Annotated in this window: 41 protein-coding genes, 1 tRNA gene and 1 pseudogene (1 of these 43 only partly in view); 20 read left to right on the forward strand and 23 right to left on the reverse strand. The window is 64.7% G+C overall.

Features of this window, described 5'->3' with window-relative positions; genetic code table 11:
* Positions 1–1,554, forward strand: partial view of a TRAP transporter large permease subunit gene (locus tag FLO80_RS17585; RefSeq protein WP_111364767.1) — the 3' portion only. It extends 1,107 nt beyond the left edge of the window; only the last 1,554 of its 2,661 coding nucleotides appear in the window; its start codon lies beyond the left edge, outside the window; the stop codon is at positions 1,552–1,554.
* Between the two features lie 22 nt (positions 1,555–1,576).
* A complete protein-coding gene (locus tag FLO80_RS17590; RefSeq protein WP_111364770.1) occupies positions 1,577–2,665 on the forward strand; it encodes a CaiB/BaiF CoA transferase family protein in 1,089 nt (362 codons plus the stop codon).
* An 89-nt stretch (positions 2,666–2,754) separates the two neighbouring features.
* On the opposite strand, the gene FLO80_RS17595 is transcribed toward FLO80_RS17590, so the two are convergent.
* From FLO80_RS17595 to rpsT, 11 genes are all read right to left on the reverse strand, one after another.
* Positions 2,755–3,951, reverse strand: coding sequence for an MFS transporter (locus tag FLO80_RS17595; protein ID WP_188078330.1), 1,197 nt, complete (start codon positions 3,949–3,951; stop codon positions 2,755–2,757).
* A 255-nt stretch (positions 3,952–4,206) separates the two neighbouring features.
* Positions 4,207–4,812, reverse strand: a complete 606-nt coding sequence (locus FLO80_RS17600; RefSeq protein ID WP_111364776.1) for a DNA-3-methyladenine glycosylase I — start codon at positions 4,810–4,812, stop codon at positions 4,207–4,209.
* Entirely contained in the window at positions 4,809–5,102 is a 294-nt protein-coding gene (locus FLO80_RS17605; RefSeq protein WP_111364778.1) for a YciI family protein, read from the reverse strand. The genes FLO80_RS17600 and FLO80_RS17605 overlap by 4 nt, the downstream gene beginning before the upstream one ends.
* Positions 5,093–5,692: a TetR/AcrR family transcriptional regulator gene (locus FLO80_RS17610; protein ID WP_111365002.1), complete on the reverse strand. Its 600-nt coding sequence runs from the start codon at positions 5,690–5,692 to the stop codon at positions 5,093–5,095. Before FLO80_RS17610 ends, FLO80_RS17605 begins: the two co-directional genes overlap by 10 nt.
* A 179-nt stretch (positions 5,693–5,871) precedes the next feature.
* Positions 5,872–7,032, reverse strand: a complete 1,161-nt coding sequence (locus FLO80_RS17615) for a DUF418 domain-containing protein (RefSeq protein ID WP_188078331.1) — start codon at positions 7,030–7,032, stop codon at positions 5,872–5,874.
* Positions 7,033–7,324: 292 nt separating this feature from the next.
* Entirely contained in the window at positions 7,325–9,742 is a 2,418-nt protein-coding gene (gene gyrB, locus FLO80_RS17620) for a DNA topoisomerase (ATP-hydrolyzing) subunit B (protein WP_111364783.1), read from the reverse strand.
* A 129-nt stretch (positions 9,743–9,871) separates the two neighbouring features.
* On the reverse strand, positions 9,872–10,492 hold the full coding sequence (locus FLO80_RS17625) for a LysE family translocator (protein WP_111365004.1): 621 nt from the start codon (positions 10,490–10,492) through the stop codon (positions 9,872–9,874).
* A 5-nt stretch (positions 10,493–10,497) separates the two neighbouring features.
* The gene (gene recF / locus FLO80_RS17630; protein WP_111365006.1) at positions 10,498–11,607 is read right to left on the reverse strand and encodes a DNA replication/repair protein RecF; all 1,110 of its coding nucleotides are present in this window, start codon (positions 11,605–11,607) and stop codon (positions 10,498–10,500) included.
* A gap of 62 nt (positions 11,608–11,669) precedes the next feature.
* Complete coding sequence (gene dnaN / locus FLO80_RS17635) at positions 11,670–12,788, reverse strand: DNA polymerase III subunit beta (protein WP_111364785.1); 1,119 nt, start codon at positions 12,786–12,788, stop codon at positions 11,670–11,672.
* 157 nt (positions 12,789–12,945) lie between these two features.
* Positions 12,946–14,340: a chromosomal replication initiator protein DnaA gene (dnaA, locus tag FLO80_RS17640; RefSeq protein ID WP_111364788.1), complete on the reverse strand. Its 1,395-nt coding sequence runs from the start codon at positions 14,338–14,340 to the stop codon at positions 12,946–12,948.
* A gap of 515 nt (positions 14,341–14,855) precedes the next feature.
* Positions 14,856–15,119, reverse strand: coding sequence for a 30S ribosomal protein S20 (gene rpsT, locus FLO80_RS17645; protein ID WP_111364792.1), 264 nt, complete (start codon positions 15,117–15,119; stop codon positions 14,856–14,858).
* Between the two features lie 288 nt (positions 15,120–15,407).
* Between rpsT and map the strand changes: the two genes are divergently transcribed.
* Together map and FLO80_RS17655 are read left to right on the forward strand one after the other, a co-directional pair.
* Positions 15,408–16,196, forward strand: a complete 789-nt coding sequence (map, locus tag FLO80_RS17650; RefSeq protein WP_246156718.1) for a type I methionyl aminopeptidase — start codon at positions 15,408–15,410, stop codon at positions 16,194–16,196.
* A 136-nt stretch (positions 16,197–16,332) separates the two neighbouring features.
* Positions 16,333–17,514, forward strand: coding sequence for an MFS transporter (locus FLO80_RS17655; RefSeq protein ID WP_111364797.1), 1,182 nt, complete (start codon positions 16,333–16,335; stop codon positions 17,512–17,514).
* A gap of 3 nt (positions 17,515–17,517) precedes the next feature.
* Here FLO80_RS17655 and FLO80_RS17660 read toward each other — a convergent pair whose 3' ends face one another.
* The 3 genes from FLO80_RS17660 to FLO80_RS17670 all read right to left on the reverse strand — a co-directional run bounded on the left by FLO80_RS17660 (position 17,518) and on the right by FLO80_RS17670 (position 20,391).
* Positions 17,518–18,384: a DUF2189 domain-containing protein gene (locus FLO80_RS17660; RefSeq protein ID WP_111364800.1), complete on the reverse strand. Its 867-nt coding sequence runs from the start codon at positions 18,382–18,384 to the stop codon at positions 17,518–17,520.
* Between the two features lie 179 nt (positions 18,385–18,563).
* Positions 18,564–19,124 (reverse strand): 16S rRNA (guanine(966)-N(2))-methyltransferase RsmD, encoded by a 561-nt coding sequence (gene rsmD / locus FLO80_RS17665; protein WP_111364803.1) that lies wholly within the window; start codon positions 19,122–19,124, stop codon positions 18,564–18,566.
* A 61-nt stretch (positions 19,125–19,185) separates the two neighbouring features.
* A complete protein-coding gene (locus tag FLO80_RS17670) occupies positions 19,186–20,391 on the reverse strand; it encodes an NAD(P)/FAD-dependent oxidoreductase (RefSeq protein WP_111364806.1) in 1,206 nt (401 codons plus the stop codon).
* Positions 20,392–20,472: 81 nt separating this feature from the next.
* On the opposite strand from FLO80_RS17670, the gene FLO80_RS17675 reads away from it, so the two are divergent.
* The 4 genes from FLO80_RS17675 (at position 20,473) to FLO80_RS17690 (ending at position 24,897) form a co-directional block, all read left to right on the forward strand.
* Positions 20,473–20,961 (forward strand): peroxiredoxin, encoded by a 489-nt coding sequence (locus tag FLO80_RS17675; protein ID WP_111365009.1) that lies wholly within the window; start codon positions 20,473–20,475, stop codon positions 20,959–20,961.
* A gap of 73 nt (positions 20,962–21,034) precedes the next feature.
* Complete coding sequence (gene glpD / locus FLO80_RS17680) at positions 21,035–22,627, forward strand: glycerol-3-phosphate dehydrogenase (protein WP_111364808.1); 1,593 nt, start codon at positions 21,035–21,037, stop codon at positions 22,625–22,627.
* A complete protein-coding gene (glpK, locus tag FLO80_RS17685) occupies positions 22,624–24,132 on the forward strand; it encodes a glycerol kinase GlpK (protein WP_111364811.1) in 1,509 nt (502 codons plus the stop codon). The genes glpD and glpK overlap by 4 nt, the downstream gene beginning before the upstream one ends.
* Before the next feature lie 126 nt (positions 24,133–24,258).
* Positions 24,259–24,897: a LysE family transporter gene (locus FLO80_RS17690; RefSeq protein WP_188078332.1), complete on the forward strand. Its 639-nt coding sequence runs from the start codon at positions 24,259–24,261 to the stop codon at positions 24,895–24,897.
* 60 nt (positions 24,898–24,957) lie between these two features.
* Here FLO80_RS17690 and FLO80_RS17695 read toward each other — a convergent pair whose 3' ends face one another.
* Complete coding sequence (locus tag FLO80_RS17695; protein ID WP_223145503.1) at positions 24,958–25,332, reverse strand: hypothetical protein; 375 nt, start codon at positions 25,330–25,332, stop codon at positions 24,958–24,960.
* A gap of 78 nt (positions 25,333–25,410) precedes the next feature.
* Positions 25,411–26,112 carry a glutathione S-transferase family protein gene (locus FLO80_RS17700; RefSeq protein ID WP_111364816.1) on the reverse strand — a complete coding sequence of 234 codons (702 nt, stop codon included), beginning with the start codon at positions 26,110–26,112 and terminating at the stop codon, positions 25,411–25,413.
* 199 nt (positions 26,113–26,311) lie between these two features.
* Between FLO80_RS17700 and FLO80_RS17705 the strand changes: the two genes are divergently transcribed.
* Together FLO80_RS17705 and FLO80_RS17710 are read left to right on the forward strand one after the other, a co-directional pair.
* Positions 26,312–27,118: a mechanosensitive ion channel family protein gene (locus FLO80_RS17705; protein WP_111364818.1), complete on the forward strand. Its 807-nt coding sequence runs from the start codon at positions 26,312–26,314 to the stop codon at positions 27,116–27,118.
* 172 nt (positions 27,119–27,290) lie between these two features.
* Positions 27,291–27,367 (forward strand) — tRNA-Met (locus FLO80_RS17710).
* A gap of 141 nt (positions 27,368–27,508) precedes the next feature.
* Here the strand turns inward: FLO80_RS17710 and FLO80_RS17715 are convergent.
* Together FLO80_RS17715 and mutM are read right to left on the reverse strand one after the other, a co-directional pair.
* The gene (locus tag FLO80_RS17715) at positions 27,509–28,285 is read right to left on the reverse strand and encodes an enoyl-CoA hydratase (RefSeq protein ID WP_111365014.1); all 777 of its coding nucleotides are present in this window, start codon (positions 28,283–28,285) and stop codon (positions 27,509–27,511) included.
* A 67-nt stretch (positions 28,286–28,352) separates the two neighbouring features.
* The gene (mutM, locus tag FLO80_RS17720; RefSeq protein ID WP_111364821.1) at positions 28,353–29,216 is read right to left on the reverse strand and encodes a bifunctional DNA-formamidopyrimidine glycosylase/DNA-(apurinic or apyrimidinic site) lyase; all 864 of its coding nucleotides are present in this window, start codon (positions 29,214–29,216) and stop codon (positions 28,353–28,355) included.
* A gap of 78 nt (positions 29,217–29,294) precedes the next feature.
* Between mutM and ubiE the strand changes: the two are divergent.
* The 4 genes and pseudogenes from ubiE to FLO80_RS17740 all read left to right on the forward strand — a co-directional run.
* Positions 29,295–30,041: pseudogene (gene ubiE / locus FLO80_RS17725) on the forward strand (bifunctional demethylmenaquinone methyltransferase/2-methoxy-6-polyprenyl-1,4-benzoquinol methylase UbiE); the annotation flags it as partial.
* Positions 30,042–30,051: 10 nt separating this feature from the next.
* Positions 30,052–31,584: a 2-polyprenylphenol 6-hydroxylase gene (ubiB, locus tag FLO80_RS17730; protein ID WP_111364827.1), complete on the forward strand. Its 1,533-nt coding sequence runs from the start codon at positions 30,052–30,054 to the stop codon at positions 31,582–31,584.
* A 134-nt stretch (positions 31,585–31,718) separates the two neighbouring features.
* Complete coding sequence (locus FLO80_RS17735; RefSeq protein WP_246156719.1) at positions 31,719–33,860, forward strand: YjbH domain-containing protein; 2,142 nt, start codon at positions 31,719–31,721, stop codon at positions 33,858–33,860.
* The gene (locus FLO80_RS17740; protein WP_188078333.1) at positions 33,857–34,540 is read left to right on the forward strand and encodes a YjbF family lipoprotein; all 684 of its coding nucleotides are present in this window, start codon (positions 33,857–33,859) and stop codon (positions 34,538–34,540) included. The genes FLO80_RS17735 and FLO80_RS17740 overlap by 4 nt, the downstream gene beginning before the upstream one ends.
* A gap of 111 nt (positions 34,541–34,651) precedes the next feature.
* Here the strand turns inward: FLO80_RS17740 and FLO80_RS17745 are convergent, their stop codons facing one another.
* The 4 genes from FLO80_RS17745 to FLO80_RS17760 all read right to left on the reverse strand — a co-directional run bounded on the left by FLO80_RS17745 (position 34,652) and on the right by FLO80_RS17760 (position 37,711).
* The gene (locus tag FLO80_RS17745; RefSeq protein WP_146611026.1) at positions 34,652–34,858 is read right to left on the reverse strand and encodes a hypothetical protein; all 207 of its coding nucleotides are present in this window, start codon (positions 34,856–34,858) and stop codon (positions 34,652–34,654) included.
* Between the two features lie 228 nt (positions 34,859–35,086).
* Complete coding sequence (locus FLO80_RS17750) at positions 35,087–35,293, reverse strand: hypothetical protein (RefSeq protein WP_111364835.1); 207 nt, start codon at positions 35,291–35,293, stop codon at positions 35,087–35,089.
* A 318-nt stretch (positions 35,294–35,611) separates the two neighbouring features.
* A complete protein-coding gene (locus tag FLO80_RS17755; RefSeq protein WP_111364838.1) occupies positions 35,612–36,310 on the reverse strand; it encodes a flagellar hook capping FlgD N-terminal domain-containing protein in 699 nt (232 codons plus the stop codon).
* A 15-nt stretch (positions 36,311–36,325) separates the two neighbouring features.
* Entirely contained in the window at positions 36,326–37,711 is a 1,386-nt protein-coding gene (locus FLO80_RS17760; protein WP_188078334.1) for a flagellar hook-length control protein FliK, read from the reverse strand.
* A gap of 111 nt (positions 37,712–37,822) precedes the next feature.
* Here FLO80_RS17760 and FLO80_RS17765 point away from each other — a divergent pair, with 111 nt between their 5' ends.
* The 6 genes from FLO80_RS17765 (at position 37,823) to FLO80_RS17790 (ending at position 41,608) form a co-directional block, all read left to right on the forward strand.
* A complete protein-coding gene (locus FLO80_RS17765) occupies positions 37,823–38,140 on the forward strand; it encodes a rod-binding protein (RefSeq protein WP_111365018.1) in 318 nt (105 codons plus the stop codon).
* Entirely contained in the window at positions 38,130–38,495 is a 366-nt protein-coding gene (locus FLO80_RS17770; RefSeq protein ID WP_111364843.1) for a hypothetical protein, read from the forward strand. Before FLO80_RS17765 ends, FLO80_RS17770 begins: the two co-directional genes overlap by 11 nt.
* 224 nt (positions 38,496–38,719) lie before the next feature.
* Entirely contained in the window at positions 38,720–39,940 is a 1,221-nt protein-coding gene (locus FLO80_RS17775) for a flagellin N-terminal helical domain-containing protein (protein WP_111364845.1), read from the forward strand.
* 83 nt (positions 39,941–40,023) lie between these two features.
* Positions 40,024–40,401: a flagellar biosynthesis regulator FlaF gene (gene flaF, locus FLO80_RS17780; protein ID WP_111364848.1), complete on the forward strand. Its 378-nt coding sequence runs from the start codon at positions 40,024–40,026 to the stop codon at positions 40,399–40,401.
* Positions 40,398–40,802, forward strand: a complete 405-nt coding sequence (gene flbT / locus FLO80_RS17785) for a flagellar biosynthesis repressor FlbT (RefSeq protein WP_111364850.1) — start codon at positions 40,398–40,400, stop codon at positions 40,800–40,802. The genes flaF and flbT overlap by 4 nt, the downstream gene beginning before the upstream one ends.
* A complete protein-coding gene (locus tag FLO80_RS17790) occupies positions 40,802–41,608 on the forward strand; it encodes a DUF1217 domain-containing protein (RefSeq protein ID WP_111364853.1) in 807 nt (268 codons plus the stop codon). The genes flbT and FLO80_RS17790 overlap by 1 nt, the downstream gene beginning before the upstream one ends.
* 5 nt (positions 41,609–41,613) lie before the next feature.
* Here the strand turns inward: FLO80_RS17790 and FLO80_RS17795 are convergent.
* The coding region (locus FLO80_RS17795) for a FliI/YscN family ATPase (RefSeq protein WP_149187085.1) at positions 41,614–42,682 on the reverse strand (1,069 nt) is incomplete at its 5' end.

Consider the following 42,682-nt stretch of genomic DNA (forward strand, 5'->3'; position numbering starts at 1 on the left):
GCCGTTCTGCTTATGTCGCTGATCTGGTCGGGTTGGCGGGTGTTCAGGATCGAGGCCACCATGCATGGCGTGATGCTTGAGACGGCCAAGACGACAAGCCTCGTCTTCATCATTCTGCTGGGTGCGGCGATGCTGACCGCGGCCTTTCGTGCCTTCGGCGGTGAAGATCTTGTCCGCGAGTTTCTCAACGGGTTGCCGGGCGGGTTCTGGATGCAGTTCATCATCGTGATGCTGGTGATCTTCATCCTTGGCTTCTTCCTTGATTTCATCGAGATCGCGGTTGTCGTGGTGCCGATCGTGGCGCCGATCCTGCTGGCCGATCCGGGCGCAAATATCACTGCTGTGTGGCTGGGGGTCATGGTCGGTCTGAACATCCAGACCTCCTTTCTCACGCCGCCCTTCGGGTTTGCACTGTTCTATCTCAGGGGCGTGGCGCCGCAATCGGTGAAGACCGTGCAGATGTACAAGGGCGTCATCGCCTTCATCATTTTGCAGTTGATCGCGCTGGGTATCGTCGGGTCCTATCCGCCGCTGGTGAATTACCTGCCCAACCGGGTGTCGTTCCTGTCGGATACGGCGCCACCACCGAAGAACCCCAAGCTGCAATATTGCATCGATGAATACACCTTTGAAAAGATGGCAAAGGGCAACGACCTCGCACAGGTGATCGCCAATGCGGAAGCGTTGAACCTGTCGGTTTTGCCCCGGCGGATGCAGAGTGACCTGAGTGACAGTTTCGAAAGCGCCACCGTGGCGCTTGAGGAGATCGAGAAAGCATTCGAGGCCGAAGCGGCGGTGAATGCGGCAGCGGTCGATTATCGACCGCTACAGACCCAGGTGCGCGGAATCGAAAAGGATATCCGCAAGCGCAACGAAAGGGCCGAGGACCTCAGAGTCAGAGCCGGGCGGATGCGCGACGAGGCGCAGGCCGAACGCCGTGCGCGTCTTGAAGCGGAACGTGAACAGTTGTTGGCTGAGGTCGAGGTGCTGCGAACGCAAATCCCTGACCGTTGGGAAGAGGTGCATGACGTCTTTGCCGAACTGACCGATGCGGAACAAGATGCTCGCAACTTGTATCGCCGCAACGCCGATAGCGCGTGGGAAACCCCGGCCGAGGTGCTGCGCATTCTTCAGGCCAATCCAGAGTTCGATGCGCTTGAGGGCGAATTGCGCGACCTGCGCGATGTCATTGAAAACGCCGGGGAAGGCGACCCGTCCGCGATGGAAACGGTCGAGGCGCTGGAGAACAAGTTCGGCGACATGGAAGGGGCGAGCGACGTGCGATCCGCCCTCGGCAGGGCCCGGCGGGCGTTGCGGCCCAACCGCTTTGACGGCGAGAAGGCGCTTGAAGAATATGACGAGGCATTGGCCGAGTTCGATGAGCAAAAGGCATGGCGGGCCGATGCGGCCACGCTCGAACCCGGGCTTCAGGCCTATCTCGACGGGATACGCGGCACGCTGGGTATCCGGTCACAGGACCGGCTGAACCGTGAACAGGCGCTATACATGGCGTCGTGTAACGCGGTTCATCGTGATGTTTCGTTGAACTTCTGACCGCTTTCCGGGGTCTGTGCCCATGCTTGACGGGATCAGGATCATCGAGGTCGAGGGGCTTGGCCCCGGGCCGTTCGCGGCGATGACGCTGGCCGATCTGGGGGCCGATGTCGTGGTGGTGCACCGCAAGGGCGGCAACCCGACACCGGGCGTGCCGGAGCGGTCGGTGCTGGACCGGGGCAAACGCTCGATCGCGCTCGACCTCAAGGATGCGGATGATCTCGACGTGTTTCGGCGGCTGGTGGCCGGGGCCGATGGGCTGATCGAGGGGTTTCGCCCGGGGGTGATGGAAAAGCTCGGGATGGGACCCGCGGCTTGTCATGCGATCAACCCCGCACTGGTCTTTGGGCGGATGACCGGTTGGGGGCAGGATGGCCCGCTGAGCCATGCGGCGGGGCATGATCTGAACTATATCTCGATGTCGGGCGCGCTTTGGTATGCCGGGGTGCCGGGGGATGCGCCGGTGACGCCCGCAACGCTGGTGGGCGATATCGGCGGTGGGGCGCTTTACCTCGTGGTGGGGATGCTGGCCGGGATCATGCAGGCGCGGGCGACCGGGCGGGGCACGGTGGTGGATGCGGCGATCTATGACGGCTCGGCCCATATGATGAACCTGTTGATGTCCTTGCGGCAGGGGGGCGGTATGCCCGATGCGCGCGGGCAGGGGATACTGGACGGGCCGCATTGGTGCCGCAGCTACCAAACGCGCGATGGCGGCTGGATGTCGGTGCAATGCCTCGAGCCGAAATTCTATGCGATTTGCCTTGAATTACTTGGGCTTGGCGATGATCCGGATTTCGCGGACCAGTTCGATCGCGCGCTTTGGCCGCGTGCCACCGAGCGGTTGAAAACGATCTTCGCCAGCAAGACCCGGGACGAATGGGCCGACCTCTTCCTGGGAACCGACGCCTGTGTCGCGCCGGTGCTGAGCCCGGACGAGGCGGCCGCGCATGACATGAATGCCGCGCGCGGGGCATGGGCCGCGCCGGGGGGTGTGTTGCAGGCCGCGCCTGCGCCGCGATTTGCCGGGCAGCCGGACTGGCAGCCCCAAGCCGCACCCGCGCGCGGAGAGCACACGGATGAAATTCTGGCCGAACTCTCGACGAAATGAATATTTCGGCGCTTCGAGGCCGTGACGTGGATTATGGCGCAAGAGGGTAAAGCAGGGCTTAACCCGTGGTGCGCGCCGAATCGGCCGGTTCAATCGCCCGGTGGGTTGAGGGCTAACCATATCACCGCCAGCGCGGCCACACCAAGCATGGCAAGCGTGGTGGCCGCGAGGCCGAAGACCTCGGACAGGGCGGACACCAGGAAGGCCAGCGCCGAGGTCGAGAGCGTGATCGCCACCATCCAGAGCGACATGATCCGGCCGCGCAGATGGTCTTCGAGCCGGGCCTGGATGCCGATCTGGAGCGAGACTCCGACATAGGTTCCGGCAAAGCCCGTGAGTGGCGCCAGGGCCAGTGCGACCCAGAAATCGGGTGCAAGGGTCAGGCCCGCCGTGGCGGCGAAGCCCATCGCGATGACGCCAAAGCGCAAGGCGGGCAGGCGCAGGAGACGCGCGCCCGCGATCACCTGAAACACCGCCGCCAGAAGCGCCCCGGCCCCCACCGCCGAGGTGAGCAGGCCCAGCCCCTGCGCGCCTTGCGCAAACCGTCCATCGGCGATGAGCGCGAGGATTTCGCCCACCGCGCGTACCGGCCCGAGGGCCACCACGGTGAGGATCAGCGCGCGGCGCACCGGCCAACGCGCCCAGCCCGCGCGCAAGCCTTCGCCCAGATCGGCAAGATAGCTTTTGCGAGGCCCGTTTTCCTCGACATTGCGGGGGGATAGCGTGGGCGCGATAATGAGGTTGGGCAGGAAAAGCGCGGTTGAAATCACTGCCGTCGGCAGGGTGCCGAGCCCTGCGATCATGGCGCCGCCGATGGCCGGGCTGATGATCCGGCCGACATTGAAATTGAGTGCGGCCAACGCCACGACCGACCCGATCAGAGGCGGATCAACGAGTCGCGGCCCAAGCGATTGGCGCACCGGATGATAGGCCGAGATGACCATGCCAAACAGCAACGCGATGCCCAGGATGGGCAGCGGTGCAAGCCCGCCTGCGAACATCAGCACGAAAAGTGCTGCGGGGCAGACCAACAGGCCCGCGGACACAATGCGATAAATGGTGAGGATCGGAACACGATCGGTCAGCGCGCCGAAGAACGGCGAGGTGACCGCGACGGGGGCGAGGGAGGCGGCGGCGACGAGGCCGACGAAACTGGCGGAGCCGGTTTCGTCCCATGCCAGCCATGACAGCAGCACGCGGAAGATCCAGTTGCCGTTCACGCCCGCCACCGCGCCGATGAAATAGCGCCGGAACCCGGGGTGGGCGAAGGCCAGACGGGCACTCATCGCTTTGATTTCTTTGGAAAATGTCGCATCCATGCGTCCTCTTGCGCCCAGAGTAGCGCCGGGGGCGGGGGCTGCAAGGGCACAAAAGGGTTTCTTTTGTCATGACGCGACGTCCGGGCCGGTTAACGGGGCCGCGAGGGCGCCAATTCGAGGGGGTGACATCCGGCTGACATTCGGCTGCCGCCCGGCTGCCGGGTAAATCCTGCCAAAGGGTTAACGCAGGAGGTTAACCGACCGCCCGCCGCTTCCGCGTGATCAGGACGGGCGATGCAAGTCGGCCCTCGCCTGTGCGGCCTTGTCACGCATGATGCATCCTTCGGCATGGTCGTTGACAAGCCCCATGGCCTGCATGAACGCATAGACGGTGGTGGGGCCGACGAATTTCCAGCCGCGCTTGCGCAACTCCTTCGAGAGCGCCACCGAGGCGGGCGACGTGGAGCGGCTTTGCGGGGGGACATCCTCGTCTTGTGGTTCGAACCGCCAGATGAACGCGGCCAGCGAGCCTTCGGTCTCGACCAGATCACAGGCGCAGCGGGCATTGTTGATCACGGCTTCGATCTTGCCGCGATGGCGCACGATTCCGGCATCCGCCAGCAGCCGTGTCACATCCGTGTCGGTAAACCGTGCCACCTTGCGAAAATCGAACCCTGCGAAAGCGGCGCGGAAATTCTCGCGCTTGTTCAGGATCGTGCGCCAGCTCAGCCCCGATTGAAAGCTTTCGAGGCACAGTTTCTCGAACAGGCGGATGTCATCGACAACCGGGAACCCCCATTCGCGATCATGGTAATCGAAGAATTCGGGCGCGGCGGCGCACCAACGGCAACGCGGGCGCCCGTCAGGGCCGGGGATTGTCGTGCTCATGCCGGGGCCTTGAGGAAATCCAACGCGGGGATGGCGCGCTTGGCGTCGATTTCATGGGTTTCGGCGGTGACGATTCCGTGCACCACGAACGGGTCCGCGGCGAGACGGGCATCAAGGGCGGCGCGGCTTTCACCATGAGAGAGGATGGCACCGCCCGCTGCGGGTTCGAGCGAGCCGACACAGAGGAATTTCTCGTCTGCAAAGCCTTGCGCGATCCAGTCGTTATGCGCCGCCATGAAGTCCGGAGCTGCGGCCCGGTTGTCGGAAAATTTCAGGAAAGTTATGAACATATACGCCCCTCGTGCCGTGTCTGATCGTCAATGATGTCGTCCAGCCATTGCGTGATTGCGGCGACTTCACGTTCAATGAAGGTCTCATCGCGGAAGGCGCTGGACATGACCGCCACCCCTTGTGACCAGGTCAGAAGGTGCATGGCCCGTGCCTCGGCCTGTTGATCCATGCCAAGCGCGCGAAACTGCCCGGTGAGCCAGTCGCGGAACAGGCCCATGATTTGCGCGGCGCGATGTTGCGCGCCGTGCTCCAGCTTGGCCAGCTCCGAACACAATGTTCCGACCGGGCAGCCAAAGGCCATGATCCTGGTGCGGTTGGTGATCAGCAGATGGATGAACGACAGGATGCGGTCGCGGGGCTGCGCGCCCTCGGCTTGCCAAGTGTCGAGCATCATGCGCGTCCGGTCCATCCGGCGCGCGATCACGGCATCCAGTATTTCATCCTTGGCCTTGAAATGGTGATAGAAATTCCCGCGCGAGATGCCCACCGCCGCGGCGATGTCGGCAAAGGATGTGGCCTCGAACCCGCCTTCATAGAAAAGCGTGTCGGCTTTCTCGATGATCTTTTCGCGGGTTGAAACCGTGGGCAAGGCGGACATCCTGTCGTGATTTGCGATCAGGTTAGGTCAATTGTCCTAGAGCGTCAATGGGGTGAGTATCGGGTTAACAATGGATAGATTTTCATGGCGGCAGCATTGGAGAGTTTTCGCCCGCCCCGCCCGTCGTGGCAAAGGCATGCCTTTGGCGTGTCGGCGGTGGTGGGGATGTATCACTGTGCGATGCCGCGACCGATTTGCGGTTGGGGCAGGAGGTTGGTCAGGCGGCGCCAGAGCCATTCCCAAGGCCCGAACGGGAAGAAACGCAGCCAGAGCTGGGCAAAAACGATCAGCGCCACATAGAACACGCTGGCGATGGCCAGAACCCCCAGTGTGCCCAACTGCCCGATCAACCCCAGGCCCCAGCCGTAGAACAGGGCCTGTCCCGAGATCGCGGTCATCAGGTATCCGGTCAGCGTCATGCGACCCAGAGGTGCCAGCAATCGACGCAGCCAGCCCACCGAAGGCCCGGCCAGAGCCGCACCGATCAGCATGAGATAGCCCAGCGCCATGATCGGGCCCTCCAGTTTGAGCATGACCCAGAACCCTTCGGGTTCCACGACATAGCGCAAGACGATATTCATCGTGGCCCCCACCAGCGCCAACATGAGCCCCAGCCGCAGCAGGTGATCGCGACGACCGGCCAGGGCCATGATCACACCGCTTTTCCCGGCCGCAAGCCCCAGAAGGAACAGCCCCATGAGCGTCATGAACCGCAAGACAAGCGTGCTGTCCGCGGCTTCGGACGCGGCAAAGATCATGCGCCAGTTCTGTTTTACCGTGTCGGTGAGTTCTGGCGATGCGAAGGCATCGAGGCTTTCGGTATGACCGCGGGGGACGGGGTTGGGCATCTCGTAGCCGCCCAATGCCAACGTCACCGGGGCGGCAATCACAAGTGCCAGTGCCAGCCCGGCAATCACCCGTGTCGGCAGGCGCGCGGCGAATGGCAGGATCAGGCCGAGCACTGCATAGCTCATCAGGATATCGGCCCAGAAAAGGAACAGCGCGTTGAACAGCCCGATCATGAACAGCACCATCAGCCGCTGGACGAAACGCACCGTCGCATCGCGCGACGACATCGCCTTGCCCAGGATCACGCTGAAGCTGAAACCGAACATGAAAGAGAATGCAGCCAGTGCCTTGTCATCGACGAAGATGCGGATGAGCACCCAGACAAAGCGATCCGCGGTTCCCAGCCACTCGGTGCGCATTTCCGGCGTAAGATAGGCCAGTCCCGAGAACGTAATCATGTTCATGATGATGACACCGGCAAGTGCCACGGCCCGCAGCGCGTCGAGCAGGTCATTGCGACTGTGCGCTTCCTTTGTGCTCATGCGACAATTCCCTCTTGCCGTCCCGTCCCTCCCACGGGTGCATCGGCAGGCTCCGGCGCGGACGCATGGCCAGAATACCGTTTTCTGTCGATATGTTTGGCTTGCATTCAGGGCGCCACGTAGATTTTGATAAAATCCTTCGGCGGTCACCGCATGTCCAGAGAACCACCATCGCGCTGGCAGAATCTTGCCAAACGCGATGCAGGTTGCCCGGGCCGTTTGCGGTCCGGGCATGCGCCCACCCGGGTGGGCGCATGCCCCCCCGGTGGGTGAATTTTATTGAGCGTGCGCCCTAGAAATCGAGGTTCTCGACCGAGAGCGCGTTCTTCTGGATGAATTCGCGCCTTGGTTCGACCACGTCGCCCATGAGCTTGGTAAAGAGGTCGTCGGCCTCGGCCATGTCGTCGACCTTGACCTGCAGGAGCGTGCGTTCCTCGGGGTCGAGCGTGGTTTCCCAGAGCTGATCGGGGTTCATTTCACCCAAGCCCTTGTAGCGTTGCAGGGAGAAGCCCTTTTCGCCCTCGTCGAGGATCGAGGAAAGCAGGGTCAGTGGGCCGTGGATCAGTTGCTCGCGGTCCTTGCGGACGAGTGTCGCGGGCTGGTCATAGATCTCTTGCAGGCTTTCGGTGAAGCTCCCGGTGCGGCGGGCTTCGCCTCCGCGCAGGATCGGGCCGTCGATGGTGCGCACCTCTTCGACGCCGCGCAGGATGCGGGCGAGGCGGATGCCGTGATCCTGGGTGATGCGCCCCTGCCAGCCGCGTTCGTATTCCAGCGCGATGAGGTCGAGCCGTGCCGCCACGTGGTTGGCCACGCCTTGCAGGTCGGATTCCACCGCACCGGGCACGAAGGCCCCGGCGATGGCGGCCTGTTCGAGGATGTGGCGCGGGTAGTGGGTGGGAAACGCCTCGAGCACGCGCTTCAACTGCCGCGCCTCGTCAACGATACGCACGAGGTCGGCCCCGGCGACCTCGGCCCCCGATCCGAGCCGCAGGAGTGCGGTTTCGACGCCCTGCTGGATCAGGTAATCGTCAAGCGCGTTTTCGTCCTTGATATAGACCTCGGACTTGCCGCGCCCGACCTTGTAGAGCGGCGGCTGGGCGATATAGAGATAGCCGCCCTCGATCAGTTCGGGCATTTGCCGGTAGAAGAAGGTGAGCAGAAGCGTGCGGATATGCGCGCCGTCGACATCGGCGTCGGTCATGATGATGATCTTGTGATAGCGCAGCTTCTTGATGTCGAACTCGTCGCGCCCGATGCCGGTGCCGAGCGCCATCACCAGGTTGCCGATTTCCTGGCTCGACAGCATCCGGTCGAAGCGCGCGCGCTCGACGTTGAGGATCTTGCCCTTGAGCGGCAGGATCGCCTGCGTGCCACGGTCGCGCCCGGTCTGGGCCGAGCCGCCCGCCGAGTCACCCTCGACGATGAAAAGCTCGGTCTTGGCGGGGTCTTTCTCGGAACAATCCTTGAGCTTGCCGGCGAGGAAATTCACATCCATCGCCGTCTTGCGGCGGGTCAGGTCGCGCGCCTTGCGCGCCGCCTCGCGGGCGAGCGCCGCCTCGATGATCTTGCCAACGATCATCTTGGCCTCGTTGGGGTTTTCCTCGAACCATTCCGAGAGTTTCTCGGTCATCAGGTTCTCGACCGCGGGGCGAACTTCGGAGCTGACCAGCTTGTCCTTGGTCTGGGAACTGAATTTCGGGTCGGGCACCTTGACCGAAAGGACGCAGGACAGCCCTTCGCGGGCGTCGTCGCCGGTGAAGCTGACCTTTTCCTTCTTCGCGATTCCGCTTTCCTGTGCGTATTTGCCGATCGTCCGGGTCAGCGCGGCGCGGAAGCCCGCCATGTGGCTGCCGCCGTCGCGCTGGGGGATGTTGTTGGTAAAGGGCAGGACGGTCTCGTGATAGCTGTCGTTCCACCACATCGCGACCTCGATGCCGATCTCGTCACGCTCGCCGTTGACATAGATCGGTTCGGGGATCATCGGGGTCTTGTGGCGGTCGATATACTTGACGAATTCCTTGACCCCGCCTTCGTAGAAAAGATCGGTTTCAAGCGGTTCGGCCGGGCGTTCGTCGCGCAGGATGATGCGCACGCCGGAATTGAGGAAGGCCAGTTCGCGCAGGCGTTTTTCCAGCGTCTCGAAGGAATATTCGAGGTTGGAAAAGGTGGTGGTCGAGGCGAGGAAGCGCACCTCGGTGCCCTTGCGGCCATTGGCATCGCCCATGACGCGCAGATGCTCGACCGTTTCGCCGCGTTCGAAGCGGGCGTAATGTTCCTTGCCGTTGCGCCAGATGCGCAGGTCGAGCCAGTCGGAAAGCGCGTTGACCACCGACACGCCGACCCCGTGCAGACCGCCCGAGACCTTGTAGGAATTGCTGTCGAATTTACCGCCGGCGTGAAGCTGGGTCATGATGACCTCGGCCGCGCTCACCCCTTCTTCGGTGTGGATATCGACGGGCACGCCGCGCCCGTTGTCGGACACGGAAACCGATGAATCGGCGTGAATCGTGACGGCGACGTGATCGGCGTGACCGGCCAGCGCCTCGTCGATGCCGTTATCGACCACCTCGTACACCATGTGGTGCAGCCCCGAGCCGTCATCGGTGTCACCGATATACATGCCGGGGCGCTTGCGAACCGCATCCAGGCCCTTGAGAACCTTGATGGAATCCGCGCCGTATTCTGGGATCTGCTGCTCGTTTTCGGACATGTCCGCGCCTTGGCTGTTTTTGCTGTCATCTTATACGATTTCCGGCGGGGAATGTTAAGGGCAGAGGCATGTTTTCCGCCAGTCGAATGCCGGTTCGAATGCCTGTGCAAATGCCGGTCGAATCGCGGGTCAGGTGAAGGGAATGACCAGCCCGACAAGGATCAGGAGACTGCCCGACGCGATGTTGAGCCGCCGCAGGGCGCGCGGGCTTTGCAAGAGCCGTCGCGCGCGGTCGAGAAACAGCGCGAGACCGAGATTGCCCAGCATCGGCACGATGGCCGACACCGCGAGGATGGCGGCGATATCCGGGCCGGTGACACGGCTCAGATCGAAAAAGCCGGGCAGCACGCCCATGTAGAACAGGATCGCCTTGGGGTTGCCGATCACTGCCGCGACGCCGACCGCGAACCCGGCCCAGAGGCCCGGGCGCGTCAGGCGGCTGTCGCGTTCGGGGCGTTCGGCCGGGCGCCGGATCAGGATGAGGCCCATGACAAGGAACACCCCCGCCGCCACCCAGCGCAGCAGCGACAACAGATCGCCGTAAAGCGAGAGCACCCAGGCCAGGCCGAAGATCGCGCAGAGCGGCCAGATCAGATCGCCCAGCGCGACACCGATGGCCAGCGGCCAGGCGCCGCGCATGCCCCCCGAAAGCGCGCGGGCGATGAGCGCGACCCAGACCGGGCCGGGGATGACCCAGAGCGCGGCCATGCCGCCCGCATAAAGTAAAAGTGCCTCGGGTGTGACAGTCATGTGCATTATCCGGTCTGATGGTGGGTATGGCTGAGGCCGTTGTCCTCGGTCACTTCGATCCGCTGGGCGCGGCTGCCCAGTTCGGCGAAAAGCTCGGGGCCGGTGCCGGTCATCCAGGCCTGTGCGCCCAGCGCGCAAAGCTCGTCGTAGAGCGCGGCACGGCGGGTGGCGTCGAGATGGGCCGCGACCTCGTCGAGCAGAAGGATCGGCGGGGCGCCGAAATCGCGGGCCAGCGCGCGGGCATTGGCGAGGATGAGCGAGATGAGCAGCGCCTTCTGCTCGCCGGTCGAACAGTCGCGGGCCGCGATGCCCTTGGCCGCGAAGGTGCCGATCATGTCGGTGCGGTGCGGGCCGACAAGGCTGCGCCCGGCAGAGAGGTCACGCATGCGGCTGTCGGCCAGCGCGTGGGCGAGGTCGGCCTCTTCGCCGGGCATTTCGCCCTCGGATTGCGAAAGCGCCAGGTCCGCGGTGGGAAAGGCGGTTTCCGCGGCCGATTGCGCCACGGCCAGGTGATCGAGCGCGGCCAGCCGGTTGGCATGGATCGCCGCGCCCGCCTGTGCCATCTGGCGTTCGAGCGCGAGATACCAGTGCGGATCGCGCACCATGTCCTTCAGGAGCTGGTTGCGCTGGCGCATGGCCTTTTCATAGGCGAGGCTCAATTCGCCATGGTCGGGAAAGAACGACAGCGTGATGCGGTCGAGAAATCGCCGCCGCCCCTCGGCCCCCTCGATCCAGAGCCGGTCCATCGCGGGGATCAGCCAGAGCACCCGGGCGATCCGGCCCAGTGCGGTCTGGGGGGCCGTCTTGCCGTCGATCCGGACCTGCCGGGGCTGTGCGTCCTCGGACCAGATTTCGACTTCGTGGATGTGGCCAAGGCTGTTCAGGTGGCCGGTGAGTTTCCAGCCCAGCGTTTCGGGGCGGCGGGCCATGTCCTGTGCCGCCGCACGCCGCAACCCGCGCCCGGGAGAGAAGAGAGAAATCGCCTCGATCAGGTTGGTCTTGCCCGCGCCGTTGGGGCCAAAGATCGCCACGGGGCGGGCATCGACGTCGATCACCGCGCGCTTGTGCGAGCGGAAATGCGACAGGGCCAGATGGGTGAGCGCGAGGGTTGTCATATGGTGCATCCGTTTTCTTTCAAAGAAAACGGCCCGGAATTCCTGAGAAATTCCGGGGCCACTCAGACCCGCATGGGCATGACGACGTAGACGGCGGAAGTGTCGTTGCCTTCGCGCATCAGGGTCGGGTCGCCGGAGGAATTGAACATGAAAACGGCGTTTTCGCGGTCCACCTGGCTGGCGATTTCCAGCAGGTACTTGGCGTTGAAACCGATCTCCAACCGCTCGTCGCCATAGGCCACGGCCAGTTCTTCCTCGGCGGCGCCGCTGTCGGGGGCGTTGACCGAGAGGGTGAGCTTGTCCTCTTCGAGGGTGAGTTTCACCGCGCGCGAGCGTTCGGACGAGACGGTGGCGACCCGGTCCACGGCATGGGCGAATTCGCTGGCGTCGACTTCGAGCCGCCGGGTGTTGCCCTGCGGGATGACGCGGGTGTAATCGGGGAAGGTGCCGTCAATCACCTTGGACGTGAGGGTAATGTCGGGCGTGGCGAAGCGCACCTTGGTCTCGCTGACCGACACGGCGATCTGCGTGTCGTCATCGTCGAGCAGTTTGCGCATCTCGCCCACGGTCTTGCGCGGGACGATCACGCCGGGCATGTCGCTTGCACCGTCGGGCAGGTCGGCGTCGATCCGGGCGAGGCGGTGGCCGTCGGTGGCCACGCAGCGCAGCACGCGCCCGCCCTCGGATTCGGCGACATGCATGTAGACACCGTTGAGGTAATAGCGCGTTTCCTCGGTCGAAATGGCGAATTTCGACTTGTCGAAGAGCCGCCGCAGCACCGGGGCGGGGGCCGAGAAATTCGAGCTGTATTCCGACGACGCCATCACCGGAAAATCCTCTTTCGGGAGCGTGGCGAGGTTGAAATGCGACCGGCCCGCGGCGACCGAGAGACGGCCCGCGGCGCTGTCATCGGTGAGTGTGACCAACGCGCCATCGGGCAGTTTCCGCACGATCTCGTGCAGCGTCACCGCCGAGACCGTGGTGGCGCCGGCGCGTTCGACCTGCGCGGGGGCGCGGTCGACCACCTCGATATCGAGATCGGTGGCGCGGAAATGCACATCCGAGCCCTCGGCCTCGATCAGGACATTGGCCAGGATCGGGATCGTGTTGCGGCGTTCGACGACCGATTGCGCCTGGGCCACCGCTTTCAAGAGCGCGCCGCGTTCGATGCTGAATTTCATACCCTCACTCCGTATCCGTCTGGCCGGGAGCGAAACCCTAGCCGTTTCCCCTGTCTGTGCAAGGGGCTTGTGGGTGTTTTCGGGTTTAATGCGCGGCAGGTCAAGGGCTTGGCCGCGCGGTGGATGTGGGGCGGGGGTCGTGCCGCAAGGATGAGGGTCAGGCTTCGAGCGTGCGGCGCAGCAATTCGAGGTCTTCGGCGATCTGGCCGTCCTGGGCGCGCAATTCCTCGATCCGGCGCACGCCATGCATGATCGTGGTGTGATCGCGCCCGCCGAAATGGCGCCCGATCTCGGGCAGCGAGCGGCTGGTCAGTTGCTTGCACAGATACATTGCCACCTGTCGCGGGCGGGCGAAATTGCGCAGCCGCTTGGGCCCGATCATGTCCGAAAGGCGGATGTTGTAATGTTCGCTCACCTTGCGCTGGATCTCTTCGACGGTGATCTTGCGTTCCGAGGCGCGCAGCACGTCGGCGAGGCAATCCTGGGTCAGTTCATGGGTGATCTCGCGCCCGACCAGCGAGGCGAAGGCGAAGAGCCGGGTCAGCGCCCCTTCGAGCACGCGCACGTTGGTGGAAATCCGGTGGGCGAGGAATTCAAGCACACCGTCGGCCAGCACGAGATCGGGATATTGCGCGCGCTGGATCTCGACCTTGGATTGCAGGATGCCGAGGCGCAATTCGTAATCCGTGGGATGCAGGTCGACGACAAGGCCGCATTGCAGGCGGCTCTTGATCCGGTCTTCGAGATCCTTGATCTCGCCCGGGGCGCGGTCGGCGGAGATGATGATCTGCCGGTTCTGGTCGACCAGCGCGTTGAAAGTGTGGAAGAATTCTTCCTGCGTCGATTCTTTGCCGGCGATGAATTGCACGTCATCCACCATCAGCACATCGACCGAGCGGAACAATTCCTTGAAATCCATCATCTTGCGGTCGCGCAGCGCCTGCACGAAGCGATACATGAACTGCTCGGCCGAGAGATAGACGACGTTGAGATCGGGACGGCGCGATGACAATTCATGCGCGATGGCATGCATCAGGTGGGTCTTGCCCAGTCCGACCCCGCCATAAAGGAACAGCGGGTTGAAGGTGACGGCGCCGCCTTCGGCGACGCGCCGCGCGGCAGCATGGGCCAGCTCGTTCGGCTTGCCGACGACGAAGCTGTCGAAGGTAAAGCGCGGGTCGAGCGGTGCGGCGGGCAGCAGATCATCACGCGGTGCGGTGCGGGCCGGGCTGTGAACGACCGGTCCGGCCTGTCCGTTCGTGGCCGGGGCGGCGCGCTCCGCGGCGGGTTTCGGCGACGGCTTGGCGGGGCCATCGGCCACTTCGAACCGCACACGTCGCACATCGGCGCCGGTGGCCGACATCTGGTAGCGGATCACGTCGCCGAAATTCTGGCTTACGTAATTGCCCAGAAAGCTGGTGGGAACGTGAAACGTGGCGACACCATCGGACAGGTTGTCGAATTGCAGCGGTTCGATCCAGTTCTTGAAATTGTTGCGTCCGACCGTCTGCAGGAGTGTTTGCTGAACCTGTCCCCATTGTTCCTGTGTCATCTGTCCCCGATCCACGTTTATTTCCCTTCAAGCAGCGCCAACCACATGATCCGCGGCCAGACGGATCACAGAACGAAACACGGGTTGCACAGCCAACAGCCTCTCCGTGGCCTTGCCGATGCGGCAGGCCGAAAACACGGTCGTTGACCAACACCATTGCGCACCACAACACCCGAGGGGCTGGCCGGTTGCCCGCACCGGCACGATCACGCCTTGGGCGTGACGCAGAACTGGACAAGATTCAGCAGCAGCAGCGTGCTAAAATACAGACGCAAACCGCCCCGTTTGCCGGGGCTGGAAAGGCCCTCTGTGGCTTGTCCCCCAAGTGCGATGTGACTCGCAAGGAAGAAATTAGCAACATGCGCTGCGAGGGGGCAACGAAACTTCACGCTTGACTCTGTCTTTTCGTGAAAAGAATCTCTCAAGTCCTTTGAAGTCAATGAAATAAGGGGTGCAAGAAAAAAGGGCGCGCCGTGAGGCACGCCCTTGAATGGATTGAAATCCGCTGCGGCCGCTTAGCCGAGGGTTTTGATCCGGGCCGAGAGGCGCGACATTTTACGCGCGGCCGTGTTCTTGTGATAGACGCCTTTGGTCACGCCACGCATCAGTTCGGGCTGGGCCGCGCGAAGCGCGTTTTGCGCCGCGTCCTTGTCGCCCGAGGTGATCGCTTCCTCGACGCGGCGCAGGAAGGTGCGGATGCGCGAGCGGCGGGCCTTGTTGACGGCAAAGCGGCGTTCGTTCTGACGGGCGCGTTTCTTGGACTGGGGCGTATTGGCCATGTATCGGGACCTTTCTTCGGTTCGGTTCAATTTCAATGCGTGAAACCGCCCGAACGGGCCCCGGCGTCGTCCGGGTGATTCTTGCCAAGGCGGGCATCACGCGCATGTCTGGCGCGCTTCATACGCAATTCCGCGGGAAATGCAATCGCCAAAACCGTTTGCGCCGGTTTTCGCGTCGCCCCGGGCGGTGCATGCTCTGGCCCTTGGGAATGATCTGGCCTAAAGAGGGGCATGATCCTGAGTTTCGGCAAGAAGGCTGGCGCTGTGAACGAAAATCACCGGGGACGCATGACGCGCGATGGCATCCGTATCCATGACGAGGCGGATTTTGCAGGCATGCACAAGGCGGGCGATCTGGCCGCGCGGATTCTGGACGAGGTGGCGGAGCACGTATTTCCCGGCCAGACCACGGGCGAGATCGACCGCATCATCGAGGAGCGGGTGAAGGCGGCGGGCGCGAAATCGGCCACGATCGGTTACAAGGGCTATCAGCATGCGTCGTGCATCAGCGTGAACCACGTGGTCTGTCACGGGATTCCGGGCGACAAGGTTCTCAAGGATGGCGATATCCTCAATGTCGACGTGACGGTGATCGCCGATGGATGGTTCGGGGACACGAGCCGGATGTATGTCGCCGGCAAGCTCAGCCGCAAGGCCGAGCGATTGATCCAGGTCACGCATGATGCGCTGATGAAGGGGATCGAGGCGGTGAAGCCGGGCAACACGTTCGGCGATATCGGCCACGCGATCCAGACCTTCGTCGAGGGGCACCGGATGAGCGTGGTGCGCGATTTCTGTGGTCACGGCCTGGGCCGGGTGTTTCACGCGCCGCCCAACGTGCTGCATTACGGGCGCGCGGGCAGCGGGGCGCGGCTCGAAGAGGGCATGTTCTTTACCATCGAGCCGATGGTCAACCTGGGCCGTCCCGAGACAAAGGTTCTCGCCGATGACTGGACCGCGGTGACGCGCGATAAGTCGCTTTCGGCGCAGTTCGAGCATTCGGTGGGCGTGACGGCGCAGGGCGCCGAGGTTTTCACCCTGTCGCCCGCGGGCAAGTTCCACCCGACCTGGGGCTGAGGTTTCCGACGGGGGGCGAGTGCTGGCCCCCTGGCAGAAACGTGCCGTCACATCCGGCCCCGCGCCATAGCCAATCCGGGTGGCCTGCGCCAGACTGCGTGGGCGGGGCGATGCGCGCCCGGGTGGAGGGAACGCGATGCTTGCGGCAGATGAGAGACCCGGGGCGGGGCTGGTGATCCCGCTCCTGTCGGCGGCGAACTTCATCATCGGCATCGGTGCATTCCTCGTGATCGGTATCCTGAGCCCGATGGTGGCCGATCTCGGCGTGAGTGCCGCGCGGGGCGGCTGGATCATGACATCCTATGCGCTGGGTTATGCGGTCCTTTCGCCGATTCTGGTGTCGCTGACCGGGGGTGTCGGGCGGCGGCGGGTCATTGCCGGGGGGCTGGTGGCGTTTGCGCTCGCCTCGGCGCTGTCGGCGCTGGCGCCCAATGACATCGTTCTCAATCTCGCGCGGGTTCTGGCGGCGGCGGGGGCCGGGGTGGTTACGCCGGTGGCCGCCGCGGTGGCCGCCGGGCTGAGCGGGCCGGGGCGGCAGGGCCGGGCGCTGGCGTCGGTGTTCTTTGGCCTCACGATGGCGCAGGTCGTGGGCGTGCCGGTGGGCAGTTTCCTGGCCTACATGCTGGGCTGGCGGGCGGCGTTCTGGGTGGTGTCGGGGCTGGCGCTGCCGGTGGCTTTGGCGGTCTGGGTGATGATTCCGGCGGGGCTGTCATTCCGCCCCGTCACGTTGCGCGACCTGCGGCAGGTGCTGACCGACATGCGGCAGATGGCGGTGATCCTGTTCACCGCGTCGTTCCTCGGGGCGATCTATGTCGTCTATACCTTCTTCTCGCCCATCCTGACCGAGACCATGGGGTTCGGGCGCAACGAGATGACGCTGGCGCTGGTGATCTACGGGGTGGGCGCGGTGGCGGGCAACCTGATGAGCGGACGGATGAGCGATGCGATCGGGCCGTTTCGCACGCTGTTGATTGTGAGCGGAAGCCAGGTGATCCTGATGCCGGTCTTCTCAATTCTGCCCTTGCCGGTCTGGCAGGTTTACCTGTTCCTCTTCCTGTGGCCCGCCTTTGGCTGGTCCTTCATGGCGGCGCAGCAGGCGCGGCTGATGCGGATGGGGCCCGAGCGCGCGCCGGTTCTGATGGCGCTCAACGCGGCGTCGATCTATGTCGGCGCGGCGCTGGGCTCGGCGCTTGGGGGGCTGGTCCTGGCGGGATGGGGCATGGCGGCGCTGGGCCTTGGCGGGGCGGCGGCGGCGGCGTGGGCGATGCTGCACCTCGTGGTGACACGCGGGAGGGAAGACGGCGCGCGCTCCGAATGAGGCTCAGCCCGCCGGCGGCACGGCGAGGCGATAGAGATGCCACGTGGCGTGGCCGAGCCATGGCAGGACAAGGATCAACCCGAGGAAGAAGGGCAACGATCCGAGCGCCAGCAGGATTGCCACGGTGAGACCCCATGCCGCCACGGTGAGCGGGTTCTGGCGTGCCACGCGCAGCGAGGTGGCCACGGCCACCGGCAGGCCCGGCGCGCGGTCGATCAGCATCGGGAAGCTGAACGCCGCGGTGACCAGCACCAGCGCGGCAAAGACGAAGCCCACGCCGAAACCGATCACGATCATGGTCCAGCCTGCGGGTGTGGTCAGCACCGCCTGAAGAAAGGCGAGGTGCGTTTCGGGCTGGATCGGGCCGAGCGTGGCCTGGTAGATGCCATAGGCGGCGGCCATCCAGACGAGGAAGATGGCGAAGAGATAGAGCCCGAGCACGATGACGGGCGCGATGGCGGTGCGGCGCAGGTGGCCGAGCGCGGCGGGCCAGGTGACCGGTTGATCCGTTTCGCTCTGTCGGCTGAGTTCGTAAAACAGGATTGCCGCGACCGGGCCGATCAGGGCAAAGCCCGCGGCCAGCGGAAAGATCAGGTGGATGAGCGATTGCTGAAACGCGACATAGGCCAGCGCGAGGCCGAGCACGGGGTAGATGAGCAGCAGCGCGGCCACATCCGAGCGGAACCGCGCGGCATCGCGCGCGCCAAGGCGCAGGGCCGTGCGGATGTCGTCAAGGGTGATGCGGTTCACCTCGGGCAGGTCTGCCGCGGGATCGCTGCCAAGGCTGCGGGTCATCTCGGCAAGCGCGTGGCCCGCGCCGCGCACCTGTCTTGCGCCCCACGAGGCGGGGTTTCCGATTGTCTGGACCATGTGATGCCTCCTTTCCTGTTCCGGGCATGACAGGCGGAACGGGGCCAGGGCGGCGCATGGGGACACGCATGATGAGCAGCGGCCCCCGGAAATGCGCCGACTGCGCCCGCGTGGCCTGTTGTCCTTGATCACAGGATAACATGGCCCGGCGGGTCCGTGCTTTCACGATGTCGGGAGGGTTACTTGGCCGAAAGCAGCGTGATCACCGTGTCGCCATAGCGCCGGGCATCGAGAAGCGTCGTGCCCTCGGGCGGGGTGATGGGCGCGCTTTCCTCCCACACGATGAGGGCGCCGGGGGCGATCCAGCCGCCGAGCTGCGCGGCGGCGAGGGCCTGTTCGCCCAGGCCCCGGCCATAGGGCGGATCGAGGAAGACGAGGGTGAACGGCGCAGCGGGGCAGGGGCCGAGTTTGCGCGCGTCGCGGCGAAAGAGCTTGGTCGCTCCTCCGGCGTTGCAGATCTCGATATTGCGGCGGATGAGGGCGCGGGATTTCACCCCGTCATCGACGAAGGTGACATGCGTCGCCCCGCGCGAGAGGGCTTCGAGCCCGAGCGCGCCGGTCCCTGCAAAGAGGTCGAGCACCCGCGCGCCGGTCACCGGATCGCCGAACCGCCCGCCGGCGAGGATGTTGAACAGGCTTTCGCGGGTGCGGTCGGTGGTGGGGCGCAGATGTGCGCCGGGATCGCCCTTGCCGACGCTGGCCAGCGCCCGGCCCTTGAAGGTGCCGCCGACTATGCGCATCGGGCTGACCCCGTGCTGCCCAGTCTGCTGCGCAGGCCGGGTGGGGTCTTTGCCCGGTGACTCACATCAGCGCCTTGAGGTCGGTCGCCGGGTCGGTCACGGTCATCGGATCGGGCGATTTGCCGCCTTCGATCAGGCGCTTGCCGATCATGTAGGCGCGCGGGTCGTTCATCGCGTCGACGGCAAGGAGCCGGTCGCCGTTGTAATACCAGATCGACTGGCTGCCTTCCTTGTCGCCCTTGCGGGTGAACACGCGGGTATAGCCCGCGTTGAGACCGGCGATTTGCAGCTTGATGTCGTATTGATCGGACCAGAACCACGGTTTGGCGACATATTCCTTGCCCGCGCCCAGCATGTTCTGGGCCACGCATTCGGCCTGGTCGATGGCGTTGGGGACGGATTCGAGGCGGATGCGCTGGCCGCGCCAGGGAAAGGACGTGCAATCGCCCGCGGCCCAGATATGCGGGTCGGACGTGCGACCCTCGGCATCCGTCCTGATGCCGTTCTCGATCTCGAGCCCCGCCGCCTCGGCCAGTTGGGTGGCCGGGGTGATGCCGACACCGACGATGGCGAAATCGACCGCGATCTCGGTGCCGTCGGAGAGCCGCGCGCCGGTGACGCGGGATTCGCCCGTGAGGGTTTCGAGACCCACGCCTTCGAGGATTTTCACGCCATGCGCGGTGTGAAGCGCGCGAAAATAATCCGAGGTTTCGGGCGAGGCGACACGTTGCAGAATGCGGTCGGCCATTTCCACAAGGGTGACGTCGAGCCCCTTTTTCGCCGCCACGGCGGCGGCTTCGAGCCCGATATAACCGCCACCGACGATCAGCACGCGGCGGCCGGGGGCAAACTCGGGGGCCATGTCATCGACGTCCGTAAGGGTGCGCACCACGTGCACACCGCCAAGCGCGCCCCCGATGCTGTCGGGCAGGCGGCGCGGCACCGATCCGGTGCAAAGCGCCAGCATGTCATAGGGCACGGTTTCGCCCCCGGTGGTCACGGTGCGGTTGTCACGGTCGATGCCTTGCACATTGGTGTCGAGCCGAAGCGTGATGTCATTCTCGGCATAGAAGCTTTCGGGGCGCAGGTAGAGCCGTTCGACCGCCATGTCGCCCAGGAGATACGCCTTGGAAAGCGGCGGGCGTTGATAGGGCGGGGCGGTTTCCGCGCCGATGAGGGTGACGGCGCCGGAATGGCCAAGGTTGCGCAGCTTGGCGACAAGCGATGCACCCGCCTGACCCGCGCCGATAACCACGATGTGAGACATATCCGCATTCTCCCCGTTGCGTCCGCCGGGTGAGCCTATAACTTCGGCTCACGGAAACGCAACGCAAGACAGGAGAGTATGATGGCGATTTCAGTGGGCGAGACGCTGCCCGGCGGCACGTTGATGAGGGTCGGGGCCGAGGGGCCCGAGCCGGTCGAGCTTGAAAGCAAGGTGGCGGGCCGCAAGGTGGTGATCTTCGCGGTGCCGGGGGCGTTCACGCCGACCTGCCATTCGGCGCATGTGCCCAGTTTCCTGCGCGTCAAGGACGAGCTGGGCGCGAAGGGCGTGGACGAGGTGATCTGCGTGAGCGTCAATGACCCGTGGGTGGTTCAGGCCTGGGGCGAGGCGAGCGGCGCAGCAGAAGGCGGCATCACCATGCTGGCCGATGCGTCCGGCGCCTTTACCAAGTCGATCGGCATGGATTTCGACGCGCCGCCGGTGGGTTTCGCCGGTCGGTCGAAACGCTATGCGATGCTGGTCGAGGATGGCGTCGTGAAGGTGCTGAACCTCGAAGAATCGCCGGGCACCTGCGAGATTTCGGGCGGTGAAGCGATGCTGTCGGCGTTGTGATGAGGATTTCGGCGGGCGGCGGGGTCTGCCGCCGCCTGTGCCCCCCGTGCGGGGCTTTCGGGGCATGTGACGCATGACGGACAAGACCGGGAACGGTGCCGCGGTGGCCGATCTTTTCGTGATCGGCGGCGGCATCAATGGATGTGGCATCGCGCGCGACGCGGTGGGGCGCGGGCTGTCGGTCGTGCTGGCCGAGCAGGGCGATCTGGCACAGGCCACGTCATCGGCCTCGACCAAGCTTTTTCACGGGGGCTTGCGGTATCTCGAATACGGCGAGATCCGGCTGGTGCGCGAGGCGTTGCGCGAACGCGAGACCCTGTTGCGCGCGATGCCGCATATCAGCTGGCCGATGCGCTTCGTCCTGCCCTGGCATCCCGAGATGCGGTTCGAGGGCGGCACGCCGGTTTCGCGGCTGCTCGGGGTGTTCATGCCGTGGCTGCGCGGTCGGCGGCCGAAATGGATGATCCGGCTGGGGCTTTTCCTTTACGATCACCTGGGCGGGCGCGAGATATTGCCCGGCACCACGCGGCTTGATTTGCGCACCGCGCTCGAGGGGGCACCGCTCAAACCCGGGATCGAGGTGGCGTTCGAATATTCCGATTGCTGGGTCGAGGATTCGCGTCTGGTTGTGCTCAATGCCCGCGATGCGGTGGCGCGCGGGGCCGAGGTGTTGACCCGGGTGCGGGTCGAACAGGCAAGGCGCGTGGGCGATCTGTGGGAGATCACGCTGCGCGATGCTGAGACAGGGCAGGCGATGACGCGGCGCGCGCGGGTTCTGGTCAACGCGGCGGGGCCGTGGGTGGGTGACGTGATCGGCGGTGTGGCCGGTGTGAACAGCACCGAGCGGGTGCGGCTTGTCCGGGGGAGCCATATCGTCACGCGCAAACTCTATGATCACGACAAGTGCTATTTCTTCCAGGGGCGCGACGGGCGGATCATTTTTGCCATTCCCTACGAGGGTGATTTCACCCTGATCGGCACGACCGATGCCGACCATCCGGATGCGGATGTGCCGCCCGTATGCACCGAGGAAGAACAGGACTATCTTTGCACCTTTGCGTCGGAGTATTTCGCGCAACCCGTGACGCGCGAGGATATCGTCTGGACCTATTCCGGCGTGCGGCCGCTTTACGATGACGGCGCGGGGACGGCGGCGGCGGCGACGCGCGATTACGTGCTGCGGCTTAACCGCGAGGGGGCGCCGCTCTTGAACGTGTTCGGCGGCAAGATCACCACCTATCGGCGGCTGGCCGAAAGCGCGATGGAAAAGCTGGGCGCGGTCTTTGCCGACATGCCCGGGCCGTGGACGGCGGGCGTGCCCCTGCCGGGCGGGGATTTCCCGGTGGACGGGGTGGAGGACTTGATCGCGCGGCTGATGCGGGATTATCCCTTTCTTGAAGAAGGCGAGGCGCGGCGCATGGTGCGGGCCTATGGCACCGAGGCGTGGGAGATGCTGGGCGATGCGCGGGCGCGCGACGATCTGGGCCGCGATTTCGGGGGCGGGTTGAGCGCGCGCGAGCTGCGCTGGCTGATGCGCCATGAATTCGCACGCCGGGCCGAAGACGTGGTCTGGCGCCGGTCCAAGCGGGGGCTGCGGATGAGCGTTGAGGAGATCGCGACGCTGGATGCGTGGATGCGCGAGCAGGATGGGGAGGGCGAGCGATGAGCCATATTCTGGCGATTGATCAGGGCACCACGTCGAGTCGGGCGATCATCTTTGATGCGGACATGCGGGTCGTCGCCGTGGCGCAGGAGGAATTTGCCCAGCATTTCCCCGCTTCGGGCTGGGTCGAGCATGATCCGGCGGATATCTGGGCTACCGTGGCGGGCACCTGTCGCGCGGTGATCGAGCGGGCCGGCATCGGTGCGGGCGATATCGCCGCCATCGGCATCACCAACCAGCGCGAAACCACGCTGGTCTGGGATCGCGAGACCGGCACGCCCATTCATAACGCCATCGTCTGGCAGGACCGCCGCACCGCGGATATGTGCCGCGAGTTGAAAGAGGCGGGGCACGAGGCGATGATCGCCGGGCGCACGGGGCTGTTGCTCGACCCCTATTTCTCGGGGACCAAGCTGCGTTGGCTGCTGGATACGGTCGAGGGCGCGCAGGAGCAGGCCCGCGCCGGGCGGCTTTTGTTCGGGACGGTGGATTCCTACCTCATCTGGAAGCTGACCGGCGGGCGGGTGCATGCGACCGACGCCACCAACGCCGCGCGCACGCTGCTGTATGACATCCGCGAGGGGCGCTGGAGCGAAGAGATCTGCACGCTTCTGGACGTCCCCATGGAGATGCTGCCCGAGGTGCGCGATTGTGCCGATGATTTCGGGCTGACACGGGCCGACCTGTTCGGTCGTGAGATTCCGATCCTCGGCGTGGCCGGTGATCAGCAGGCGGCCACGGTGGGGCAGGCCTGTTTCGCGCCGGGGATGATGAAATCGACCTATGGCACGGGGTGTTTCGCGCTTCTCAACACCGGGGAGGTGCCGGTGCAGTCGCAGAACCGGCTCTTGACCACCATAGCCTATCAACTGGAGGGCAAGCCGACCTATGCGCTGGAAGGGTCGATCTTTATTGCCGGGGCGGTGGTGCAATGGCTGCGCGACGGGCTCAGGATGATCCGCGCGGCGAGCGAGACGCAACCGCTGGCCGAAAAGGCCGATCCGGGGCAGAACGTGATCCTCGTGCCCGCCTTTACCGGGTTGGGCGCGCCCTATTGGCAGCCCGAGTGCCGGGGCGCGATCTTTGGACTGACGCGCAACACCGGCCCGGCGGAGTTTGCCCGCGCCGCGCTGGAAAGCGTGGGGTTTCAGACCCGGGACCTGCTCGAGGCGATGCAGGCCGACTGGATGTCGGAAAGCGGCCGCGGCGATGTGGCGACCCTTCGGGTGGATGGCGGCATGAGCGCCAGCGACTGGGCCATGCAGTTCCTGAGCGACATCATCGGCGCGCCGGTCGACCGCCCCGAAGGCGTCGAGACCACCGCGCTGGGCGCGGCCTGGCTGGCGGGGATGCGGGCCGGGCTTTATCCGTCGATGGAGGAGTTCGCCCGGGGCTGGGCGCTGGAGCGGCAATTCGCGCCGGGGATGGACGATGCGACCCGCGCCACCCGATACGCGGCCTGGACCCGCGCGGTGCAGGCGGTGATGCAGGTTCAGGCGCCGGGATGAGCCGCTTGTGTCCCGTCGCATGACGGCCAGATCAACGGGCGGGGTTCGGCGGCTGTGCGGGGCGACTCCGACCTTGGCAAAACAGGTTGAGTAAGCTTAGCATTTCCATAAATGTGGAGATACTGGATGGAGCTGGTCTTCTCGCTTGGGACGATAGTTCTGGTAAACGTCCTGGCGTGGATAACGCCGGGCCCGAATATGTTCGCCGTGATGGCCGCATCCTTGACGCACGGTCGCCAGCATGGTCTGGCGACCGGTCTCGGGTTGGCATGTGGCGCATTGCTCTGGTCGGTTTTCGCGGTGCTGGGTGTCGCGATCCTGTTCGACCTGTTGCCGAGGGCCGTGGTGGCGCTCAAGCTCGCCGGTGCCGCATATCTTGTCTGGCTCGGGATAAAATCCATCAGAAGTGCCAAAAACCAGAGTGGTGACATAGGCATGGCCAGGGCGTCCGATCTCGCCCTCACACGATCCTTCAGAACCGGCCTGATTGTCAGCATGACCAATCCGAAAGCCGCGCTTTTCTTTGGCTCGGTGATGGCAGCATTCATTCCAGCAACCGCGACTGCCTGGTTCTTGTCGCTGGTGGTTGCAATCTGTGGACTGCTTGCCGTGGTTTTGCATTCCATAACCGCGACGCTTTTTTCCACCCGCCTTGCAATGCGCTTCTTCGCCCGGTTTCAAAAGGCGATCTCTTGCACGTTCGGCGCAATTTTCGTGACGATGGGCGGCTCGATCGCCTATGCCGCGCTGCGGAGAACGCAATAGCCAAGGACTCCGGCCCGTCATCCGGCGGCGTGCCTCCGGCTTTGCCGGGCCCGTCGGGTGTCAGGGTTCGAGGTCGATGGCGAAGGTCTCGTCGTTCCAGCCGTCCTGCGAACAGCGGGCGCGGACATGGATGCGGCGCAGGCCGTCGGGCAGCATCACGTTATAGAGCGAGCGGGTGAAGGGCTGTTCCTCGACATGCGGATGCATGAGTTCGCGAAAGCCCAGCCGGTTGCCCGCGTCGTCGAGCACCTCCCACGCGTCGGCAAAGTGATCCCAGCCGGCATCGGGATGTTCGAGCGTCACGTCGATGCGCCAGCCCATGCCGGTGCGGAAGGCTTCGACGGCGAGGATTTCCGGGACCTCGGGCCGGGCCGCGGCAGGCAGGAGCAGGGCAAGGGCAAGGGTAGCGGCGGGAAGGGTGCGGGAAAGGATCATGGCAGGCTTGTAGCAGGGCCGGGCGGTCACCGGCATCTCAATTCTTCGTGTCAGGGTCGGGGGCGCCACGGCCTTTTCTCAGGCGTCGCGCGGGGGAATGTCGATGGCGCGCTGGATCGCGGGGCGGTCCATGAAACGGTCGAACCATGCCACGACATTGGGGCGGCTGTCCCATGCCACTTCTGACTTGGCGCCATAGAAATCGAGCGCGCGCAGCCATGGCGCGGTGCAGATGTCGGCGATGGAATAGTCGTCCATCAGCCAGTCACGCCCCGCCAGCCGGGTTTCGAGAACATCGAGCAGGCGCATGGTTTCCTTGCGGTAGCGGTCCACCGGGCGGTGATCGTCGATCTCGGCACCGCCGAAGGCAAAGAAATATCCCAACTGTCCGAACATCGGGCCGATGCCGCCCATCTGGAACATCACCCATTGCAGCGTGTGATACCGCCGCGCGGGATCGGGCGAGAGGAATTTCCCTGTCTTTTCGGCAAGGTAGACAAGGATCGCACCGGATTCGAACAATTCGAGCGGCTGGCCGCCCGGGCCGTCCGGGTCGATGATCGCGGGGATCTTGCCATTCGGGTTGAGCGAGAGGAACGCGGGGCTTTTGACATCCGCGTCCGAGAGCGTGACCCGGTGCCATTCATAGGGCAGGCCGGTCTCTTCGAGCATGGCCGAGACCTTGACCCCGTTGGGGGTGGCAAAGGAATAGAGTTGCAGGATGTCGGGATTGGCAGCGGGCCAGCGGGTGTTGATCGGGTGATCGGTGATCGTGCTCATGGGGTCTCTCCTGATGGGTTCGGGGAAAAATAACCGGAAACTCCGGTGAAAACAGGCTCGAATTCATGTTTATTCGTCATGGGTTCGATGCAATGCTGGGTGCGTTGATTTCGGGGCCCGCGGTTTTCTTCGCGTGCGAAGGGGCCATGCGGGGGCCGGATGGCGCGATGCTGTGCAGGGACATAAGGAGACGAGACACATGGATCAAATGATGGGAATGGCGGGGAGCTGGGGCCCGCTCGTGGTTGCGGCGCTCAAGGCGCTGATCGTTCTGGTGATCGGCTGGATGGTGGCCGGGCTGGTGTCGGGCACGGTCCGGCGCAAGGTGAATGCCAATCCGCGGATCGACGACACGCTGGGCACTTTCGTGGCCAATGTCATCAAATGGGTGATCCTGTTGATGGTGCTGATCGCGGTTCTGGGGCTGTTCGGCATCCAGGCGACATCGCTGGTGGCTGTTCTCGGTGCGGCGACGCTGGCCATCGGCCTTGCGCTTCAGGGCACGCTGAGCGATCTGGCGGCGGGGTTCATGATCATCCTTTTCCGGCCCTACAAGCTGGGTCAATATGTCGATATCGGCGGCACGGCGGGGACGGTGACGGACATCAACCTTTTCATCACCGAACTGACCACGCCCGACAATGTGCAGATCATCATGCCGAACGGACAGGCCTGGGGGTCGATCATCCGCAACTTCTCGCATCACCCGACGCGGCGTCTCGATATGGTGTTCGGGATCGACTATGGCGACGATGCCGAGGCGGCCAAGGCGGTGATCCTCGAACAGGTCGCGGCCGATGCGCGGGCGCATGGCGAGCCGGAGCCGTGGGTCCGCGTCACCAACCTCGGCGACAGCTCGGTCGATATCACCTTGCGGGTGTGGTGTGCGGCCGGGGATTACTGGGACCTCAAGTTCCACCTCACGCAGGCGATCAAGGAAGCCTTTGACGCCAAGGGAATCACCATTCCCTATCCGCATTCGGTGGAGATTCAGAAAGCCGGGTGATCCGGGCGTGATCGGGTTGTGCGCCTGCGGCGCGCATGATGTCTCGTCTTCGGCCATCCGGCCTCATCCTCGGAGCCTCCGGCGGGAGTATTTGAGGCAAGATGAAGGATCGGGGCGCAATTCTGTTTGACAGGCCGCGGAAGCGAGTCTAATTGAGCGGCTCGTGTGAGATGGCGTGGTAGCTCAGCCGGTTAGAGCACAGCACTCATAATGCTGGGGTCGGCGGTTCAAGTCCGCCCCACGCTACCACACGGCGGACTTCCCGAAATACGCGATGACGCACAGGGATTGGGCAGGGGCCGGGTTGTGGTCGATGCCCGGTGCCACAGCGAAACAGGCCCGGGCGCGATCTGCGTCCGGGCCCGTAGTTTACGTTCAGGACTCGCCCGGTCAGCGGTCGCGGAACTGGGGCTCGCGTTTTTCCATGAAGGCGGACATGCCTTCCTTCTGGTCCTCGGTCGCAAAGAGCGAGTGGAACACCCGGCGCTCGAACAAGAGTCCTTCGCGCAGCGTGGTCTCGAACGAGCGGTTGACCGATTCCTTGACCGCCATGGTGGCGATCATGCTTTTCTCGGCGATCTTCTGGGCCGCGCCCATCGCCTCTTTCATCAACTCCTTTGCAGGCACGATGCGCGAAACCAGCCCGGCGCGCTCGGCCTCTTCGGCGTCCATGAAGCGGCCGGTGAGGTTCATGTCCATCGCCTTGGCCTTGCCGATGGCGCGGGTCAGGCGCTGGGTGCCGCCGATCCCGGCCATGACGCCGAGATTGATCTCGGGCTGGCCGAACTTGGCATTGTCGGCGGCGATGATGAAATCGCACATCATCGCCAACTCGCAACCGCCGCCAAGCGCGTAACCGCCCACGGCTGCGATGACGGGTTTGCGCACCCGGGCCACGGCGGCGGTTTCATCGGTGAAGAGATCCGAGGTGAAGACATCGGTGAAGCTCTTCTCGCTCATCATCTTGATGTCGGCCCCGGCTGCGAAAGCCTTGTCACTGCCGGTCAGCACGATGCAGCGCACCTTGTCGTTGGCTTGTGCCTCGGTCATGGCCCGGGCCAGCTCTTTCAAAAGCTGGTCGTTCAGCGCGTTGAGCGCATCGGGGCGGTTCAGACGGATGAGGCAGACGTGGTCTTCTATTTCGACGATGATCGTCTCATAGGCCATGGTCATGTCGCTTTCGCTTGTTTCGGTCTAGGGGAGATTCCTTACCACTGTGGCGGGGTGGATCAAGTTATCTTTGGCATTGCGGACAGTGGAAGGATGAGCGCCCCGATTGCACGGTGCGGCGAATCGTGGCCGCGCAGCCGGGGGTGCGGCAGGGCTGGCCTTCGCGGTCATAGACGTCGAACCGGTGCTGGAAATACCCCAGCTCACCACTGGCCTGCCGGAAATCGCGCAACGACGATCCGCCCGCTTCGATTGCCTCTTGCAGCACGGCACGGATGATCGGAACCAGCGTCGCGACGCGCACCGCCGAGATGCGCGCCGCACGGCGCGTGGGCGCGATATGGGCCCGGTAAAGCGCCTCGCAGACATAGATGTTGCCCAGTCCGGCGATGATGCGCTGATCGAGAAGGGCGGATTTGACCGGGGTGTTCTTGCCCCTGAGCGCGGCGACGAGGTAATCCTCGTTGAACGCATTGCCGAGCGGTTCGGGCCCGAGCCTGGCCAGCAGCGGATGGGCGTCGGCCCGGTCGGTGGGCAGAAGGTCCATCGCGCCGAAACGGCGCGGATCGTTGAAGGTGATCCGGGCACCATTCTCCATGTCGAGGATGACGTGATCGTGTTTTTCGCGGGCCGGGTGAGTGTGGACAAATTGTCCCAGCGGGTCGCCCGAAACGGTCATCCGCCCCGACATGCCGAGGTGAATCAGCAGGGATTCGCCGCCGTTCGCGTCGGGTTCGAGATCGGCGAGGATGTATTTCGACCGGCGGCGGAGCCGCGCGACGCGCCGCCCGGTCAGGCGCGTGGCGAAATCGGGCGGAAAGGGCCAGCGCAGATCGGGGCGGTTGACCTGCGCGCGGGCGATCACCTGTCCCTCCATCGACGGGGCAAGGCCACGGCGGACGGTTTCAACCTCGGGCAGTTCGGGCATGGGGCCTCGCGGTCACAGGGGCGCATTGTGCGCGCGTAACGCCCCGTATAAGAGAGGGCGGAGAGCGCAAAGGCAAGCCGGATGACCGAGAAGACCACGCATTTCGGATTTGAGGATATCCCCGAGACGGAAAAGGCGGGGCGCGTGCGCGGCGTTTTCGGCTCGGTCGCGTCGAAATACGACGTGATGAACGACGCGATGAGCTTTGGCATCCACCGCATCTGGAAGGATGCGATGATGGATTGGCTCGCGCCGCGGCCCGGGCAACGTCTGCTGGATGTTGCGGGCGGCACCGGCGATATCTCTTTCCGGTTTCTCAAGCGGGCGGGCCATGGCCACGCCACCGTGCTTGATCTGACCGAACCGATGCTGGTTGAGGGGCGCAAGCGGGCCGAGGCGGCGGACCTTGCGCACAATCTTGACTGGGTGGTGGGCGACGCGATGGCGTTGCCTTTTGACGATAACAGCTTTGATGTCTACACGATCAGTTTCGGCATTCGCAACGTGACCCGCCCGCAGGATGCCCTGAACGAGGCGTTCAGGGTGCTGAAACCGGGTGGGCGGCTGATGGTGCTGGAATTCAGCCAGATCCCCAACGACATGATGCAGAAGGTTTACGATCTCTATTCCTTCAACATCATCCCGCGCATCGGCCAGATGATCGCGAATGACCGCGATTCATACCAGTATCTCGTCGAATCCATCCGCAAGTTCCCCGATCAGCAGACGTTCCTCGACATGGTGAGGGCGGCCGGCTTCGAACAGGCGAAATATCGCAACCTGTCGATGGGCATTGCCTGCCTGCATTCGGGCTGGAAACTGTGAGGCGCGCGGGATGAGGGGGCCGCATAATATCATCCGCCTGATCCGCACCGGCGCGACGCTGGAGCGGACCGGGGCGATGACCGTGATTCTCGATGCGTTCGAGGCGCCGAAACTCATGCGGGTGGTGTTGCGCGCGCTGGTCTGGCCGGTGCAGTGGCTGGGCGAAAAGGGCGACCCTTCGATGCCGCCCGCAACCCGCGCGCTGAGCGCGCTGGGACCGGCCTATATCAAGTTCGGGCAGATCCTGAGCACCCGGCCCGACGTGGTGGGCGACGAGCTGGCCGTTCACCTGCGGGTCTTGCAGGACAAGTTGCCGCCCTTTTCCATGGTCAAGGCACGCGAGTCCGTGCATGACGCGCTGGGCCTGCCGGTGAGCGAGATTTTCGACAGTTTCAGCGAGTCGGTGGCGGCGGCCTCGATCGCGCAGGTGCATCGCGCGCGGCTCAAGACCACCGGCGAGGACGTGGCGGTCAAGGTGCTGCGCCCCGGGATCGAGCGGGCGTTCCAGCGCGATATCGACGCGTTTTACCTTGCCGCCGACGTGATCGAGTTCCTGTCGCCCGCCTCGCGGCGGTTGCGTCCGCGCGACGTGATCAGGCATTTCGAGGGCGTGGTGCAGGGCGAGCTCGACCTGCGGCTCGAAGCGGCTTCGGCCAGCGAATTCGCCGCCAACACCAAGGATGACGATGGGTTCCGCCTGCCGGAGGTCAAGTGGAACCTGTCGGGTCGCCGCGTCATGGTCATGGGCTGGGCCGAGGGCGTGGCGCTGGGCGACAATGCGGCGCTGGACGCGGCGGGCCATGATCGCCACGCGCTGGGCGAGCGGGTGCTACAACTCTTCCTCAGCCATGCGCTGCGCGACGGGTTCTTTCACGCCGACATGCACCAGGGCAATCTCAAGGTCGCGGCGAATGGCGATATCATCGCCTATGATTTCGGGATCATGGGCCATATCGACGAATATACCCGCCGGGTCTATGCCGAGATCCTCTACGGGTTCATCCAGCGCGATTACAAGCGCGTGGCCGAGGTCCATTTCGAGGCCGGATACGTGCCCGCCGATCAGGATGTCGACGCCTTTGCCCGCGCGCTCAGGGTGGTGGGCGAGCCGATTTTCGGCATGGACGCGAGCCAGATCTCGATGGGGCGACTGCTGAGCTATCTCTTTGAAGTGACAGAGCGTTTCGGGATGGAGACGCGCACCGAACTGATCCTGTTGCAGCGCACGATGGTGGTGGTCGAGGGCGTGGCGCGGTCGCTGTCGCCCAATCTCAATATCTGGGACGTGGCCAAGCCCATCGTCGGGGATTACATCCAGCAATCCATCGGCCCCAAGGCGCTGGCGCGGGACATGGCGAAAACCGCGCGGGTTCTGGCACGGTTCGGGCCGCGTCTGCCCGGCATGGTCGAGGCCGCGCTTGTCCGGCAAAGCCTGCCACCGGCCCCGCCGCGACCCCAGCGACGCTTCTGGCGCCCTGCGCTTTGGCTTGTCGGTGGCGTGGCGCTGGGCGCGGGGGGCGTGGCGTTGGCGCTGTCCCAGTGACGCCGGGCCATAGGCATGTTTCCGCTTGCAGATTTGTGACAGTTGGGCGGGCACATGGCCGATGGTCAAAAGGGCTGTTTTTTCGCGGTGCAGTTTCGCATAGACTGGGCGAAATCATGTGGAGTGGTGGGGCAATGCGGGTTTCGAAACCGGCGATTCTGGTCGGGTTGGTGGCGATGGTGCCGATGGCGGCGCATGGTGACAACCTGACCACCAGATCGAAGAACATGTATGGCACACCCGGTGGGCTCATTGACATGCCCACGGCCGAGATGGCCGAGGATGGGGAGCTGTCCACGACGATTTCGCATTTCGGTGACACGACCAGGACGATGCTGACCTTTCAGGTCACGCCGCGTCTGACCGGGACGTTCCGCTATTCGTCGCTGCGCGAATACCGGCCGGGCCGGGGCGGCGCGAACCCCTATCCCAATTCGTCCTATTACGACCGTAGTTTCGATCTGCGCTACCAGGTTATGACCGAGGGGGACTATCACCCGGCGGTGGCGGTCGGGCTGCGCGATTTCATGGGCACGGGGCTTTACGGTGGCGAATACGTGGTCGCGACCAAGGAATTCGGATCGCGGCTGCGCGTGACCGGCGGGGTCGGTTGGGGGCGGCTGGGCAGTTTCGACAGCTTCGGCAGCACCGGCACCCGGCCGACCGGCTTGATCGGGTCTGGCGGCATTCCCAATACCGACCGATGGTTCCGCGGGCCGATGTCCGCCTTCGGCGGGCTGAGCTACCAGGCGACCGACCGGCTGAGCTTCAAGGCGGAATATTCGACCGACGCCTACCTGGAAGAGCGCGGCGCCGGGCAGGACCCGGGGTCCAACCTCTTTCAACGCAAGAGCCCGTGGAATTTCGGGCTCGACTACCAGGTCAGCGACAGCATCAATCTCGGGGCCTATTACATGTATGGCTCGGAAGTCGGGGTGCGGATGAGCATCGCGCTCAACCCGAAAACCGCGCCGATTCCGGGCGGTGCGGATCTGGCGCCGCTGCCGGTGGCGGTGCGACCGCAATTCTCGGCCCGCGATCTGGGCTGGGACGCCACCCCCGGCGCCCGGGACACCCTGCGTGACGAGGTTGCGCAAAGCCTCGCCAAAGAGGGGCTGATCCTTGAGGGGATCGAGGCCGAACCGGGGCGCGTGCGGGTTCTCGTGCGCAACACGCGCTGGGACATCGAACCACAGGCCGTGGGCCGCGCGGCGCGGGTTCTGAGCCGGGTGATGCCCGATTCAGTCGAGCAGTTCACCATCGGGCAAAGCTATCAGGGCATGCCGACCGGCGCGGTGACGATGCGGCGTAGCGATGTCGAGGCGCTGGAAAACGCACCGGCCGCGGCGATGCTCGATCGCGTGACCTTCAGCGGCGATGGCGCGGCGTGGGCGGGCATGGATGTCGCGCCGGGCAATTATCCGCGGCTGGAATGGAGCCTTGCCCCGTTCCTCAAGCTGGGTGTTTTCGACCCCGACTCGCCGGTCAAGGCGGATGCGGGGCTGCGCCTGTCGGGTGATTACCACGTTGCGCCCGGCTGGGTTCTGTCGGGGGCGGTGTCGGTCAAGGCGGCGGGCAATCTCGACGCTCCGCCCAAGGGGCGGTCGGGCGTGGGGCCGGGAACACTCCCCAAGGTGCGCTCGAACGCGCGGTTCTACGCCGAGGGCAACGACCCGCGACTCGATTACCTGACGGTGGCAAAATACGGGCGACTGGGCGAGGATTGGTATGGCCGCATGACCTTTGGCTATCTCGAACAGATGTATGCCGGTGTCTCGGGTGAAGTCCTGTGGAAACCGGTGGGCAGCCGCCTCGCGCTGGGGGCCGAGGTCAACTATGTCGCGCAGCGCGACTTCAACCAGGGCTTTGGCCTGCGCAATTACGATATCGCGACCGGCCACCTGTCGGCCTATTACGATTTCGGCAACGGCTTTCACGGGCAGCTCGACATGGGGCGCTATCTTGCCGGCGACTGGGGGGCGACCGTGGCGCTTGACCGCGAATTCGACAATGGCTGGCGCGTGGGGGCCTACGTGACCAAGACCAACGTATCTGCCGCCGCCTTTGGCGAGGGATCGTTCGACAAGGGCATTCGCATCACCATTCCGATGAGCTGGGCGATCGGGTCGGCCACGCGCAACAAGAACGAACTCGTGATTCAGTCGCTGACCCGCGACGGTGGCGCGCGCGTCAACGTGGACGGGCGGCTTTACGAGGCGGTGCGCGACAGCCACCAACCGCAGATGGCCAAGACATGGGGGAAATTCTGGAGATGAAGCGTTCACATGTCGGCCTCGCACTCGCTGCCTGCCTGGCCCTTGCCGCCTGTGGCAACCGGTCGGGCCAGGGTCAGGTCGAGGTTCTCAGGACCGCGGTTTCGGGAATGTTCAACTCCTCGGACCAGGGCAACAGTGGCGGGGCCTCGGCCGAAGAACTCGCCGCGGCGATCAACGCGGCGTTGAACGGCACCGACCTGCCGCTGAGCCTTGCCATGGTCGAGGCGCGCAATGCCACGACCCTCCTGACCCGGATCGAGACCAATGGCGCCTATGGCACCTGGGCCGCGCCCGACCGTCGCACGATCATCATGAAGGACGGGCTGATCACCGCGACGCGGGGTCTGGGCAATGACATCATGTCCTCCGAAACCGGGGCGGTCGCCGCACTTGTCACCGCGCGCCAGGCGGGACAGGCGCAGCGCGTCCACCGCTATCTCGACGGAGAGAACCATACCGTCGAGATGCGCGCCGATTGCCGCGTGACACGTGGCGGCGAGGCGATGGTCAAAAGCGTGCGGTTCAACGCGAAAACGGTCGAGATGACCGAAAGCTGCGACACCGGCACGCGCCGTTTCGTCAACACCTACATGGTCGACAGGCAGGGTGACGTGGTGCAGTCGCGCCAATGGGCGAACCCCGAGGGCGGGCATATCTTCATCCAGGCCCTGCGCAAGTGAAACGCGGATCTGACGTGGTGATGGATGAGTTCATCACGCACCGCGCCAAAAGAAAACGGCGGCCCATGGGCCGCCGTTCGCGTATGATCTGATCGCCTGTCGGCGGTCGTCTCAGGTTCCGTCGCTGCTCGTGGCAACGGCCATGGCCAGTGTGACAACGGCAACGGCTGCCATGCCTGCACCGCCAGCGCCCAGGCCAAGCCCGCCACCTTGGGTCGACACGAACGGATCGTTCTGGGTCTTGGTCTCAGCGGCAACCGGAAGCGCGGAAGCAGCGGCGAGAGCAGCAGCGGCTGCGATCATCGAAATCTTTTTCATAACGTTCTCCATACCTTGGCCGAGTCGGCGATTGCCAATCTGTCCATACAGATTACCGGACAGTATTACCCAATTTATAGTATAATCCTATCAACTTGAAAACAGGTTTTTGGTGAATGGCCGGTTCGACGTGGTGATAGGCAAAGTTCAGCACACGCCGCGCCAAAAGAAAACGGCGGCCCATGGGCCGCCGTTTGCATATGATCTGATCGCCTGTTGGCGGCCGTCTCAGGTTCCGTCGCTGCTCGTGGTGACGGCGATGGCCACTGCAACAACGGCAACGGCTGCAATGCCGGCACCGCCAGCGCCCAGGCCAAGCCCGCCACCTTGGGTCGACACGAACGGATCGTTCTGGGTCTTGGTCTCAGCGGCGACCGGAAGGGCGGCAGCAGCGGCGAGGGCAGCAACGGCTGCGATCGTCGAAATCTTTTTCATAACTTTCTCCAAACCTTAGTTGAGTCGGCAAATGCCAACGTGACCACCCAAACTATCGCACAGTCTTATTCAGCTTGAAAACAGATTTTTGTGATCTTGCCGTTTCAAGCCCGATCTGGGCCGTACTTGGGCGAATCATGGCTGCTTTCGCGCCACGGAACCCCGTGTTGAGTTGCATTAATGCATCGCTGTGGCCGCGTGGTGTGATTGGTGCCGCGGGCCGTTCGATTGCGCCCGTGGCTGCCGTCGTCACTTGATTCGTCCCGCCCTGCCCTGATGTGGGTTGACAGAACTCATCGGGGTTCCCGTTTTGCGCGATCAGTTCGCGCGGCGCAGGGCCAGAACATCGTCCGCCGCGACCGTCGCACCGCCATCAAGGACAAGCTGCATGGCGCCGTCGACATTCCGCGCCTCGACCACCTCGGAATAGGTTTCGACCGGGGTTGTGGAAGCGGGTTCCCCGTTCGCGAAATTCTCAACCGTGAAACCGTAAAGCCCCGGCGGCAAGGGGGTGCCATCGGCGCCGACACCGGCCCAGTCGACCGGGCCGACGGCAAGGTCGAGCGGCTGACGCTGAACCTCGGCGCCGCTCTCGTCCGAGACGACAAGCCATGCCGCATCGGCGCGCTGGTCGATCTCGGGTGTCAGGGTCAGGGGCGCACCGTCGAACCGGGCCGGGGCCGTGCTGCGCACCTCCATCCCGACCAGCGTGGCAAGCTGTGTCACGCCCGAGGCCGCGATATTGGCCACCAGCCCGGACAGCAGATCATTGGTCAACACCTGCTGTTCGACCGAAGAGAACGTGGCCAGTTGCACCGCGTAATCGGAACTGTCGATCGGGTTGAGCGGGTCCTGGTTCTGCATTTGCGTGGTCAGCATTTCCAGGAAAGTCTGGAAATCCGCGCCGATCACGCTCTTGGCCGAACTGCCGGGCGGATCGTTCTGGCCGGATTGCGCCCGCGCATTCTGCGTGGCGGTGGCCGAGACGGCGGAAAGGGGCGTGGTCGGGTCTGTCATGGTGCGTTGCTTTCTCTAAAGGCGGATGTCGATCGAACCGTCTGCGATGCGGGCCGAGAGCGCCGGGGCAGGGGGCGCGCTCTGATCGGGCAGGTCGGGATCGTCGCCCGGGGCACCGCGCGATGGGTCGTCGCCCGGCGGCGGTTGCCCGCTGTCCCGGCCGCGCCGGTCGGGGCCGAAATCGAACTGGATGCTGCCATAGCCGATCTGGCGGAACTCTTCGGCCAGAAGGCCGATATGCCGCCGCATGAGGTCAAGCGTCTCGCCACGTTCGGCGGTGATCGTGACCGAGATTGCCCCCTCGGACTGAACCATGGTCATGCGCACCCGGCCAAGCTCTTCGGGGTTGAGCCTGACCTCGGTCGCCTGTTGCGGGCCCGGGGCGAATTCGGCGATCTGGCGGGCGACATGCTGTGGCAGGTCCGGCCCATAGCGCGCGATGAGTGGCCCGGTTGGGCGGGTTTCGCGCGCGATGCCCTCGAAACCGGCGAGACCGGAAAGCTCTGCCCCCGGATCAGATCGGGTGGCGTGCTCGCGCCCGTCGAGACCACCCGAAAGCCGGATCGCCCCGAAGTTGGCGGCGTCGGCGGGCGCGAGAGCGGGCCGCGATGCCGGTGCCAGTGACCGCTGCGACGGTGGCGGCAACAGCGGGCTGGTCCCGGCACGGGCCCCGATGCTGTATGCCGTCTTGAGGTCTGCACCCGGGGTCGGGCCATGCTCATCGGTGGTGTCATGCAGTGAAAGGCCAATGCCGGATGCCGCGATAGACCGGATCGGACTCGCTATCCGTGCGGCGACCTGTGCTGGCGGCGGGATGTCATGGTGTGGCACGGGGGATGAATGTGTCGCGCGGTGTTCGGCGGTCACCCCGGGGGCCGTCGGCGCCGGAATGGCCGGCCCGTCGGTGCGCCGAACATTGGCGGAGTGGTCCGCCCCTCCCGCCCGTGATGCCGTCACGAGAAGTTCCTGCTGGCGGGATGACAGAACCCTGTCGACAGGGGAAGATGCGGCCGGGGCAGATGCCACAGGACGCGGCGCAAGCCCCGGAATCGCGGATCGCCCGGGCGATCGCGACGCCTCCCCGGCGATATTCGCGCGCGGCAACGCCAGGCGCGCGGGGGCGGTTTGTGCGGGAATATCGTGACGTGTCTCCGGGGCGGTGTCGCGCGTCTCCTCTGGGTTTTCGCCATGGGGAGGGGGCAATTGATCCGGCTCCGTCGCCTCGCGATCCTTGCCCGGCTCATCGGCGGGGGGCTGGGCCAGGGGCGTGCGGGCATGCACCATGTCGGAAAAAAGATCCCCATCCGCCCGCACGCCCGACGCGCCCTTTTGCGGATCTGCCTCGACCGGGCGGTTCGCCATGCGCCCGGCCATCGCCGGGTGTGTCGTGATTTCCGTCATCTGGCCCTCGGAATTCTTCCAGTTCGGGCCAAGCATTCCAGATTGCGGTTACCGGTTCTTTACCGGCCATCGGCTATGACGAAAAAAATCCGATCAATTGGAGCCATGCACATGACCGACCTTTCCACCGCGCTGCACGCGCGCGCCAGCCCTGCAAACTCGGGGTCGCGACCGGTGCCGGACCATCGCACGACAGGGGATGCCGTGCTGTTCGAGGTGGCGCAGAAACTCGAAACCGTGTTCCTCGCCGAAATGCTTGAAAGCGCCGGTTTGGGAGAGCCGCGCGAGAGTTTCGGCGGTGGCGCCGGTGAGGCGCAGTTCGCGTCGTTCCTGCGCGAGGCGCAGGCCGCGGAAATGGTGAAACAGGGCGGAATCGGCCTTGCCGAGACGCTTTTCCACACATTGAAGGAGACAAGACATGACAGGTGAAACCGGCCCCGCCCATGATGCGGTCGAGGCGCTTGCGGCACTTCTCGAAGACGAGAGAACGGCGCTTCTCGCGGGTGATTTCGAGCGGTTGATCGGGATGCTCGATGACAAGGCGGCGTTGATCGACCAACTCGACGCGATCGACGATCCGGGCGAAGAGATGCTTGTCGGCATCCGGCGCCTGCTCGAGCGTAATCAGGGGCTTCTCGACAGCGCGCTTGCGGGGATTCGCGGCGTCGCGGGGCGTATCGGGGCGCTGCACCGGATGCGCCGGTCGCTCGAAACCTATGACCGATCCGGCCGTCGCACCACGATCGAGGCGACGATCGACCACGTGATCGAGAAACGGGCCTGACACGCCTGAGGACGGGAAAAATCTTGTAAAATGCCGGGAATAACACGGGCGCAGCTTAGGGAACCGTTAGGACATATGCGGACAATCTGGGCGCGCATCCAGACGGGTGGCGCAGTATCGCGATCGGCGGTGTTGCAAGTGTCAGAACGACCTGGCTCCGCCTGCGAAAGCGGCGGGATGTGAAACGGGCGCAAAGCGTCCAGCGACCAAAGGAACGTGATACCATGTCCAGCATTCTGACCAACAACAGCGCAATGGTGGCGCTGCAAACCCTCAAGGGCATCAACAAGAACCTCGCCAGCGTGCAAGGCGAGATTTCGACCGGCAAATCGGTTGCCTCGGCCAAGGACAACTCGGCCGTCTGGGCCATCTCCAAGGTGATGGAATCCGACGTGAACGGGTTCAAGGCGATCTCGGACAGCCTTGCGCTGGGCGAATCCACCGTTGCCGTGGCCCGCAACGCGGCCGAAACGATCACCGACCTGCTGACCCAGATGAAGGGCAAGATCGTCGCGGCGCAGGAAGACAATGTCGACCGCGGGAAAATCAACGACGATGTCACCGCGTTGCGCAGCCAGATCGACTCGGTCGTGAGCGCGGCGCAGTTCAACGGGTTGAACCTGGTCGACGGCTCCACGGCCTCGGCCAATATCCTGTCCTCGCTCGATCGCGATGCGTCCGGCAACGTCTCGTCGTCGTCGATCGCGGTGACGGGGCAGAACCTGTCGACCGGCGGCTATACCGCCATCGCCGGTTTCGATGCGACCAATACCGACGGCGTCGCCGCCGACGGGCAGGATACGTTCGGCTTCTCGCTCGATGCCAATGGCGGCACCAATGATGGCGGCACGATCGAATTCGACGATCCGGGGTATACCGCGGGCGATTCGGTGACCTTGCGCCTCGGCGACACCGAGGTGAGCTATACCATCACCCAGGCCGATATCGACGCGACCTCGACCGCCGATGTCATCGCCGTCGGTGTGAAATCGGCGGTCGAGTCGTCGGGCGCGAACGTGTCGGTTGAATACAACATCGCCAACACCGGCCGCCTTGTCATCACCAACGAGGATACCACCGATGGTCTCACGATCAGCGGTCAGTTCAACAACGTGAATGCCGGCGGGCTGGGCGCACTGTCGGCGATCAACGTGTCCTCGGATGTCGGGGCCGCGGCCGCGCTGGGCTCGATCGAGACCCTCATCGACACGGCCATCTCTGCGGCCGCGTCCTTTGGTTCGGTCGAGGGCCGGATTGCCACCCAGTCCGATTTCATCTCGAGCCTGAGCGATTCGCTCAAGTCGGGGATTGGCGCGATGGTGGATGCCGACATGGAAGAGGCCTCGGCGCGGCTTCAGGCGTTGCAGGTGCAACAACAACTGGGTGTGCAATCGCTTTCGATTGCCAACCAGTCGCCGCAGACTCTGCTGTCCCTGTTCCGCTGATCTGAACCGGCCCGGGCGCCACGATCCGGCGCCCGGGTTCTTCTGCCCCGCTTGCAGCAACAGACAACGGAAAGGACAGAGCCTTGCAGTCCCAGATGATGGCGCGTGCCGCCTATTCCACACAGAACACCCCGATCCGCACACCGCGCGGCACCGAATACGATGTCGTCGCCCGCGTCACGCAACGCCTGCGCGCCGCGGCACTCCTTGGCAGGTCCGGCTTTCCGGCCCTGGCCGAGGCGGTGCATGCCAACCGCCGCCTCTGGACCATGCTGGCCGCCGATGTCGCCGACCGGGACAACCCGCTGCCCCGCGACCTCAGGGCGCGGATATTCTACCTGTCCGAGTTCACGCGCGACTATAGCGGCCGGGTGCTCAGCAAGGGGGCGAGCGTTGCACCGCTTCTCGAGATCAACGCCGCGGTGATGCGCGGCCTGCGCGCCGGGGGGGTGGCGGAATGAGCGGCCTTGTCCTCAAGCTTGGCCCGAAGGAACGGGTTCTGATCAACGGCGCGGTGATCGAGAACGGGGATCGCCGGTCGCGCCTGTCGATCATGACGCCCGATGCCAATATCCTGCGCCTGCGCGATGCGATCCACCCGGAAGAGGCCAATACGCCGGTGCGCCGCGTCTGCTATGCCGCGCAGCTTGTCCTGACCGGTGATTCCACGCCCGATGATGCGCGCATGCCGCTCTTGCGCCGGATCGAGGAGTTGAGCCAGGTGCTCACCGATCATGACAGTCGACGGCAATTGGCACTGGCGACCCAGGCCGTGCTGGACGCGCAGTATTATCAATGTCTCAAGGCCCTGCGCGCGCTCTTGCCGCGCGAGGAACGGCTGTTGGCCGCGCGGGTGCAGTGATGGCGTTCCAGCCGGTCATTCCCGCCGGCGGGCTGGTCGGTTGGCGGTTTCTCCAGCAGACCCGCCCGGCCCAGGAGGCGGCGTTTCGCGACGCCCCCGCGATCCAGCGTGACACCGCCTATTTCGCGGAACGGATCGGCCAGATCGACAGCGCCGCCGAACTGGTCTCGGATCGTCGGCTCCTGTCGGTCGCGCTGGGGGCGTTCGGGCTTCAGGACGATATCAACAACCGCTATTTCGTTCAGCGGATGCTCGACGACGGGACGATCAAGCCCGATGCGCTGGCCAACCGGATGGCCGATGACCGCTACAAATCCTTCTCCCGCGCCTTCGGATTCGGCGATTTCGCGGTGCCGCGCACCAAGCTTTCGGATTTCGCGGACGAGATCGTCAACCGCTACCTGTCGAAATCCTTCGAGGTGGCAGTGGGCGATCAGCAAGAGGACATGCGCCTCGCCCTCAACGCCCAGAGCGAATTGCCGCGCATCGCCAGCGAGAGCGGCACGAACGACACGAAATGGTTTCGCGTGATGGGCAACGCCCCCCTGCGCAAACTGTTCGAGGTCGCGCTGGGCCTGCCCGAAAGCTTTGGACAGATCGACCTCGACAAGCAGCTTGAAATCTTCCGCGACAAGGCCGCGCGCCAGTTCGGCACCGGCGAGATCGACGAGATCGCCACCCCCGAAATGCTTGACCGGGTGGTGCAGCGTTTCCTGGTCCGCACGCAGGTTGATACGGGTCCGGCCAACATCGCGGGCAGTATCGCGCTGACGCTGTTGCAATCGGCGCCGATTGGGCGCGGCTGACGGGATCACGCCCCGCCCGGCAACCCGGGCAGCCCGGCAGCCGTGACGCCGCGACGCGGATCGCCCCCATCCGCACCCTGCACACCGCCTGCGCCCGGCTGCCGCACCACGCCGCCGCCATTTGCCGCGCGCCGCAGCATCAGCCGCAAGCGATTGAAACTGTTTGTAATATCCTGATGCTCGGTCTCGGCAAGGAAGGCGTCGAGCTGCGGCCAGACCCGGATCGCGCGGTCGGTCTCGGGGTCACTGCCCTCGGTATAAAGCCCGGCGCGAATCATCATCTCCGACCTTGCATAGACGCCCAGAAGGTGCCGCGCCTCGGCGATCACCTTGTTCTCCTCGTCGCTGGCCGCGCCGGGCAGGCTGCGCGACACCGACCGCAACAGGTCGATCGCCGGATAGCGCCCGCGCTCGGCGATCTGCCGGTCGAGCACCACATGCCCGTCAAGCACCCCGCGCAGGATATCGGCAATCGGTTCGTCCATGTCCGATCCGGCCACCAGCACCGTGAACACCGCCGTGATCGCACCGGAATGGCCCGCCCCCGGACCCGCGCGTTCGCATAGCGACATGATCACATGCGCGGTCGAGGGCGGGTAGCCGCGCAGCGACGGCAACTCGCCCGAGGCCACCGCCACCTCGCGATGCGCCTCGGCGAAACGGGTGATCGAATCCCCGAGGAACAGCACGTTACAGCCCTGATCGCGGAAATGCTCGGCCACCGCCATCGCGGTCCAGGCACAGCGCCGCCGCGCCAGCGGCGACTGATCCGACGTGGCGGCCACCACCACCGCCCGTTTCATCCCTTCGGGACCAAGCACGGTATCGACGAATTCACGCAGTTCGCGCCCGCGTTCGCCGATCATCGCGATCACGATCACATCGGCCTCGACATGCCGCGCGAGATGGGCGAGCAGCGTCGTCTTGCCCACGCCCGACCCGGCGAAAAGGCCCAGCCGCTGCCCCTCGACCAGCGGCAACATGGTGTTGAACACCGCCATCCCGGTTTCAAGCCGCGCGCCCAGCGCGTGGCGCGTGGCCGGGGCCGGGGGCGATGCGCGCAACGGCCGCGCG

Origin of the sequence: Aquicoccus porphyridii, from assembly GCF_008369105.1 — a bacterium.
Lineage (GTDB): Bacteria > Pseudomonadota > Alphaproteobacteria > Rhodobacterales > Rhodobacteraceae > Aquicoccus > Aquicoccus porphyridii.

Coding starts and splice junctions, on each gene's coding strand:
- dnaA (WP_111364788.1), bottom strand. CDS start 14,340: ATGACACAGGAACAATGGGGACAGGTTCAGCAAACACTCCTGCAGACG.
- FLO80_RS17690 (WP_188078332.1), top strand. CDS start 24,259: ATGGAGCTGGTCTTCTCGCTTGGGACGATAGTTCTGGTAAACGTCCTG.
- FLO80_RS17700 (WP_111364816.1), bottom strand. CDS start 26,112: ATGAGCACGATCACCGATCACCCGATCAACACCCGCTGGCCCGCTGCC.
- FLO80_RS17790 (WP_111364853.1), top strand. CDS start 40,802: ATGGCGTTCCAGCCGGTCATTCCCGCCGGCGGGCTGGTCGGTTGGCGG.
- FLO80_RS17670 (WP_111364806.1), bottom strand. CDS start 20,391: ATGTCTCACATCGTGGTTATCGGCGCGGGTCAGGCGGGTGCATCGCTT.
- FLO80_RS17655 (WP_111364797.1), top strand. CDS start 16,333: ATGCTTGCGGCAGATGAGAGACCCGGGGCGGGGCTGGTGATCCCGCTC.
- FLO80_RS17745 (WP_146611026.1), bottom strand. CDS start 34,858: ATGAAAAAGATTTCGATGATCGCAGCCGCTGCTGCTCTCGCCGCTGCT.
- FLO80_RS17770 (WP_111364843.1), top strand. CDS start 38,130: ATGACAGGTGAAACCGGCCCCGCCCATGATGCGGTCGAGGCGCTTGCG.
- ubiB (WP_111364827.1), top strand. CDS start 30,052: ATGAGGGGGCCGCATAATATCATCCGCCTGATCCGCACCGGCGCGACG.
- FLO80_RS17615 (WP_188078331.1), bottom strand. CDS start 7,032: ATGAGCACAAAGGAAGCGCACAGTCGCAATGACCTGCTCGACGCGCTG.
- FLO80_RS17675 (WP_111365009.1), top strand. CDS start 20,473: ATGGCGATTTCAGTGGGCGAGACGCTGCCCGGCGGCACGTTGATGAGG.
- FLO80_RS17760 (WP_188078334.1), bottom strand. CDS start 37,711: ATGACGGAAATCACGACACACCCGGCGATGGCCGGGCGCATGGCGAAC.
- dnaN (WP_111364785.1), bottom strand. CDS start 12,788: ATGAAATTCAGCATCGAACGCGGCGCGCTCTTGAAAGCGGTGGCCCAG.
- FLO80_RS17595 (WP_188078330.1), bottom strand. CDS start 3,951: ATGAGTGCCCGTCTGGCCTTCGCCCACCCCGGGTTCCGGCGCTATTTC.
- gyrB (WP_111364783.1), bottom strand. CDS start 9,742: ATGTCCGAAAACGAGCAGCAGATCCCAGAATACGGCGCGGATTCCATC.
- FLO80_RS17735 (WP_246156719.1), top strand. CDS start 31,719: ATGCGGGTTTCGAAACCGGCGATTCTGGTCGGGTTGGTGGCGATGGTG.
- FLO80_RS17590 (WP_111364770.1), top strand. CDS start 1,577: ATGCTTGACGGGATCAGGATCATCGAGGTCGAGGGGCTTGGCCCCGGG.
- FLO80_RS17660 (WP_111364800.1), bottom strand. CDS start 18,384: ATGGTCCAGACAATCGGAAACCCCGCCTCGTGGGGCGCAAGACAGGTG.
- FLO80_RS17705 (WP_111364818.1), top strand. CDS start 26,312: ATGGATCAAATGATGGGAATGGCGGGGAGCTGGGGCCCGCTCGTGGTT.
- FLO80_RS17715 (WP_111365014.1), bottom strand. CDS start 28,285: ATGGCCTATGAGACGATCATCGTCGAAATAGAAGACCACGTCTGCCTC.
- FLO80_RS17755 (WP_111364838.1), bottom strand. CDS start 36,310: ATGACAGACCCGACCACGCCCCTTTCCGCCGTCTCGGCCACCGCCACG.
- FLO80_RS17625 (WP_111365004.1), bottom strand. CDS start 10,492: ATGACTGTCACACCCGAGGCACTTTTACTTTATGCGGGCGGCATGGCC.
- FLO80_RS17765 (WP_111365018.1), top strand. CDS start 37,823: ATGACCGACCTTTCCACCGCGCTGCACGCGCGCGCCAGCCCTGCAAAC.
- rsmD (WP_111364803.1), bottom strand. CDS start 19,124: ATGCGCATAGTCGGCGGCACCTTCAAGGGCCGGGCGCTGGCCAGCGTC.
- FLO80_RS17600 (WP_111364776.1), bottom strand. CDS start 4,812: ATGAGCACGACAATCCCCGGCCCTGACGGGCGCCCGCGTTGCCGTTGG.
- glpD (WP_111364808.1), top strand. CDS start 21,035: ATGACGGACAAGACCGGGAACGGTGCCGCGGTGGCCGATCTTTTCGTG.
- FLO80_RS17750 (WP_111364835.1), bottom strand. CDS start 35,293: ATGAAAAAGATTTCGACGATCGCAGCCGTTGCTGCCCTCGCCGCTGCT.
- recF (WP_111365006.1), bottom strand. CDS start 11,607: ATGACAACCCTCGCGCTCACCCATCTGGCCCTGTCGCATTTCCGCTCG.
- rpsT (WP_111364792.1), bottom strand. CDS start 15,119: ATGGCCAATACGCCCCAGTCCAAGAAACGCGCCCGTCAGAACGAACGC.
- map (WP_246156718.1), top strand. CDS start 15,408: ATGACGCGCGATGGCATCCGTATCCATGACGAGGCGGATTTTGCAGGC.
- mutM (WP_111364821.1), bottom strand. CDS start 29,216: ATGCCCGAACTGCCCGAGGTTGAAACCGTCCGCCGTGGCCTTGCCCCG.
- flbT (WP_111364850.1), top strand. CDS start 40,398: ATGAGCGGCCTTGTCCTCAAGCTTGGCCCGAAGGAACGGGTTCTGATC.
- FLO80_RS17775 (WP_111364845.1), top strand. CDS start 38,720: ATGTCCAGCATTCTGACCAACAACAGCGCAATGGTGGCGCTGCAAACC.
- FLO80_RS17605 (WP_111364778.1), bottom strand. CDS start 5,102: ATGTTCATAACTTTCCTGAAATTTTCCGACAACCGGGCCGCAGCTCCG.
- FLO80_RS17740 (WP_188078333.1), top strand. CDS start 33,857: ATGAAGCGTTCACATGTCGGCCTCGCACTCGCTGCCTGCCTGGCCCTT.
- glpK (WP_111364811.1), top strand. CDS start 22,624: ATGAGCCATATTCTGGCGATTGATCAGGGCACCACGTCGAGTCGGGCG.
- FLO80_RS17695 (WP_223145503.1), bottom strand. CDS start 25,332: ATGATCCTTTCCCGCACCCTTCCCGCCGCTACCCTTGCCCTTGCCCTG.